This is a genomic window from Pelagimonas sp. (assembly GCF_050633425.1).
In the GTDB taxonomy this organism is placed as follows: domain Bacteria; phylum Pseudomonadota; class Alphaproteobacteria; order Rhodobacterales; family Rhodobacteraceae; genus Pelagimonas.
Genome location: NZ_JBOEGM010000003.1, coordinates 1 through 57671, shown reverse-complemented (window position 1 = coordinate 57671; position 57671 = coordinate 1). Strand labels below are relative to the sequence as shown.

51 protein-coding genes, 2 tRNA genes and 1 pseudogene (1 of these 54 running past the window's edge) are annotated in these 57671 nt (G+C 54.0%); 16 read left to right on the top strand and 38 right to left on the bottom strand.

Annotated features, from left to right (window positions below):
- From ACRBB0_RS01615 to ACRBB0_RS01600, 4 genes are all read right to left on the bottom strand, one after another.
- Positions 1–1500 carry the 5' portion of an alpha-D-glucose phosphate-specific phosphoglucomutase gene (locus tag ACRBB0_RS01615; protein WP_431372644.1) on the bottom strand. Its footprint begins 126 nt before the window's first position, so the window shows 1500 of its 1626 coding nt (coding positions 1–1500); the start codon lies at positions 1498–1500; its stop codon lies off the left edge, out of view.
- A gap of 78 nt (positions 1501–1578) precedes the next feature.
- Complete coding sequence (locus tag ACRBB0_RS01610) at positions 1579–2562, bottom strand: ROK family protein (RefSeq protein ID WP_431372643.1); 984 nt, start codon at positions 2560–2562, stop codon at positions 1579–1581.
- Positions 2559–3884 (bottom strand): GH1 family beta-glucosidase, encoded by a 1326-nt coding sequence (locus ACRBB0_RS01605; protein WP_431372642.1) that lies wholly within the window; start codon positions 3882–3884, stop codon positions 2559–2561. Before ACRBB0_RS01605 ends, ACRBB0_RS01610 begins: the two co-directional genes overlap by 4 nt.
- Before the next feature lie 14 nt (positions 3885–3898).
- Entirely contained in the window at positions 3899–4936 is a 1038-nt protein-coding gene (locus tag ACRBB0_RS01600; RefSeq protein ID WP_431372641.1) for a LacI family DNA-binding transcriptional regulator, read from the bottom strand.
- Between the two features lie 261 nt (positions 4937–5197).
- On the opposite strand from ACRBB0_RS01600, the gene ACRBB0_RS01595 reads away from it, so the two are divergent.
- From ACRBB0_RS01595 to ACRBB0_RS01575, 5 genes are all read left to right on the top strand, one after another.
- Positions 5198–6466: an ABC transporter substrate-binding protein gene (locus ACRBB0_RS01595; RefSeq protein ID WP_431372640.1), complete on the top strand. Its 1269-nt coding sequence runs from the start codon at positions 5198–5200 to the stop codon at positions 6464–6466.
- Positions 6467–6612: 146 nt separating this feature from the next.
- Positions 6613–7614 (top strand): carbohydrate ABC transporter permease, encoded by a 1002-nt coding sequence (locus ACRBB0_RS01590; protein ID WP_431372639.1) that lies wholly within the window; start codon positions 6613–6615, stop codon positions 7612–7614.
- Positions 7614–8759, top strand: a complete 1146-nt coding sequence (locus tag ACRBB0_RS01585) for a carbohydrate ABC transporter permease (protein ID WP_431372638.1) — start codon at positions 7614–7616, stop codon at positions 8757–8759. The genes ACRBB0_RS01590 and ACRBB0_RS01585 overlap by 1 nt, the downstream gene beginning before the upstream one ends.
- A gap of 59 nt (positions 8760–8818) precedes the next feature.
- Positions 8819–10474: an alpha-amylase family glycosyl hydrolase gene (locus tag ACRBB0_RS01580; RefSeq protein ID WP_431372637.1), complete on the top strand. Its 1656-nt coding sequence runs from the start codon at positions 8819–8821 to the stop codon at positions 10472–10474.
- 12 nt (positions 10475–10486) lie between these two features.
- The gene (locus ACRBB0_RS01575) at positions 10487–11575 is read left to right on the top strand and encodes an ABC transporter ATP-binding protein (RefSeq protein ID WP_431372636.1); all 1089 of its coding nucleotides are present in this window, start codon (positions 10487–10489) and stop codon (positions 11573–11575) included.
- Between the two features lie 52 nt (positions 11576–11627).
- On the opposite strand, the gene ACRBB0_RS01570 is transcribed toward ACRBB0_RS01575, so the two are convergent.
- The gene (locus ACRBB0_RS01570; RefSeq protein ID WP_431372635.1) at positions 11628–13820 is read right to left on the bottom strand and encodes a VWA domain-containing protein; all 2193 of its coding nucleotides are present in this window, start codon (positions 13818–13820) and stop codon (positions 11628–11630) included.
- A 213-nt stretch (positions 13821–14033) separates the two neighbouring features.
- Here ACRBB0_RS01570 and uvrA point away from each other — a divergent pair, with 213 nt between their 5' ends.
- Positions 14034–16892, top strand: coding sequence for an excinuclease ABC subunit UvrA (uvrA, locus tag ACRBB0_RS01565; protein ID WP_431372634.1), 2859 nt, complete (start codon positions 14034–14036; stop codon positions 16890–16892).
- Between the two features lie 51 nt (positions 16893–16943).
- Here uvrA and ACRBB0_RS01560 read toward each other — a convergent pair whose 3' ends face one another.
- The 9 genes and pseudogenes from ACRBB0_RS01560 to ACRBB0_RS01520 all read right to left on the bottom strand — a co-directional run bounded on the left by ACRBB0_RS01560 (position 16944) and on the right by ACRBB0_RS01520 (position 26119).
- Positions 16944–17135, bottom strand: a complete 192-nt coding sequence (locus tag ACRBB0_RS01560) for a YgaP family membrane protein (RefSeq protein ID WP_431372633.1) — start codon at positions 17133–17135, stop codon at positions 16944–16946.
- A gap of 124 nt (positions 17136–17259) precedes the next feature.
- A complete protein-coding gene (gene mmsB, locus ACRBB0_RS01555) occupies positions 17260–18132 on the bottom strand; it encodes a 3-hydroxyisobutyrate dehydrogenase (protein ID WP_431372712.1) in 873 nt (290 codons plus the stop codon).
- Between the two features lie 81 nt (positions 18133–18213).
- Positions 18214–19173: pseudogene (locus ACRBB0_RS01550) on the bottom strand (enoyl-CoA hydratase/isomerase family protein); the annotation flags it as partial.
- Between the two features lie 91 nt (positions 19174–19264).
- Positions 19265–20404: an acyl-CoA dehydrogenase family protein gene (locus ACRBB0_RS01545; protein WP_431372632.1), complete on the bottom strand. Its 1140-nt coding sequence runs from the start codon at positions 20402–20404 to the stop codon at positions 19265–19267.
- Between the two features lie 214 nt (positions 20405–20618).
- Positions 20619–21773 (bottom strand): glycosyltransferase, encoded by a 1155-nt coding sequence (locus ACRBB0_RS01540; protein WP_431372631.1) that lies wholly within the window; start codon positions 21771–21773, stop codon positions 20619–20621.
- 65 nt (positions 21774–21838) lie between these two features.
- Positions 21839–22966 (bottom strand): carboxylate-amine ligase, encoded by a 1128-nt coding sequence (locus tag ACRBB0_RS01535; RefSeq protein WP_431372630.1) that lies wholly within the window; start codon positions 22964–22966, stop codon positions 21839–21841.
- 484 nt (positions 22967–23450) lie between these two features.
- Positions 23451–23912: a hypothetical protein gene (locus ACRBB0_RS01530; protein WP_431372629.1), complete on the bottom strand. Its 462-nt coding sequence runs from the start codon at positions 23910–23912 to the stop codon at positions 23451–23453.
- A gap of 179 nt (positions 23913–24091) precedes the next feature.
- Complete coding sequence (locus tag ACRBB0_RS01525; protein WP_431372628.1) at positions 24092–24499, bottom strand: hypothetical protein; 408 nt, start codon at positions 24497–24499, stop codon at positions 24092–24094.
- Positions 24500–24619: 120 nt separating this feature from the next.
- Positions 24620–26119 (bottom strand): CoA-acylating methylmalonate-semialdehyde dehydrogenase, encoded by a 1500-nt coding sequence (locus ACRBB0_RS01520; protein ID WP_431372627.1) that lies wholly within the window; start codon positions 26117–26119, stop codon positions 24620–24622.
- Between the two features lie 110 nt (positions 26120–26229).
- Here ACRBB0_RS01520 and ACRBB0_RS01515 point away from each other — a divergent pair, with 110 nt between their 5' ends.
- The 4 genes from ACRBB0_RS01515 (at position 26230) to ACRBB0_RS01500 (ending at position 29014) form a co-directional block, all read left to right on the top strand.
- The gene (locus tag ACRBB0_RS01515) at positions 26230–27123 is read left to right on the top strand and encodes a LysR family transcriptional regulator (RefSeq protein WP_431372626.1); all 894 of its coding nucleotides are present in this window, start codon (positions 26230–26232) and stop codon (positions 27121–27123) included.
- A 60-nt stretch (positions 27124–27183) separates the two neighbouring features.
- Positions 27184–27618 carry a CBS domain-containing protein gene (locus ACRBB0_RS01510; protein WP_431372625.1) on the top strand — a complete coding sequence of 145 codons (435 nt, stop codon included), beginning with the start codon at positions 27184–27186 and terminating at the stop codon, positions 27616–27618.
- Between the two features lie 109 nt (positions 27619–27727).
- Entirely contained in the window at positions 27728–28219 is a 492-nt protein-coding gene (gene coaD / locus ACRBB0_RS01505) for a pantetheine-phosphate adenylyltransferase (protein ID WP_431372624.1), read from the top strand.
- The gene (locus tag ACRBB0_RS01500; RefSeq protein WP_431372623.1) at positions 28220–29014 is read left to right on the top strand and encodes an alpha/beta fold hydrolase; all 795 of its coding nucleotides are present in this window, start codon (positions 28220–28222) and stop codon (positions 29012–29014) included. It abuts the gene before it with no gap.
- Positions 29015–29749: 735 nt separating this feature from the next.
- Here ACRBB0_RS01500 and gap read toward each other — a convergent pair.
- The 4 genes from gap to ACRBB0_RS01480 all read right to left on the bottom strand — a co-directional run bounded on the left by gap (position 29750) and on the right by ACRBB0_RS01480 (position 32182).
- On the bottom strand, positions 29750–30751 hold the full coding sequence (gene gap / locus ACRBB0_RS01495) for a type I glyceraldehyde-3-phosphate dehydrogenase (RefSeq protein ID WP_431372622.1): 1002 nt from the start codon (positions 30749–30751) through the stop codon (positions 29750–29752).
- 153 nt (positions 30752–30904) lie between these two features.
- Entirely contained in the window at positions 30905–31048 is a 144-nt protein-coding gene (locus ACRBB0_RS01490; protein ID WP_431372621.1) for a hypothetical protein, read from the bottom strand.
- A gap of 100 nt (positions 31049–31148) precedes the next feature.
- The gene (locus tag ACRBB0_RS01485) at positions 31149–31607 is read right to left on the bottom strand and encodes a disulfide bond formation protein B (RefSeq protein ID WP_431372620.1); all 459 of its coding nucleotides are present in this window, start codon (positions 31605–31607) and stop codon (positions 31149–31151) included.
- A complete protein-coding gene (locus ACRBB0_RS01480) occupies positions 31604–32182 on the bottom strand; it encodes a YqaA family protein (protein ID WP_431372619.1) in 579 nt (192 codons plus the stop codon). Before ACRBB0_RS01480 ends, ACRBB0_RS01485 begins: the two co-directional genes overlap by 4 nt.
- 208 nt (positions 32183–32390) lie before the next feature.
- On the opposite strand from ACRBB0_RS01480, the gene ACRBB0_RS01475 reads away from it, so the two are divergent.
- Together ACRBB0_RS01475 and ACRBB0_RS01470 are read left to right on the top strand one after the other, a co-directional pair.
- Positions 32391–32476: transfer RNA gene (locus ACRBB0_RS01475), tRNA-Leu, on the top strand.
- 711 nt (positions 32477–33187) lie between these two features.
- Complete coding sequence (locus ACRBB0_RS01470; protein ID WP_431372618.1) at positions 33188–34096, top strand: glycosyltransferase family A protein; 909 nt, start codon at positions 33188–33190, stop codon at positions 34094–34096.
- 251 nt (positions 34097–34347) lie between these two features.
- On the opposite strand, the gene ACRBB0_RS01465 is transcribed toward ACRBB0_RS01470, so the two are convergent.
- Complete coding sequence (locus tag ACRBB0_RS01465) at positions 34348–37200, bottom strand: Ig-like domain-containing protein (protein WP_431372617.1); 2853 nt, start codon at positions 37198–37200, stop codon at positions 34348–34350.
- A gap of 198 nt (positions 37201–37398) precedes the next feature.
- Between ACRBB0_RS01465 and ACRBB0_RS01460 the strand changes: the two genes are divergently transcribed.
- From ACRBB0_RS01460 to ACRBB0_RS01450, 3 genes are all read left to right on the top strand, one after another.
- Positions 37399–39594 carry a sensor histidine kinase gene (locus ACRBB0_RS01460; protein ID WP_431372616.1) on the top strand — a complete coding sequence of 732 codons (2196 nt, stop codon included), beginning with the start codon at positions 37399–37401 and terminating at the stop codon, positions 39592–39594.
- Positions 39591–40220 (top strand): response regulator, encoded by a 630-nt coding sequence (locus ACRBB0_RS01455; RefSeq protein ID WP_431372615.1) that lies wholly within the window; start codon positions 39591–39593, stop codon positions 40218–40220. The genes ACRBB0_RS01460 and ACRBB0_RS01455 overlap by 4 nt, the downstream gene beginning before the upstream one ends.
- Positions 40221–40772: 552 nt before the next feature.
- Positions 40773–40857: transfer RNA gene (locus ACRBB0_RS01450), tRNA-Leu, on the top strand.
- Between the two features lie 189 nt (positions 40858–41046).
- On the opposite strand, the gene ACRBB0_RS01445 is transcribed toward ACRBB0_RS01450, so the two are convergent.
- The 4 genes from ACRBB0_RS01445 to ACRBB0_RS01430 all read right to left on the bottom strand — a co-directional run bounded on the left by ACRBB0_RS01445 (position 41047) and on the right by ACRBB0_RS01430 (position 43587).
- Positions 41047–41514 carry a hypothetical protein gene (locus ACRBB0_RS01445; RefSeq protein ID WP_431372614.1) on the bottom strand — a complete coding sequence of 156 codons (468 nt, stop codon included), beginning with the start codon at positions 41512–41514 and terminating at the stop codon, positions 41047–41049.
- Between the two features lie 196 nt (positions 41515–41710).
- A complete protein-coding gene (locus tag ACRBB0_RS01440; protein ID WP_431372613.1) occupies positions 41711–42190 on the bottom strand; it encodes a hypothetical protein in 480 nt (159 codons plus the stop codon).
- Entirely contained in the window at positions 42187–42486 is a 300-nt protein-coding gene (locus tag ACRBB0_RS01435; RefSeq protein ID WP_431372612.1) for a hypothetical protein, read from the bottom strand. Before ACRBB0_RS01435 ends, ACRBB0_RS01440 begins: the two co-directional genes overlap by 4 nt.
- Before the next feature lie 504 nt (positions 42487–42990).
- On the bottom strand, positions 42991–43587 hold the full coding sequence (locus ACRBB0_RS01430) for a recombinase family protein (RefSeq protein ID WP_431372611.1): 597 nt from the start codon (positions 43585–43587) through the stop codon (positions 42991–42993).
- A 463-nt stretch (positions 43588–44050) separates the two neighbouring features.
- Here ACRBB0_RS01430 and ACRBB0_RS01425 point away from each other — a divergent pair, with 463 nt between their 5' ends.
- On the top strand, positions 44051–45160 hold the full coding sequence (locus tag ACRBB0_RS01425) for a hypothetical protein (protein WP_431372610.1): 1110 nt from the start codon (positions 44051–44053) through the stop codon (positions 45158–45160).
- A gap of 189 nt (positions 45161–45349) precedes the next feature.
- Here the strand turns inward: ACRBB0_RS01425 and ACRBB0_RS01420 are convergent, their stop codons facing one another.
- From ACRBB0_RS01420 to ACRBB0_RS01350, 15 genes are all read right to left on the bottom strand, one after another.
- Positions 45350–46156: an abortive infection family protein gene (locus ACRBB0_RS01420; protein ID WP_431372609.1), complete on the bottom strand. Its 807-nt coding sequence runs from the start codon at positions 46154–46156 to the stop codon at positions 45350–45352.
- Between the two features lie 756 nt (positions 46157–46912).
- Entirely contained in the window at positions 46913–50107 is a 3195-nt protein-coding gene (locus tag ACRBB0_RS01415) for a hypothetical protein (protein WP_431372608.1), read from the bottom strand.
- 331 nt (positions 50108–50438) lie between these two features.
- On the bottom strand, positions 50439–50687 hold the full coding sequence (locus ACRBB0_RS01410; protein WP_431372607.1) for a hypothetical protein: 249 nt from the start codon (positions 50685–50687) through the stop codon (positions 50439–50441).
- Positions 50684–51097 (bottom strand): hypothetical protein, encoded by a 414-nt coding sequence (locus tag ACRBB0_RS01405; protein WP_431372606.1) that lies wholly within the window; start codon positions 51095–51097, stop codon positions 50684–50686. Before ACRBB0_RS01405 ends, ACRBB0_RS01410 begins: the two co-directional genes overlap by 4 nt.
- 240 nt (positions 51098–51337) lie before the next feature.
- Positions 51338–51646: a hypothetical protein gene (locus ACRBB0_RS01400; protein ID WP_431372605.1), complete on the bottom strand. Its 309-nt coding sequence runs from the start codon at positions 51644–51646 to the stop codon at positions 51338–51340.
- Positions 51631–52131, bottom strand: a complete 501-nt coding sequence (locus ACRBB0_RS01395) for a hypothetical protein (RefSeq protein WP_431372604.1) — start codon at positions 52129–52131, stop codon at positions 51631–51633. The genes ACRBB0_RS01400 and ACRBB0_RS01395 overlap by 16 nt, the downstream gene beginning before the upstream one ends.
- A 28-nt stretch (positions 52132–52159) precedes the next feature.
- Complete coding sequence (locus ACRBB0_RS01390; protein WP_431372603.1) at positions 52160–52567, bottom strand: hypothetical protein; 408 nt, start codon at positions 52565–52567, stop codon at positions 52160–52162.
- 503 nt (positions 52568–53070) lie between these two features.
- Positions 53071–54339, bottom strand: coding sequence for a tyrosine-type recombinase/integrase (locus ACRBB0_RS01385; RefSeq protein ID WP_431372602.1), 1269 nt, complete (start codon positions 54337–54339; stop codon positions 53071–53073).
- 302 nt (positions 54340–54641) lie between these two features.
- On the bottom strand, positions 54642–54824 hold the full coding sequence (locus tag ACRBB0_RS01380) for a helix-turn-helix transcriptional regulator (protein WP_431372601.1): 183 nt from the start codon (positions 54822–54824) through the stop codon (positions 54642–54644).
- Complete coding sequence (locus ACRBB0_RS01375) at positions 54821–55081, bottom strand: hypothetical protein (RefSeq protein WP_431372600.1); 261 nt, start codon at positions 55079–55081, stop codon at positions 54821–54823. Before ACRBB0_RS01375 ends, ACRBB0_RS01380 begins: the two co-directional genes overlap by 4 nt.
- A 161-nt stretch (positions 55082–55242) precedes the next feature.
- Positions 55243–55635 (bottom strand): Lar family restriction alleviation protein, encoded by a 393-nt coding sequence (locus ACRBB0_RS01370; protein ID WP_431372599.1) that lies wholly within the window; start codon positions 55633–55635, stop codon positions 55243–55245.
- Positions 55628–55873, bottom strand: a complete 246-nt coding sequence (locus ACRBB0_RS01365; RefSeq protein ID WP_431372598.1) for a hypothetical protein — start codon at positions 55871–55873, stop codon at positions 55628–55630. The genes ACRBB0_RS01370 and ACRBB0_RS01365 overlap by 8 nt, the downstream gene beginning before the upstream one ends.
- Complete coding sequence (locus ACRBB0_RS01360; protein WP_431372597.1) at positions 55866–56297, bottom strand: hypothetical protein; 432 nt, start codon at positions 56295–56297, stop codon at positions 55866–55868. Before ACRBB0_RS01360 ends, ACRBB0_RS01365 begins: the two co-directional genes overlap by 8 nt.
- Complete coding sequence (locus tag ACRBB0_RS01355) at positions 56290–56628, bottom strand: hypothetical protein (protein WP_431372596.1); 339 nt, start codon at positions 56626–56628, stop codon at positions 56290–56292. The genes ACRBB0_RS01360 and ACRBB0_RS01355 overlap by 8 nt, the downstream gene beginning before the upstream one ends.
- Complete coding sequence (locus ACRBB0_RS01350) at positions 56625–57641, bottom strand: DUF5131 family protein (protein ID WP_431372595.1); 1017 nt, start codon at positions 57639–57641, stop codon at positions 56625–56627. Before ACRBB0_RS01350 ends, ACRBB0_RS01355 begins: the two co-directional genes overlap by 4 nt.
- Between the last annotated feature and the right edge of the window lie 30 nt (positions 57642–57671).

Sequence of the window (57671 nt, the reverse complement as noted above, 5' to 3'; positions counted from 1 at the left end):
TTCCAGATAGACCCGCAGCGTGGCACCAACCGTGCCGGTGCCCGATAGCCGGAATACCAGCCGTGCGCCGCCGCTGAAATGAATGCGAATGCCCTGGCCTTCGGTGCGCGAACCGTCAATCGGATCGTCATAGGCAAATTCATCCGCCGCCACCACGCGCAGACCGGCAACAATGCTGTCTGGCAGGGTCGGGAGCTTGGCCCGCAATCCTTGCATCAGGTCGTTGGCGATACCGCCGTCGATGCCTTCGTAATCGTGGCGGGAATAATAGTTGCGGCCGTAAGTTTTCCAATGCTCTGCCATCAGCTCAGTGACGGAACATTTACGTGCGGCCAAGACATTGAGCCAGAATAAAACCGCCCAAAGACCATCTTTTTCGCGGATATGGTTCGAGCCGGTTCCGGCGCTTTCTTCTCCGCACAGCGTGGCGCGGTCGGCATCCAAAAGGTTGCCAAAAAACTTCCATCCGGTTGGGGTTTCGTGGCACTCAATCCCGAGCTTTTCGGCAACGCGATCAACCGCCAGCGACGTCGGCATGGAGCGAGCCACGCCGCTAAGGCCGCCTTTGTAGGCTGGAATGAGCGTCGCATTGGCGGCCATCGCGGCCAGGCTATCAGACGGGGTGACATAGATGCCGCGCCCCATAATCATGTTGCGATCACCGTCGCCATCGCTAGCGGCGCCAAAGTCTGGGCCATCGGGTTGCATCATAGCGTCGACAAGATCCTTGGCCCAAATCGGATTGGGATCGGGATGGCCTTGGCCAAAATCGGGCAGTGGGGTCGCGTTGACAACACTGCCCTTTGCCGCGCCAAGACGGTTTTCCAAGATCAATTTTGCATAGGGACCGGTGATGGCATGCATGGCGTCAAAGCGCATGCGAAAGCCCGATTCGAACAGGTCGGCAATGGCACCAAAGTCAAAAATCTCTTCCATGAGTGCCGCGTAATCCGCCACCGGATCAACAACTTCGACCTCCATCCGGCCAACCTGGGCAATCCCGGTGAGAGAGAGGTCAACGTCGGGGGCTTCAAGAATGCGAAACACGCTGATCTCTTCGGTCGCGGCATGAATGGCCGAGGTCACAGATTCCGGTGCGGGGCCGCCATTGGCAATGTTGTATTTCACCCCAAAGTCGCCGTTTGGCCCACCCGGATTGTGGCTCGCTGAGAGGATGATACCGCCATCTGCGCCGCGTTTGCGGATCAGGTGAGAGGCCGCTGGCGTTGAGAGCAAACCGTTTTGCCCAACAATGACCCGCGCTGCGCCGCTGGCCGAGGCCATGCGTAACACAATCTGGATCGCTTCGGTGTTAAAGAAGCGCCCATCGCCGCCAAGCACAAAGGTTTTGCCTTGGGCTCCTCCGATGCCGGTCCAAATTGACTGGATAAAGTTTTCAAGGAAATGCGGTTCCTGAAACACGCGGGTTTTCTTGCGCAAACCTGATGTGCCGGGTTTTTGATTGGCAATCGGGCTGGTTTTGACGTTGGTAATCGACATGCAAAGGCCTCGGGCGGCTAATATCATTTGCCGTCCGGTATCGCCGGGTTTCCATGCCATTGCAAGGGATGCTTGGTCTTAGGGGGACGGGCTGATAGTCAGGCCCATTTTCTCGGCCAAATGACCGGCGCACCCGGCCAAAGGCGCGTAGTCATCTGTCATCAAATGCACCGGGAACTGCGCCATGTAATCGCTGAAACGGCCTTTGTCGACAAAGGCTTCGGCGAATCCAAGGTCGAGCAGATGAGGCCCAACGTGTCGCATCACTCCACCGACCAGAAAGATGCCGCCGAACGGCAGGGTGATCAGCGCCGTGTCCCCGGCATACCGGCCAACAAAGCGCGTAAACATCCGTAAGCTGCGCAGCGCCCGGTCTTGCCCCTCGTCGAAGGCGGCCATGATTTCAGCCGCTGTTAGCGGATCTCCGGTTCCGTCTTCGCGGCAGTGAAAGGCATAGATATGTTCAAGGCCGCGCCCAGACAGGGTTTCCTCAAAGCCGGGGGTGCCGTGGCTTTCGGCCAGCCAGTCACGCAGCCGTAATTCTTGCGCAGTCTGAACCGAAAGGGAAATATGCCCTGCTTCAGCAGGTGGGACGGTGGTTTGACCTTGGCTGTGGTAAACAGGCGCGATGTTGAGGCCGGTGCCGATATTGACGACCAAACGCACCGCAAGCGCGCTGTCCGTGGCGTCTTGGCCCGGCATAACCTGTTGGAGGCTTTCGGGGCCAATATGTGACAGCGCATGACCCATGGCTTGTAAGTCGTTCAAAACAGCAACTGTTCCAGCCTTTGTTGTGTCGGCCAAAGCACTGGATTCCACGCGCCAATCCAAATTGGTCAGCTCGCCGACGCCTTCGTGAACCGGCCCGGCCATGTCGATACAGACCGCATCAGGCTGTGCGTTCATTTCGGCCAAATACTGCGCCAAAATTGGTTCGATCCCGGTGTTCTCTGCATTGCGGAACCGGCGGATCGTGTCGTGGCGAATTTTGGTGCCTTGGGTCAAGGCGACGCGGGTGTTGGTGCCCCCAATGTCCGCGACGACGGCTGTGAATGTGTTCATGTTAGCGCTCTCAAGGCCCCTTTTAGCGCGTGGTACGATGATTTTGGCGTGCGCTCAAGTGTCTCAAAGTCAACATGGACCAAACCAAAGCGTTTTTCATAGCCCAAAGCCCATTCATAATTGTCCAGAAGGGACCACATATAATAGCCGCCGACAGGAACACCTTGGGCGATTGCTTTTTGGATTTGCGCAGCATGTGCGCTTAAAAATGCAATGCGATCAGGGTCTTCGCAGGCACCGTTGGTCAATTTGTCCGGTGCAGCCATACCGTTTTCGGTCACAAAGAGCGGCAGGTCGCCGGTGTAATCTTCTTTGGTACGTTTCAGGAATTTATACAGCCCGTCGGGATAAATCTCCCAATCCATAAACGTTTTGGGCAAGGGGCCTTCGGCTTCGTCGAGAGATGGCCAAGGCGTGTTATCAGGCTTGATCAGCTTTCGAGTATAGTAATTCAGGCCACACCAGTCGACCGGGGCGGTGATGGTGGCAAAATCATCTTGCCAGCCTTGCGGCATATGCTGTTCGACGCCAGCCAACACATTGGCGGGGTATTCGCCGTTAAACACGCCGCCCAAGAACCAACGGTTGTAGATGCTGTCATAAAGCGCGGCTTTCTCTGCCGCCTCAGGGCTATCATCGGCGGGGGACGCCCATTCGAGGTTAAACACCCCGCCCAGGTTGCTCATACCAAGGCCGCGCATGGTCTGAATAGCGGTGCCATGGGCGAGCAAAACATGATGCATTGCGCGGGTTGCGGCGCGAATGTCCCGCAGGCCGGGGGCATGATGGCCGAGGAAGTGGCTGAGCCAAGCGACACACCACGGCTCATTGATCGGTGCAACAGAATACATCCGGTCGCCGACCCGGCCCATGATGGTTTCGGTATAATCACCAAACCATTTGGCAATGTCGCCGTTGCGCCAGCCCCCAAGATCAGCCAGCGGCGAGGGCAATTCCCAATGGTATAAAGTGGCGCAAGGTTTGATGCCGCGTTCCAGCATCGCATCCGTCAGCCGGTCGTAAAAATCTAATCCCTCTTGATTTGGGGTTTTCCCGTCAGGCATGACCCGTGCCCAGGATGTCGAAAAGCGATAGCAGTCGAACCCCGCCGCCTGAACCAGATCGAGGTCTTCCTCATAGCGATGATAATGGTCACAGGCCCGCGCACCATGTTCAGCGCGCACGACATTGCCCGGAGTTGCGGCGAAATCATCCCAATGGGTGCGGCCCGCACCGCCAAAGCCATGGCCTTCGATCTGGTAGCTTGAGGTTGCAACCCCAAAGAGGAAATCCTCTGGGAAATCAGAGCGCTGAAACTGCATGTTAATTCTCTACTTTAAGGGTTTGTGCCGCGTGGCGCGGGGCCCGTTGAGGTTCCAATGATCAGTTCGGCTTCGATAACCTCGTGCAACGGGCCAGCCGATGGATCACGGATCAGATCAAGCAGCAATTCGCCGGCGCGAATGCCTGCCTCGCGCACCGAAGATCGTGTGGCGGTAAAAATTGGCACGTCATGGCCGTTTTTGAGATATCCCAAATCGTCGTCATGCGTGATGATCGAAACATCCCGGCCTATGACCAAACCGACGCTTTCAATCGCACGACGCACGCCAAGAGCCGTGATCATCGATGAGGTCAAAAACGCTGTTGGTGGGGCTTCCAATTTCAGCATCTCAAGCGCGCTTAGAAAACCGTTGCTTTCGGTCATTTCCTTGGAACACATCAGCGCGGGATCTAGGGGCAGGCCACGTGCGGTCAGTGCGCCGTGATAGGCTTCGCGGCGCCGAAAGGCGTAATCCATGAATTCCAAGCCGTTCATCAGCGCGATGCGTTTGTGCCCAAGGTCGAGCAAAAACTCAGTCGCGCGCCGAAAGGCACGGCTGTTATTTGTATCAAGCCAGCTATAGGGAATATCAATATTGGACGCCCGACCATGCACCACAAAGGGCATTTTCAACTCGGTCAAAAGTGCAATTCGCGGATCATCCATCGTTGGGCCGTGCACGATGATTCCATCGACATTACGCCGAGCGCAGATGTCTCTATACATTTTTTCTTGGCTTTGATCATCGACAAGGCTGATCATCATTTCATAACCCGCGGCCGAATAAGCAGAGCCCGCCCCGGCGATAAAGTCGCCAAAAACCGGGTTCACCATCTCATGCTGAGTCGACACGGGAATCACGTGGCCGATGACATGAGCGTGGCCAGTGGCAAGACCCTTTGCCCGAGCGTTGGGGCTGTAGTTCAGTTCTTGTGCAACCTTTTGAACCCGTTCGCGTGTCTTTTCACTCACCTCAGGATAGCCGTTCAGAGCCCGGCTAACCGTGGTCTGAGACAGCTTTAGGTGTTCTGACAGCATCTTTAAGTTCATGCCACATTAAGGGTCAAAGCGCTTCGGATTTGTCAAGCCTATCATGCAATTTTTGCAAGTCTCGTGATTGGGTCAGAAACTCTGACCCAGCGGAAAAATCCAACAATACTTGGCTTTGATCCTTGACAGGGCAGGGCGACTCGGACCAGTTTGCGTTATTCAAAGCGCTTTGAGGATGGCTGCGAAATGCAACTTTGGCCGCCAAAGCGTATGAGTGAGGACACGCGCCCATCGCGGCGTGATCAACCGGGAGGATCGTCCATGAGGAAATCATTTTACCTAGGTGCGGCTGCGGCTGCGCTGATCGCAGGGTCGGCGGGTGCTGAGCAGTTGACCATTTCTGGCCCATGGCTTGGGGCAGACGAAGAGAACGTGCAGAAAGTTCTGGATGTTTTCCGTGAGCAGTCAGGCATCGAAGTCAGCTATGTCGGCTCTGACAGCTTTGAGACGCAGATCATTATTGACGCGGAATCAGGGTCAGCCCCCAACATCGCCGTCTTCCCACAGCCCGGTCTGGCAGCAGACATGGCGTCGCGCGGGTTCCTGACGCCGCTGGCCGATGGAACTGGCGACTGGATCAAAGATAACTACGCAGCGGGTCAAAGCTGGGTTGATCTGGGCACCTATCCTGGCAAGGATGGCGCGGACAACCTGTATGGGTTCTTCTACAAAGTTGACCTGAAATCACTGGTTTGGTTTGTGCCTGAGAACTTCGAAGATGCTGGCTATGAAGTGCCAACATCTATGGAAGATCTCAAAGCATTGACCGACCAGATCGTTGCCGATGGCGGCACCCCTTGGTGTATCGGTCTGGGATCGGGCGGCGCAACCGGCTGGCCTGCGACCGACTGGGTCGAAGACCTGCTGCTGCGCACCCAAACACCGGACGTGTATGACGGTTGGGTCAAAAACGAAATCGCCTTTGATGATCCTCGTATCGTGGGTGCCATCGAAGAATTTGGCGCATTTGCCCGCAACGACGCCTATGTTGCCGGTGGTGCAGGCGCGGTTGCCTCGACCGATTTCCGGGACAGCCCCAAAGGCATGTTTGCCTCACCTCCGCAGTGCTATATGCACCGTCAGGCTTCGTTTATCCCGGCCTTCTTCCCTGAGGGCACAGTGGTTGGCGAAGACGCCGATTTCTTCTACTTCCCAGCCTATGCGGGCAAAGAGCTTGGTAACCCGGTTCTTGGCGCGGGCACCTTGTGGGCGATCACAAACGACAGCCCAGAAGCCCATAAATTCGTTGAGTTCCTGCAATCCGCAGAAGCCCACGAAACATGGATGGCGCTCAAAGGCTTCCTGACACCGCACAAAGGTGTGAACCCAGAGGCGTTTGGTGACCCAACCTTGCGGAAGATGAACGAAGTTCTTCTCGGCGCGACAACTTTCCGTTTCGACGGATCTGACCTAATGCCGGGCGGTGTTGGTGCAGGGTCGTTCTGGACCGGTATGGTCGATTATGCAGGCGGCAAGGCTGCTGCTGATGTTGCTGGCGAAATTCAGTCCAGCTGGGACGCTTTGAAATAAGCAAACCACTCACGGAGCCCCGGTGGTGAACGGCCATCGGGGCTTTTTTGTACAAGCTTTGTACATCGCCCGTCTTGACCCGTTTGGGCAAGGCCTCTGCCTGTGGCATCGCAGCTGCGGGAATCCTGACACATAGGGAGGGTACGATGCATCCAGCAATCCTGGGTCTTTTCACCATTGCGATCGGAGTAGGGGGCTGTGTAGCCTATTACTTCAGCTCAAACTGGGTTTTGGACAACGTTCTATATCCGGCAAAGGGGCCAAATGCGGGGCGTAACATCAACCGCGCCAACATCATTCGTCCTTGGCTGTTCCTGCTGCCTGCGCTGGCGGCGTTGACGATCTATCTGGCCTATCCGGTGTTTGAAACGCTGCGTCTGTCGTTGACGGATCGCGATGCGGATGGGGCCTTTGTCGGCTTGGCGAATTACCAACAAATGTTCAGCGAGACCAAGTTTTGGGAAGCGATGCGCAACAACATGTTGTGGTTGATTGTCGTGCCGGCCATGTCGACGATGTTTGGCCTGCTGGCGGCGCAACTGACTGACCGGATCAGCTGGGGAAACATCGCCAAATCCCTAATCTTTATGCCGATGGCGATTTCCTTTGTCGGCGCGGCGGTGATTTGGAAACTGGTCTATGACGCGCGCCCCGATGGCACCGAACAGATCGGTGTTCTGAACGCCATCTACGTGTGGTTTTCAGGTGGTGTGCCGCAGCAATGGCTCACGATTCCGATCTGGAACAACTTGTTTTTGATGGTGGTTTTGATTTGGATCCAGACAGGTTTTGCTATGGTGATCCTGTCCGCTGCCTTGCGTGGTATTCCAGAGGAAACCATTGAAGCGGCCATTGTTGATGGGGCTAACCCATTGCAAATATTTTTCAAAATCAAAGTGCCTCAGATCAAAGCGACTATCATGGTTGTTTGGACTACGATCACTTTGGTGGTTCTCAAGGTCTTTGACATCGTGTTTGCAATGACCAACGGCCAGTGGGAAACCCAAGTTCTGGCGAATTACATGTATGACAAACTGTTCCGAACAAGCGATTGGGGCGTAGCCTCTGCGTCGGCGATGATCATCATGTTGCTGGTAACACCGATCTTGGTTTGGAATGTGCGCAACGCACGTAAGGAGATGCGGTAATGGATAATATTGCAGGAACCAAATCCTCGCTGACCTGGGCGGTGCATATTTCGGTCGCAGCCCTTGTCGCGCTATGGTTGTTTCCGACCCTGGGGTTGTTTGTGTCGTCGTTTCGAACGGCTGATCAGATTGCCACATCGGGCTGGTGGAAATCTATGTTCCCGTCTGAACAAAACCTGACACTGCGCAGCGCTGCGCCTGAGACCCAAACACTGATTGACGGGCTGTATGTTATCGAAGGTGATTTGTTTGAGGGCAAAGACGTCGAGATTTCTGTTTGGGGTATTTCATCGCGTGCCATCGCCGACTATACGCCCGGTCAAACCGCCGAGCTTAAGAAGGGGGGGCGTGTTACCGTCACCGCTGATGGCCATTACCGTATGGAAAACGAGGAAGAATTCACCGGAACACGCGGTACCCGCTTGTTTGTAACAGCGACGGCCCCGCCGGAATTTACCACCGACAATTACGCCAACATCTTGCTTGATCCCAAGAATGTCGATGGCATGATGCAGGCTTTTATAAGCACGTTGACCGTGACAATTCCCGCAACCATCATCCCAATTGTTGTGGCAGCTTTCGCCGCTTACGCTTTGGCATGGATGGATTTTCCGGGTCGGGCGCTGTTGATCGCTTTTGTGGTTGGTTTGTTGGTTGTACCGTTGCAATTGGCGCTGATCCCGCTGTTGAAACTGCATCTAAGCACAGGCATTGGCAAAGGATACATTGGGACTTGGATGGCCCATACTGGCTTTGGGCTCCCCTTGGCGATCTACCTATTGCGCAATTACATGGTGGGCTTGCCGCGTGACATCATCGAAAATGCCCGTGTGGATGGCGCGACCGAGTTCCAGATCTTTACCAAGATCATCCTACCGCTCAGCTTCCCAGCGCTGGCCAGTTTCGCGATCTTTCAGTTCCTATGGACCTGGAATGACCTACTGGTCGCCAAAGTGTTCCTGATCGATAGTTCCGGTCAAACCACTGTGATGACTGCACAAATTGTTGAAATGCTTGGAACGCGTGGCGGCAATTGGGAAATCCTAGCGACGGCGGCGTTTGTGTCGATTGCAGTGCCTTTGGCGGTTTTCTTTGCCATGCAGAAATACCTCGTGCGCGGTCTGTTGGCCGGCTCGGTGAAATAAATCGGATAGAAATCTGGAAAACGAGGCTGAGAAAGTTGGCCGGGAATCTAGGAATGAGTATGAATACGCATACAGAAATCAAATCTTCTGCCTTAGTGGCGGATAAAGACTGGTGGCGTGGGGCGGTGATCTATCAGATCTATCCGCGCAGCTATCAAGATAGCACTGGTGACGGTATCGGTGACCTGCGTGGTATAACCCGCCGGTTGCCGCATATCGCCTCGCTTGGGGTTGATGCGATCTGGATTTCGCCGTTTTTCAAATCCCCGATGAAAGATTTCGGCTATGATGTCAGCGATTATTGCGACGTTGATCCGATGTTTGGCACACTTGCCGATTTTGATGCGCTGATTGCGCGTGCGCATGACTTGGGTCTGCGGGTGATGATCGACCAAGTTCTGTCGCATAGCTCGGATCAACACGCTTGGTTCAAGGAAAGTCGGGCCAGCCGTGACAACCCCAAGGCCGATTGGTACGTTTGGGCGGATCCAAACCCCGATGGTACGCCGCCCAACAACTGGCTGTCGATCTTTGGCGGATCGGCATGGCAATGGGATACGCGGCGCGAACAATATTACATGCACAATTTCCTGACCTCGCAGCCGGATTTGAATTTCCACTGCGCAGATGTTCAAGATGCCTTGCTGGACACTGTGCGGTTTTGGTTGGATCGTGGTGTGGATGGGTTCCGGCTCGATACCATCAATTTCTACATTCACGACAAAGAGTTGCGGAACAATCCTGCGCTGCCACCTGAAGACCGGGATGACAGTATCGCACCGCGCGTAAACCCATATAACCACCAGCTCCATCTGTATTCGAAAAACCAACCGGAAAACCTTGCGTTTCTAGAGCGGTTTCGCGCCCTGTTGGATGAATACCCGGCTGCGGCAGCGGTTGGAGAAGTTGGTGATGCCCAGCGTGGGCTCGAAATCATGGGCGAATACACCGCCGGTGATGATCGTGTACACATGTGTTATTCTTTCGAATTCCTATCGGGCGACACACCGACTGCAGACCGTGTTGTCAGTGTTTTGAACAAAGTCGATGAGGCTGCGCCCGATGGCTGGGCGTGCTGGGCGTTTTCTAACCACGACGTGGTGCGCCATGCGACGCGGTGGTCGTTGAACGAGGATGCGCAAAGGGCCTTTGCAACCTTGCTAATGTGTCTGCGCGGCTCTGCTTGTCTTTATCAGGGCGAAGAATTGGGCCTGGAAGAGGCTGAAGTCGGGTTCGAAGAACTGCAGGATCCTTATGGCATTGAATTCTGGCCAGAGTTCAAAGGGCGCGATGGTTGCCGCACACCAATGGTTTGGGAAAAATCAAACAGTTTCGGGGGGTTCTCTGACAACACCCCATGGCTGCCGGTTGCTCCTAAGCACCTCAAACATTCCGTGGCAGAACAAGAAAATGATTCAGCGGCTTTGTTGCATCATTATCGTCGGGCGATTGCGCTGCGACATGCGCATCGCGCTTTGTCAAAGGGCGTGATGAGCGGTCTCAAAGCCTCTGGCGATATTGTGGCGTTTCAACGATCGGAGGCGGGGGAGGAGATTTTCTGCGCCTTTAATCTCAGCAACAACACTGCTGAGGTCACATTGCCGACCGGTACATGGGAAACGGTTGGTGGAGAGCTGAGCCAAACCGTGCCGCAAACGGGCACTGTTGAGCTTGGGCCATGGCACGTCGCGCTGGCGCGGCGTATCAAGACATAAAGGGAGAGGGCGATGACAGATTTGAAACTGACAAGCGTCGGCAAAACGTATGCGGGCGCGGTTGAGGTCCTCAAAGACATCAATCTGGACATCAAACAGGGCGAATTGATCGTGTTTGTTGGCCCATCGGGCTGTGGGAAATCCACGCTTTTGCGCATGATTGCCGGGCTTGAAAAGATCACAGCGGGGGAGCTGATGATCGACGGCCAACTGGTCAATGATGTGCCCCCGGCGCAGCGTGGCATCGCGATGGTGTTCCAAAGCTACGCGCTTTATCCGCATATGACGGTGCGGGAAAACATGAGTTTTGCGCTGAAACTGGCGGGCAAATCCAAGACCGAGATCGACGAAGCGGTGGACCGCGCTGCGCATATGCTGCAGCTTGATGAATACCTTGATCGGTTGCCCAAAGCTCTGTCCGGTGGGCAGCGTCAGAGGGTTGCGATTGGCCGCTCGATTGTGCGTGACCCCAAAGTATATCTCTTTGATGAGCCTCTCTCAAATCTTGACGCCGCGTTGCGGGTCGCGACACGGATTGAGATTGCACAGCTCAAAGAACAAATGCCAGATCGCACCATGATCTATGTAACCCATGATCAGGTCGAAGCCATGACCCTGGCCAGCCGGATTGTTGTGCTTGCCAATAAGGGGGTTGCTCAAGTTGGCTCTCCGCTCGAGCTTTATGAACGGCCAAATTCGGAGTTTGTCGCCCAGTTTATCGGCTCGCCGTCGATGAACCTGATCCCCGGTGAGGTCATTGGTACTGGTACGCAAACGCGTGTGCGCCTTGCTGGCGGTGGTGAAACGCTTTCGGATTATCCCACAACAGATGTGGATATGGGTCTCAAGGTCAATGTCGGCGTGCGGCCCGAAGATTTTGTGATGGCTGATGGGGACATGATCTATACTGGCAAAGTGAACATCACCGAAGCCTTGGGCGAAGTGACCTTGCTGTATTTCGCCACCGAGCACGGTGATCAGCCGGTTGTCGCGAAACTGCCCGGCATCCACAAAGAGATCCGCGGAAAGGACGTTGCTTTGACAACGACACCGGACAAAGTGCATTTGTTCGCCAACGGAACGTCTCTTTTATATAGGTAAATCAGAGGGATGGCGGGTTTAATAACCCGCCATCTTTGCCCATGGTCTCGACTTATTCAGAGACAGTGATCGGCACGCGGTGGATCACGGCACGCTCTTCGGCCAATTGATAGCGCAGCTCATAGTCGCCGGGTTGATCAGGCATTTGCAACATCAAGGGTGAGCCTGAGGCGATGTCTTTGGTCTTGATCGCCCAGGTATCTCCGCCAACTTCATGTATCGAGATGACATCACCGCGATTGGCTGGCCCAGTCCAAGTAACCTCCGCTTGTTGACCGGCTTTGGCATCACTGGGGGCTGTGATCGTAACCGAGACAGGCTCAATTGTGATTGGCACTCGATGGATGACTGCACGCTCTTCGGCCAGTTGATAGCGAATTTCATACGCGCCGGGCTTATGGGGCATGCGCAGTTTCAGGGGCGATCCGTCGTTGACATTTGCATCGTTGATCGGCCATTCGTTCCCGCCAGCTTCATTGACCGAGATGAAATCGCCGCGATTGCCGGGGCCGTCCCATGTCACGTCAATCGTCTGGCCAATTTCGGCCTGCGCCGGAGCGGTCAGGCTCACTTGGGCCGCTGTGATTGTGATCGGATCGCGCCTGATGATTTCGCGCTCTTCTGAGAGTTGATATCGGATTTCATAGTCACCGGGTTTATGAGGCATGCGCAGCTGCAGCGGTGATCCCTGTGCGGTATTCACATCGTTGATTGCCCAGACATCCCCCTCGGCGGTGTGTACGGAAATAAAATCACCTGTGTTGGCCGGGCCGCTCCATTCGATGTTAATGGTTTCCCCAACTTGCGCTTCTGCTTGGAAGCTCAGAGACACAACGGCATCTACAACGTTGATCGGCTGACGGTGGATGATCTCCCGCTCTTCGGCCAGTTGATACCTTAACTCATAGCTCCCCGGCGTTGCGGGCATGTGGAGCTCCAACGGGTTGCCGTTGTTGATATCAGTATAATTGATCGGCCAAACGTCGCCTCCCACATCAGCCACTGAGATAAAGTCCCCCCGGTTGGCGGGCCCCGTCCAGGTGATCTCAATCGCGCTGCCGATTGACGGGTTTTCGGAGGTCACAAGGGTCACTTCAGCGGGTAAGACCTTAATCTCTGTGCGGGCGATAACCTGTCTTTCGCGCTTCGTTTGATAGCGGAGTTCATATTGGCCGGGGGTGCTTGGCATACGCAGGGATAGTGGATTTCCGGCAGAAATATTCGTGCTGTTGATGGGCCATTCGTTGCCACCCACCGCATGGACCGATACAAAATCCCCCTCATCGCCGGGACCTTCCCAAGAGACATCAATGGTTTGGCCGACAATGGCTGTGGCGGGGCCGGTGACTGTCGCCGTGGGGATGACAACTGGCACGATCAATGTGACGGTCTGATCGTCCTGAGCCACCTTAAAATCACCGCTGGCCTGAGTTTCATCTGACAAACGGATTACCGTTGCAGAATAATCGCCAGGCATGAGTGACAAGGCGAACCGTCCTATTCCGTCGGCGCTAAACCCATCCGGCCCAGCGATTTGCCACGCGGCATCATCGTTCATTTCGGCGCCACCCTCGCCATCCAACGCGACAAAGCGGGTTTCAACCGGGGTTGGCTCCGGGGTTTCTGCAATGCTTGTTAGGGCGTCGGATAGCTGCGCGGCATTGTCCGCCATGACAAACTGACCACCTGTTTCATCGGCTAAGCATTGCAACTGGCCGCGCGCCAAGTCATCGTCAGACACATCAAACCCGACCACATGCACGGTCAGATCAACGCCGGTCTCTTCCAGGGTTTTTGCAACCGCGCAGGGATCAGCCACACAGGTTTCGCGCCCATCCGACACCAAAATCACCGTGGCCTTCTCTTCAGTGTAACGCAGAGCTTCGGCCGCGACACGCACCGCATCGGTCAGGGGGGTCTTGCCTTTGGGCTTAATGGCGTTGACGGCTTGTGCGATTGCATCGCGCGTATCTGGCCCAGGTTGCACGACAGTTTCGATGTCTGCGCAATTTCCTTTCTGGCGGTGGCCATAAACCGTCAACCCAAGGTCGGTCGTGCCGGGAAGGGTGGTCAACAAATCCCCCACAACCTCTTGGGCGATGGTAATTTTTGCCTTGCCGTCGATCTGGCCCCACATGGAACCCGAGCCGTCCAATACCAGAATGCTGGACGGTCGGTCTTGGGCAAATGCGGGAATTGCTGCAACGGATAGGCTGGTCAATAATAGCGTGCGCAAAAGCGACATAAAAAAACTCCGCGTGTATAGTGTTGCGCGGATCAAACTCGGTGTTGCGTGTTAACTCAAGGCGGGATTTCCGCACCTTCGGTGATGTCTCATGCCGGTTTTTGTCAGGGGTGTGCGTATGTTCTCCTTTTGTGCTGAATTTTCGATTGGCGAAGCGCGGGCTTTCCCCTATCTGTAATCCACGCTTGTCCGGGCGTGCCAACGGGGGACCAAATGCCAGAGCTCAAACAGATCGAAGTGCGCGGTGCGCGCGAGCATAACCTCAAGTCGATTGACGTGGATATTCCACGCGATCAGCTGGTGGTGATTACTGGCTTGTCCGGTTCAGGTAAGTCGTCGTTGGCGTTTGACACGATTTATGCCGAAGGGCAGCGTCGCTATGTCGAAAGCCTGAGCGCCTATGCCCGGCAATTCCTTGATATGATGGAGAAACCGGACGTTGATCATATTGCCGGCCTGTCCCCGGCGATTTCGATTGAGCAAAAAACCACATCCAAAAACCCGCGGTCCACCGTCGGCACTGTCACTGAAATCTACGATTATATGCGCCTCCTTTTTGCACGTGTTGGGACGCCTTTCAGCCCCGCGACCGGGTTGCCGATCGAGGCCCAGCAGGTTCAGGATATGGTCGACCGGGTCATGACGATGGAAGAGGGGACACGCGCCTATCTTCTTGCACCGATTGTGAGAGACCGGAAGGGCGAGTACAAAAAAGAGTTCCTCGAGTTACGCAAATCGGGATTTCAGCGCGTCAAAGTAGATGGTGAATTCCATGAGCTTGATACGCCGCCGACATTGGACAAGAAATTTCGCCACAATATCGATGTTGTCGTTGATCGGGTTGTTGTCCGTGAAGGGATGGAAACGCGGCTGGCGGATAGCTTTCGAACAGCACTTGATCTGGCTGAGGGCATTGCCATTTTGGAAACGGCCCCCAAAGACGGTGACCCGGACCGCTTTGTTTTTTCAGAGAATTTTGCTTGCCCCGAAAGCGGCTTCACTATTCCTGAAATTGAGCCACGGCTGTTTTCCTTTAACGCGCCCTTTGGCGCATGCCCGGAATGTGATGGTCTCGGCAAAGAGCTGTTTTTTGATGAACGTTTGGTTGTGCCGGACGTGACACTTCAGGTCGCGGATGGGGCTTTGGCTCCGTGGCGCAAGGGAAAATCGCCCTATTTCCTCCAGACAATTGATGCGATTGCAAAACACTATGAGTTTGACAAGAAGTCGCGTTGGAAGGATTTGCCTGCCCATGTGCAGCAGGTCTTTCTCTATGGGTCTGGCGATGAAGAAATCCAATTTCGCTATGACGAAGGCGGGCGCGTTTACGAGGTGAAGCGGGTGTTCGAAGGGGTGATCCCCAATATGGAACGCCGCTACCGTGAAACGGATAGCAATTGGATCCGAGAAGAGTTTGAGCGTTACCAAAACAATCGTCCGTGTGGGTCTTGCGGAGGTTTTCGCCTGCGCCCCGAAGCTCTGGCCGTAAAAATTGCCGATTTGCATGTCGGGCAAGTTGTTGAAATGTCGATAAAAGAGGCGTTTCATTGGTGCAATACGGTGCCCGACACTCTGACACCGCAGAAAAACGAAATCGCCCGCGCGATCCTCAAGGAAATTCGGGAGCGGCTTGGATTTTTGAACAACGTCGGGCTTGAATACCTGACGCTCTCGCGCAATTCAGGCACGCTTTCGGGGGGCGAAAGCCAGCGCATTCGTCTGGCCAGCCAAATTGGATCGGGCTTGACCGGGGTGCTTTATGTGCTTGATGAACCGTCCATCGGTTTGCATCAACGTGATAATACCCGTCTGCTCGACACCCTGAAAAACCTGAGGGATCAGGGTAATACGGTGATTGTTGTTGAACACGATGAAGAAGCGATCCGCGAAGCCGATTATGTGTTTGATATTGGGCCGGGGGCCGGGGTGCATGGTGGGCAAGTTGTCTCCAAAGGGACCCCCGATGAAGTGACCAATGACCCTGCGAGTCTAACCGGGCAATACTTGTCCGGGAGTCGCGAAATCAGCATCCCCGCCAAGCGACGCAAGGGCAATGGGAAGAAGGTTAAGGTGGTCAAAGCCACCGGCAATAACCTTCGAAACGTCACTGCCGAATTTCCATTGGGGAAATTTGTCTGTGTGACGGGGGTGTCGGGCGGTGGGAAATCCACGCTGACCATCGAAACCCTGTTCAAAACAGCTTCAATGGCACTCAACGGAGCGCGCCAGACGCCAGCACCGTGCGAAACGATCAAGGGTCTGGAACACCTTGATAAGGTGATTGACATTGATCAGCGCCCAATCGGGCGGACGCCGCGTTCAAACCCGGCGACCTATACGGGCGCTTTCACGCCAATCCGGGATTGGTTCGCCGGACTTCCTGAGGCCAAGGCTCGTGGTTATAAACCAGGGCGCTTCAGCTTCAACGTCAAGGGGGGGCGGTGTGAGGCCTGCCAAGGGGACGGTGTTATCAAAATCGAAATGCATTTCCTGCCCGATGTTTATGTAACCTGTGAGACGTGTCATGGGGCCAGATACAACCGTGAAACTCTTGAGATTAAGTTTAAGGGCAAGAGCATTGCCGATGTTCTGGATATGACCGTCGAAGACGCGCAGGAATTCTTTCGCGCGGTGCCAACGATCCGCGACAAAATGGATGCTCTGGCCCGGGTTGGGCTCGGATATATCAAGGTGGGGCAGCAAGCGACGACCCTATCTGGGGGCGAGGCACAGCGTGTGAAGTTGTCCAAAGAATTGGCGAAACGCTCAACCGGTCGCACACTTTATATCTTGGATGAACCGACGACCGGACTTCACTTTGAAGATGTGCGCAAGCTGTTGGAAGTGCTTCATGAATTGGTCGATCAGGGTAACACGGTTGTGGTGATTGAACACAATCTTGATGTGGTCAAAACTGCCGATCATATCATTGATATCGGCCCTGAGGGCGGCGACGGGGGCGGTGAAGTCGTTGCCATTGGGACCCCTGAAAAGGTCGCCAAGGCTGCGCGGTCGCATACCGGACACTATTTGGCTCCGATGCTTGGGTTGGTTCGCGAAGCGGCGGAGTGATGGACCGACGAAGGACTGCTCCTGAGCGATGAGCAGTCCTTCGAATTTGATCTATTTTTGCAAGGGGCAGGTGTTCATTCCGAAGAGTTTGTAGGCTCCGCAACGCCCGGTCAGGCCTGTGAGTAGCGGCACAATTCCGATCCACATCCAAACTCCGTAGCCCATTAAGGCACCGATGATCAGCAATGCACCAATTGCGATGCGTAGGATCTTGTCGATCCCTCCGACATTTTTCTCAAACATAGACTTTCCTTTCCTGTTCCCAAAATTCAATACATTCTGTTTGCAGAATGTTATTTGATCTGGCGCAAGGCAGGTAACAAAAAGGGGCCCGAGGGCCCCTTGATCACGGCTATTTGATTTGGTTTTAGCTCCGGCTGCGCTTTTCAAAACGGGGAAGCATGGCGCTAAAATCGCGCCCTTTTCCATCTTCGTCCTCAACAAACGTCGTATAGAGCGCAGTGGCAGCTTCACCCAATGGGGTGTCTGCATCTGCGCCTTGGGCGGCCTGTTGCGACAGGCGCAAATCTTTGAGCATCAGCTCCGCTGCAAAACCAGGTTTGTAATCATTGTCTGCTGGCGAGGCAGGGCCAACACCAGGGGCCGGGCAATAGGCGTTCATAGACCAGCTATAGCCGGAAGACGTACTGACGACGTCAAACATGGCTTCGCGGCTCAGGCCCAATTTATCAGCCAAGGCAAAGGCTTCGCATGTGCCGATCATCGTGACACCCAAGATCATGTTGTTGCAAATCTTGGCGGCTTGCCCATTCCCAGCTTCTCCACAATGCACGGCCTTTTGCCCCATGATGTCGAACAAGGGCTTTGCAATGGCAAAGGCATCGTCGCTCCCTCCGACCATAAAGGTCAGAGTGCCGCCCGCCGCGCCCCCAATTCCGCCAGATACCGGCGCATCCAACGCGCCCAAACCCGCGTCAGAGGCTTGGGCTGCAACGTCACGGGCGCTTTCGACGTCAACGGTTGAACAATCAAGCAGGACTGCGCCGGCCTTCATGGCTGGAATGACCTCATTGGCAACCGCGCGCAAAATGCCCCCATTGGGCAGCATCGTGATGACCACGTCTGCATCGGTTGCGGCCTCGACGGCCGACGCCGCGACAGTTGCTCCGTCAGCCGTAACCCCAGCGACGTCAAACCCGGTGACATCATGGCCAGCTTTGGCAAGGTTGACCGCCATTGGTCCGCCCATATTTCCCAGGCCGATAAATCCGATTTTCATTCCATCCTCCTTGAAATCCAAGGCGTCTTTTCCCAGCGGTAACAGCATTTTAGATACTGTCACAGCGGGGACATCTCCGGTGGCGAACTGCCATTTAGGAGATTTGTCCTTGTCGATGATTGCGGCGCGTACCCCCTCCAGGAAATCGCCATGCTCCATAATCCGATGGCTCACACGGTATTCCATTTCAAGCGCTTTGCGAATGGTCAGGCTCGGGCCACGCAGCCGGTGAATCATTTCAATGGTCAAAGCCATGGAGAGCGGTGAATTGCGCGTAAAGGCTTTGAGAGCTTTTTCAGCAAGCTCTCCGCTGCTGTTTTGAAGCAAATTCCGGATGTCCAAAGAGCTTTCGCCAGCGAACAAGGCATCGATCTCAGATTGCTGTGCCGCCAGCGCGCTCTCGGGCGGGAGAGCAGTTTGATTGCGGATCGTGTTCACGTCCCCGGTTTCGATCAAAGTGGCTTTGATACTCTCCCAACGGTCCTCTGGCGCGTAGAAATCGGCGAATCCTGCATAGATGGCATCGCTTGCGCTCATACGGGCGGCGGTCAATCCGACATATTCCCCCAAACGACCCGGCGCGCGCGACAACAAGTAAGTGCCCCCTACGTCCGGGATGAGGCCAATACCGCATTCGGGCATGGCGATCTGACTGCTTTCACCGACAATGCGATAGCCGCCATGGCAGCCAACTCCAACGCCGCCGCCCATGGTGAATCCCTGAAGGAAGCTGACGATGGGTTTTGGGTATTCCGCCATTTTGGCATTCATACGATATTCATCGCGCCAAAATTTGCGGCCAAACCCAAAGTCTCCGGCGATCCCAGTTCGGTACATTTCCGCAATGTCGCCCCCGGCGCAAAAGGCTTTGGGGCCTTCTGCATCGATGACAACCAAATCGACACGATCGTCCGCGCGCCACAGGTCAATTGCCCGCTCAAGTGCGATGCACATGTCGTAGGACAGGGCATTTAAAGCCTTTGGCCGGGTCAAGGTGATACGGCCGGCGCGGCCTTCCTTGCGAATGTGGATATCGGACATGTTTTCGCCCCAAGCTCTGTTGAAATGGTGGAAAACGCGCGAACGCGTTTTGCATTTTCCGTTTACCGAACCTTTAGCTCGATCCTGGCTCTCAGCGAGCCAGCAAGTTGCGGGCAACGATCAAGCGCATGATTTCATTCGTGCCTTCAAGGATTTGGTGAACCCTCAGATCGCGGACCAGCTTTTCGATGCCGTAATCGGCCAAATACCCGTAACCCCCATGTAATTGCAGACATTGATCCACAATTTTGGAACCGGCTTCAGTCACAAACTTCTTGGCCATGGCGCAATGTGCGGTTGCATCCGGTGCACCGGTGTCTAACTTCCAAGCGGCTTGGCGCAAGAACACCCGTGCCGCTTGGAGTTCGATCTCCATATCCGCCAGACGGAATTGCAAGGCCTGAAACTGGTCAATGCTTTTGCCAAAGGCCTTGCGTTCAGACATGTATTGCAATGTGGCGTTCAGACCAGCCTGTGCAGCCCCAAGCGAGCAAGCCGAGATGTTTAACCGCCCACCGTCAAGACCTGCCATGGCATATTTAAAGCCCTGACCTTCTTCGCCCACAAGGTTATTGATGTCGGTCAGACAGTTGTCGAATTGCACCTGCGCGGTCGGCTGAGACTGCCACCCCATTTTGCGTTCATTTGCCCCAAAGCTGAGGCCCTCGGCCCCATCTTCAACGACAACTGTCGACACACCTTTGGGGCCGTCTTCGCCGGTGCGACACATCACAACATAGGCGTCGGAATATCCACCGCCCGAGATAAAGGCCTTGGTTCCGGTCAGGCGGTAGCCTTCGTTGCTTTTCTCGGCACGGGTTTTCAGGGCAGCGGCGTCAGAGCCCGATCCCGGTTCGGTGAGGCAGTAGGCCAACACCGTTTCCATCGTCATCGCCTTGGGCAATATCCGTGATTTCAGTTCATCTGACCCAAAAGCGTCGATCATCTTTGCACACATATTGTGGATCGAAAGAAAGGCCGAAACCGAGGGGCAAGCCATTGACAAAGCTTCGAAAACCAATGTGGCATCAAGGCGCGTCAGGGCTGATCCACCGCTCTCTTCGGATACATAAAGGCCGCCAAATCCAAGTGCGGCAATCTCAGGCCACAGCTCCTTTGGAATGGTGCCCTCGGCTTCCCATTTTTGCGCATTTGGCGCGATATTATCTTGGCCAAACGCATAGGCCATATCAAAAATTGCGCTTTGTTCTTCTGTGAGCGCGAAATCCATGGGCTCCTCCTTCCGGCACGAATTGAACACTTGTTCAGAACGTGCCGGAAGGAGGGATTAAAAGCAAGGGATTTGGCAGGCCGATAGGACGCAAAACCGATGTTTGCGACGGACATAGGAAAAAACCGTTGGAAATCCCTTTGGGAGGCACTGGGCTGCGCGGACAAAGGCCTGGTACTTCCAGAAAACGGCAAGAGATGCGGGGCGCGGTTTGCTAAACCTGACCTGAGTTTGAGGACGGGCACAGTGTCTTGAGAATGGTGTTCTCAACCTTTTCCAACAATATGGCGTTGTCGAATTTGGCCTCGGCGGTTTTGCGTGCGGCCAAGGTCATGGCTGAGCGGTCAGGCATGTCCAAAACTTGGGTGATCCTGTCGGAAAACCCGTCTTCGTCCCACTCCGGCACCAACAAACCGTTGACCCCATCGTCGACAGCTTCCGGTATGCCTGCGTGGATGGTGGAAATTGTGATGCAACCACAGGCCAGCGCTTCTTGAATCGCAGTCGGGAGACCTTCGGTATTGCCGTCTTTGGCTGTGACCGAATGTTGAAGAAAAGTTTCTGTGCCCTGCAGGTGTTTGCGAACCTCATCATGGGGGAGGGCACCTGTAAAGGTGATCTGATCACTCACTCCAAGGTCGCGCGCCATGTCTTGGCAAACCGAAAGCATCGGGCCATCGCCGATGAAGGTCAGATGCGCCGCACGTCCCTTGGCCGCTTTGGCGAAGGCCCGCAACGTGACGTGAGGTGCTTTCTTTTCCACCATCCGGCCGACAGCCAGAAAACTGCCGGGGCGTTTTTCGGTTGGTGTAAACAGTCGGACATTTACCCCGGACGGCACAACATGCGCATTGGGATGTGACACGCCGTGCTTGGCCAGATTATCCAGCAAGAACTGGCTGACCGAAAACATGCCGGCCAAACGTGGCATCATGAGTTTATAGGATCGCACCCGTTGAGACGATCCCAAAGCCCGGCTGGCATCCGTGCCGCGCCAATAGGTGAACACCGGAATTCCCATATCATTGCCCAATTTGGCAACAACCAACGCTTGGGTGCCAAATTCCGCCAAAATGACATCGACTTTTTGCTCGCGGAGCCAATGCATCAAACGGCGTCGGTTGGCTCCAAAAGGGAGCCGTGATGTCCCGTGGAGCATCGCACCAGACATTGCTGCAAAAGGCGCGATCAGCTTGTCGCCCAACGACAACGGCGCACGGCGGGTGAACAATGGTTTCCCATATGGGTCCTGGCCGTTTTGACGACCGCAGACCACCACTGTGTCACCACCGAACATGTGCTCAATGTGGCGATTGATAAAGGTTTCGCCCATGATGAAAAAATCGGATGTGACGATGGCGGTGCGCATGCAAGATCCCTTTTGCCGGTTGCAGCCTTATCGCCCCGCGTCGCGCGGGCCGCAAGGGGAGGGGATTAGAGATCGGTGAGGAATTCGTCGATCAAATGTGAAACGACGGCCCGCATTTGATCAGGGTGATCCTGTCCTTGTTCCTTGGCTTTGTTTAACACTTGCCGTTGGCGACTCGAGGAGTTGCCCCGCGAAGCAATCAGACGACAGCGCTCAAGCTCGGGCAGGCACCCCAACGCGTCCGCGTCCTCGCTGATCAGATCGATCAGATCGTCAATCAACTGTGAAAACGGAACGATTTGTGCGGCGCCAAAGTCAATCAACCCTTCGGAGGTGCCGTATCGCTGAGCCCGCCACCGGTTTTCACCGATCAAAAACCGGTCATAAATTCGCCAACGCTGATTGCGTACCCGCAACCGCCAAAGCATTCGCATCAGACATTGGTTCAAAGCCGCCAGCGCCAGCGTATCTTCGAGCCGGGGTTGCACATCCATAATCCGGGTTTCCAAGGTCGGGAACCGCGACGAGGGGCGCAGATCCCACCAAATCCGCGAACTGTCCTCGATCACACCCAAATCGACCAAAATCTGAACGGATCGTTCGAAATCGCTCCAGCTTTCAAACTGGGGCGGAAGGCCTGTCCGCGGCAGGTTGTCAAAGACGGAAATCCGATAGGAGGCCAAGCCGGTGTCGTTGCCGTTCCAAAACGGAGAGGATGTCGACAAGGCTAGTAGGTGCGGAAGAAAATAGCTCATCTGGCGCATCAAATCGGCGCGCATAGGATCATCGCTTAGCCCGATATGAACATGCATGCCGCTGATTAGCATACGTCGAACCACACCACCAAGATCACGATCCAGCTCGTTGTAGCGTTGTTTGTTGGTGTGGTGCTGGGTCTTCCAATCCGCGAACGGGTGACACGAGGCCGCGATCGGTGCCAAACCGAACTTGGCGGCATGGCTCGCAACCGATGCGCGTAGGCGGCGCAGATCGTCGCGTGCTTCGGTGATATTGACGCAAGGCTTTGTGCCGATCTCGATTTGGCATTGCAGAAACTCTGGGCTGACCTGATCCTGCAAGTCATTTTCGCAGGCTGCCAGAAGCCCATCAGGTGCCTCGACCAAAGCTCCGCTGTGCGGATCAACCAGTAGGTACTCTTCTTCGATTCCAAGCGTGAATGGCGGCTGCGACATGTCTTTCTCCCCTCGCTGACCAGCTTGGCGCCGAAGGGGGGCGCTGTGCAATGGGGCAGTCTGGCGCGTGTATTTGATCGCTTTGCGCGCGGTATTCCAGCGCTCTCCCAAGCGTTGGCCTTGCGTCGAACAGTTTCGATTGGGGCGGAGACGTTGCCATCGCTTAGGTGTTGATACATGTACACCAAGCCGAACATAAAACCCGACACGGCACCGATGCCAGAGAGTGTTTTTGTCCAATGGTTAAGGTTGGGAGGTCGTCGTTTGGCGACGATAAGCTAGGATACAGCCCCATAGTTTCGGTGACAAAGTCTTTGGGCTGGTTTGAGCGGGAGTTTTCCAGTGCGATCCTATGAATGGCATAACCTATCCGAAGACGCGGTGCCGCCCGTTCCAAATCCTACCCCGCTGATCTGACGCAAGTCGCTTGATCGCGCCACGAAGCCCGAAAACGGATCACTTCGACACACCGCTCCTATAGCTCTCAGGATGCGGTTTTTTGATGTGTCGAAAGCTTACAAAACGTGGCACGTTCCTGTGCGAGTTCAAATTCAAGATCGGTTTCGTCGATACTCAAAAAATCCAATGTTTGGTCGACGTCTTCGAACACGGCGGTGTCAATGTCGCCCTGTATTTCCGTGAGGCTGGCATAAATCCTGGCCATTCCGTATTGCAGATCACTGGGGGCATAGATGCCGCATCGTGTTTTCGGAGATTTTGATGGGTACATCTCACGCTCGGCATGGCGCATCGTGCGCATGTCCTGATAGCCCATATTGGTTTTGGTCCAGGCAGACAGGTCTAGAAATTCGTTCAAACCAGGTCGATAATTCGGATGGGCCTTGTAAGCGACCAAGTAGGTTAGGATGTCCGAGATATCGACAGAACCAACCAATCGAACACAGGTCAAGTCGCGATGTCTTAGGACGTCGAATTCGATGGGCATAAACATGGGCCTCGTGAGGAGCGGTATCGCTGCTGAACCATTTGGGTGACGTTAGGATAACTAACGACAAAGTTGAATCAACCTATGCTTTGCATCTTTCTACTATACGAAAGTGCAAAATGTTCGGCGCTAACACGCTGAAGGATAAGTTTTTTTGCCGAATTAAATCGCTGCGTGCGTTACGCGTCGGTTGGCGACAGCGCGGCCAAGGGAACACCCAAAAGGTCAGCAGCGTCTTGTTTGTTGCGTTTGATCTCGATCTCGTACGGGACGTAATCATTGATCATGGTTTGATACATCCGTGCGACGCCAAAAAAGAAGTCATTGGGAACGATAAAAACACATAGCCCGCGTTCCGCATTGCTCAGGCGCGGCCCAACTTCTTGGACGACCTTGCGCATCTCACTGAAAGACGCATCGACAGAACTGGCACGGGTCAGATCCAAAACAAGTTGATAAGTCTCGTCAAATTTCGGGTCAGCGGTGTACTTTGCAAACATCTCGAGTGTTTCACCGGCCGAATAGCGTTCAATGAAACTGATGATAATCAATTGGTGAGTCGGAGATATATGATAGGAGACGGGCATGCTGCGGAGTTTATCCGCCCTCTGTGCCCGACAAAAGAGCAAAAACGCTGTCACATGCTTATCTGAAATCAGATGTATCTGCCCCACATCGACGTCGCAGGGCAGATACAGGTTTGGTTATTAATCCATGGCTTTGAAGTTGAATTCGCCGCCTTCTTTGATGCCCGAGAACCAGCGCGATGTGACGGTTTTGGTCCGGGTGTAGAAGCGGAACGCATCTGGGCCGTACTGGTTGAGATCCCCAAAGGCCGACTTCTTCCAGCCCCCGAATGTGTGATAAGACAGCGGAACCGGGATCGGGAAGTTAATCCCCACCATACCGACATTTACGCGATGCGCGTAATCGCGCGCCGTGTCACCGTCGGCGGTATAGATCGCGGTGCCGTTGCCGTACTCATTGTCCATGACCAGCTTTAACGCTTCTTCGTAGTCATCGACGCGCACTTGGCTCAGGACCGGGCCAAAAATCTCTTCTTTGTAGATGTCCATGTCTGGGGTCACGTTGTCAAAATAGCTGGCGCCAACGAAATACCCGTTTTCATAGCCCTGCAATTTGAAATCCCGGCCATCGACGACAAGGTCAGCGCCTTGATCAACACCACTTTCAACCAGACCGTTGATACGTGCCTGCGACGCTGCTGTGATAACAGGGCCAAAGTCGACATCATCACCCGCAGTGTATGGCCCAATTTTTAGAGCTTCGATGCGTGGGATCAGACGATCACGCAAGCCGTCGGCGGTTTCTTTGCCAACCGGAACAGCCACGGAAATCGCCATGCAGCGTTCGCCAGCTGCGCCAAAACCCGCACCCACCAGCGCATCGGCCGCCTTGTCCAGATCGGCATCCGGCATGATAACCATGTGGTTTTTAGCACCGCCAAAACATTGGGCGCGTTTGCCATTGGCTGTGGCACGGCTATAGATGTATTGCGCGATTGGGGTCGAACCCACAAAGCCAACGGCTTGAATGGTTTCATTGTCCAACAATGCGTCAACGGCTTCTTTGTCACCATTGACGATCTGCAAAGCACCGTCGGGCAGGCCGGCTTCTTTCAGCAGTTCCGCCAAACGCAGAGCAGTCGATGGCACGCGCTCGGATGGTTTGAGGACCATCGTGTTGCCCGCAGACAGAGCAGGGCCCATTTTCCACAGTGGGATCATTGCAGGGAAGTTGAAAGGCGTGATCGCAGCGACAACACCCAGCGGCTGGCGCATGGAGTGCAGGTCGATGCCGGGGCCGCCTGCATCGGTGAATTCGCCTTTGAGCATATGAGGTGCGCCCATGCACACTTCGATCACCTCAAGGCCGCGCTGTACGTCGCCTTTGGCGTCAGGGATGGTTTTGCCGTGCTCGCGCGACACCAGTTCGGCCAGTTCGTCCATGTTTTCATTGATCAACTGACCAAACTTCATCATGACGCGTGCGCGACGCTGAGGGTTGGTTGCCCCCCAGACTTTTTGCACTTCGGCGGCTTTTGCAACGGCGGCATCAACTTCGGCCACGGTGGCCAGAGGTGCCTTGGCTTGGACTTCGCCAGTCGCCGGGTTCATGACATCGGCAAAACGGCCCGATGTGCCAGAGACATGTTCACCGTTGATATAATGAGTGAGTTCTTGCATGTAATTCTCCTCCAGAGTTAGGCACGCGCTCACTTTGACTACCATTGCAAAAATGCGTATTAAAGGCGCAAAATGCAAAAATGGTTTTGCAAAAACGCAAGGGGGCGGCAATGGATCGCTGGGACGACATGCGAATCTTTTTGGCGGTGGCGCGTGGTGAAAGCCTATCCGCAGCCGGTCGTGACCTGCGCATGGATCCGGCGACAGTGGGGCGTAGGGTCGCGCGTCTTGAACAGGATATGGGGGCACCACTTTTTGGAAAATCGCCACAGGGCTATGGTTTAACAGACGCAGGGGCACGTTTGGTCCCCCATGCCGAGGCCGCCGAACAGGCCTTTTCCCTGGCGAATGAGGCGGTGCGCGGGCATTCGGAAGGGTTGTCAGGACAAATCCGTATCGGGGCACCGGATGGCTGCGCAAACTTCCTGTTGCCGCAGGTCTTGGCAGCGATTTCTGCGCAAAACCCCGATCTGGATTTGCAGATTGTGGCCTTGCCCCGTGTTCTCAACTTGTCTCGCCGCGAGGTGGATATGGCGATCACGGTTTCGCCGCCAACCGCGGGACGCCTTTTGGTTCAAAAAGTAACCGATTATCATCTGCATCTTGCGGCAAGTTCCGATTATCTGTCCTCAAATGCCCCTATCCGGGCTTTGGACGACCTGAATGACCATCGGATTATTGGCTATATTCCTGATATGATTTTTGACAAGGAACTGGATTACCTGACCGACTTGGGCATGGAGCGCGTGCCATTGGCATCCAATTCGGTCTCTGTTCAATTTAACTGGGTACGCACCGGCGCAGGGATCGGGATTGTCCATGATTTCACCATGCCAGCTGCGCCAGATTTGCAGCGCGTTCTCCCCGATAAGGTGACTCTGACACGCAGTTTTTACCTTGTCCGCCATGCAGATGACCAGCGGCTGGAGCGAATGAACCGATTTGCCGAAGCGCTTGCCGCAGGAATCAAGCGCGAATTGGCGCGGTTGGAAGGTCTCACTTGACAGCGGCCACATCGGCGGTTGACGCTAGGGGTTCAAGGATTAGGTGCTAGGAGGTTCGGCATGCAGGTGCAGCAAATTTTGAAAAGCAAAGGTGACGGGAATGTCTTTACGGTCAAACCCGGGTCATCTGTGGCCGACGCGGCCAAGTTGCTGGCTGAAAAGCGGATCGGTACCGTGATCATTTCGAAAAGCGGAACATCCGCCGAGGGTATTTTGTCAGAGCGCGATATCGTTCGCGAATTGGCGGCACGTGGGGCAGAGTGCTTGTCAGCGAATGTCGACGATTACATGACCCGTGATCTGGTTACCTGTACGCGAGCCGAAATGTCGGACGCCGTTCTTGCCAAAATGACCGAGGGACGGTTTCGCCACATGCCGGTTGTCGAGGATGGCGAATTGATCGGCCTGATCACATTGGGCGATGTCGTCAAGGCGCGCCTGTCGCAACTAGCAATGGAAAAGGATGCCCTCGAAGGCATGATTATGGGCCACTAAGACTGGCAATTCGCCGCGCTGCGGCGTTTCGGGTCATTTCGCGCTTGCAATCGCACACGCAATATTGTTGCGTGTGCAGCAATTCGCAACCAGCTCTGGGGGACCCCTCATGCGCATCGGCCTTTATCCCGGGACTTTTGACCCGATCACACACGGTCATATAGACATTATCAGGCGCGGTGCGTCTCTGGTTGATCGCTTGGTGATCGGCGTGGCGATCAATCGCGACAAAGGCCCTTTGTTTTCACTCGAAGAACGCGTGGCGATGATTGAAGCCGAATGTGCGGTTTTGGTTGAGCAAACGGGCACCGAGATCATCGTTCACCCCTTTGAAAACCTATTGATTGATTGCGCCAAGGATGTTGGGGCGTCGATCATTGTACGCGGTTTGCGCGCTGTGGCTGATTTCGAATACGAATATCAGATGGTTGGTATGAACCGGGTTTTAGACGACAGCGTTGAAACTGTTTTCTTGATGGCAGAGGCCCGTCATCAGGCCATTGCATCGAAACTGGTTAAAGAGATCGCTCGGCTTGGCGGCGACGTGTCGAGTTTTGTCACGCCCCCCATTTTGCAAGCGCTTCAAGAGCGCTTCAAGTAAATGCTGCGGCGGCTTGGCTGGCTCATCACCGCGTTTGCTCTGCTTTATTTGGGCTATGCATCGCTGATGATCTGGCTGCATCCACGCTTTATCTACCCCTTTTATCCTGACACGTTTTCGGCTTCGGGGTTTAAGGCTTTTGATGTTGCAGTCGATGGTGCCGAGCCATTGCCAGTTCAAGTCGCGCGGGGGCGCAAAGGGGCTCCCACGGTGGTGTATTTCATGGGCAATGTCGGCAGCTTGAAACTGTTCCGGGCCATGCTTGAGCACCACCGCGCGGCGGGTCGCCATGTGGTGGCCATGCCGTATCGCGGCGGTGGCGGCGTGCCGGGCGAGCCTTCAGAGAGCACGCTAAAGCGCGATGCATTGGCCGTCTTCGACGCCTTGCCAAAACTCGGTGTTTCGGGGCCTGTGATTGTGCAGGGGTATTCGTTAGGTACAGGCTTGGCGTTGCAGGTGGCGTCGCACCGCAAGCTTGCCGGTGTAATTCTAGCAGCACCCTACGAAAAGATGTGCCAACTGATGACGGCTGCGTCTTTTTTACCTGCCTGCATCTTGCCGGGTGTTCAGAGATGGGACAGCGCCGCTCTTGCGCCAGCTGTCAGTGATCCGGTTTTAATCCTGCACGGTAACAAGGATGCTTTGATCCCCATGTCGCATGGGCAAAATTTGGCGCAGCTCCTTCCAGATGCTCGGTTCGTTAAGATCGACGGTGCAGGGCACACCAATTTGTTTGGCACCAAACCGTATCTGGCTAAAATTGACGCCTTTATTTCTCAGGTCTCTGGCCAATAGATTTGGCAACACGACCTGTTGGAGTATGAGAGGCTGCGCCGATTGTGTTGCATGCACCCTGTGAAGCACTGTTTCGCAGGGGGTGGTCGCTGGACTGTCTAGCCCGATATCGAGCCGATCATTCGGTCGGGGCTTCAGGTTTGGTCTGAGCGTTCTCTATAATGCAAAACCGTGTTCTCCCAATAGGTTCGGTGCCGGTGTATTGGCGGTTTTGAGGCCACGTTTTTCGACACAGGGTCGGCCTTTTGATCGTGCTCAACAAACCATTGAAATAGCCGGTTGGGCCGATTGGATCTTAGTAAGGTTTTGTAAACCAAATGACGATATTTTCCTTGCATCCAGTAATGCGTGCCCGGGGGGTGCGACGCTCTTATTAAGGAGTGAACTATGGATGTATTGATGACACAGCGCCGCCCAGTCGCGCGCTCAACTCGAAAAGCAACTGCATCACCAAGTGCTGCAGGCGTTTCGGCTCGATCGGCGGCACCGGTCCTTCCACCTCCGCAGTCGGTGCATTTGTGGATGGTTCCGGCCTCTGCGGACAAATCACCTGCAATTGCCAGAGATGGTAATCCTGCCGGGGGTGGGTCGCCCACACAGGCGGCATTGGCCTATCGTGCTGCACAAACGGCTGTCGGTACAAAATAAGGCCGCCCAAAGTGGACGGCCCAGATAAGTCGTTTTCCAATTCCAGAATCAGGCAGAACGTCTGATTTTTGGATTTGATAGTTTGGCTTAGATAAGCTTGCCCATGGCCACGGCTGTATCCGCCATACGGTTTGAGAAGCCCCATTCATTGTCGTACCACGTCAAAATTCGTACCATGGTGCCTTCCATGACTTTGGTTTGGTCGGTGGCAAAAATCGACGAATGTGGGTCGTGGTTGAAGTCCATGCTGACATTTGGACGATCCGTATAGCCCAAGATGCCTTTGAGCGGCCCATTGGCGGCGTCACGAATTGCGGTGTTGATTTCTTCAACAGTGGTCTCGCGCGCGGCTTCGAAAGTCAGGTCAACAACGGACACATTTGGCGTTGGAACGCGGATCGCAACACCGTCAAGCTTGCCAGCCATTTCAGGCAATACCAGGCCAACCGCTTTGGCGGCACCGGTTGATGTGGGGATCATGTTTACCGCTGCTGCGCGGGCGCGGTAGAGATCCGAGTGCATTGTGTCCAATGTGGGTTGGTCGCCTGTGTAGGAATGCACTGTCGTCATGAAGCCTTTGACGATCCCGATCTGATCGTTCAACACTTTGGCAACCGGCGCGAGGCAGTTGGTGGTGCAAGACGCGTTGGACACCACTGTGTCTGCTGCGCTCAAAACCGAGTCATTGACACCAAACACAATGGTCTGATCAGCATCTTTGCCAGGGGCCGAGATCAGGACGCGGCTTGCACCATTGTCCAGATGCGCCTGGCACTGCTCTTTTGATTTAAAAATGCCTGTGCATTCCAGAACCACATCAACATCAGACCATGGCAAATCGGCAGGGTTGCGGATAGCGGTCACACGGATCGGGCCGCGGCCAACGTCGATGCTCTCTTCAGTCGTTGTGACCTCAACCGGGAACCGGCCATGGACGCTGTCGAATTGCAGCAGGTGGGCATTGGTTTCAACCGGCCCCAAGTCGTTGATGGCGATGACTTCGATATCGGTCCGACCGCTTTCGATAATGGCGCGTAGAATGTTGCGGCCGATGCGACCAAAACCGTTGATGGCTACTTTGACAGTCATAAGGAGCTCCCCCTTAGTGGCCAGAATTGGCCGGTCATTTGAGATCACGAAACGTGCGATGTGGTGTTACCGCTAACAACCACTGGCGGCTGAAATTGTCAAGGCGGGAATGTTCCCGCTAACAGTCACTTTACCACAAAAGAGCAGGGGAGATTAGCGCCAGAAGGCAACCCAATCGAGTAAGACAAAGAGCTTGCGCGCCAAAAACAGGGTGCTCATGCCATCCGCGAGGAAAACATCTGCCGCCACTGCGCCAACAAGGGCAAGTCCGATGATGATCGCAAGTTGATTGGTCATTGGAAGCTCCGCAGGTCAGGCCCAGTTCTGGGCGCTGCCTTGATGCCAGAGAGGGCAGGGCGTGTCACGCGGGATTTCTGATTGGAGCTCTAACCGGTCCTCAGCGGGGCAGTCGGGCGGCGAAAAAGAAAACCGCCGCCAGAACGAGAGAGGCAAAGACATTATAGTTGGCCATTGACAGGCCAAACATTTCCCAAGGGATTTCATCGCAGCGCACCAAGGGAGCAGCCATAATCTGCTCCAGCAATTGCTCAGGTGTCAGATTTCCGACAGGGTTTGACGTGCAGGTGTCTGGCCCTTCCCAAATTTTGCGCTCAACGCCGCTGTGGTAAATCGCAATCACCCCAGAGGATAACGCGCCAAGACCGGCTAGAAACGCCATGATCCGTGGCAAGACAAACAGCCCTAGCACGCCAAAAGCGATGGCTGCAAAATGTCCGTACCGTTGCCACCAGCACATGGCGCAAGGCGGCATATCACCCAGATATTGAAACCCATAAGCTCCAAGGATCAGGCCCGTACAGCCAATCGTGGCCAAAAGGATCAGAGTGCGTCTCATATGTATTTCACCAGAAGAAAACCTCCCAACAGGATCGCGACAAACGCAATGAAGACAAGCCCCAAACGTCGTTCGATGAAATCACGAATGGGTGAGCCAAATTTGCGCAGCAATGCCGCAACAATAAAGAACCGCAACGACCGCGCAATGATCGAGGTCACGATGAAAGTCCCGAGCGGCATCGCGGTCCAACCAGACATGATCGTGATGACCTTGTAAGGAAAGGGGGTGATCCCCGCCGTCAGCACCGCCCAAAACCCGACGTTGTTGAACTTGTCGTTGAACTCTGCCATCGAGTCGGCTTTGCCCATCGCCTCAAGGATCGGCTGGCCGAAGCTCTCGTAAAAGAAAAACCCGATTCCATAGCCCAACAACCCGCCTAGAACGCTAGCGATCATCGCAACACCGGCGATTAGCCAGGCGCGATGGGGGGCGGCAATAACCATCGGTATAAGCAAGACGTCAGGAGGTATGGGAAAGACCGAGCTCTCGATAAATGCGACAATTGCCAATATCCACAATGCATTGCGGTGTTCGGCCTGAGCCATGGTCCAATCGTAAAGGCGGCGCAACATGCTCGTATGCTCCTTAATTTACGCGGCAAAAAGCATGCAGCGCCGACGGGGTCAACCGAAATGCCGTCTTGGGCAAGGACGTAGTGGTCCGGCTTGTCCCTGAAAATGCAACAGGAGTTTGTTGTTAGAAAATTTTGTTTTGAATGTCGCATTTCTGTTCGTTTTGCCTCTTTACCTTGCTCAAACAGGTCGCTAAACGGAGGTCGAAGCCCAAGTGGCGGAATGGTAGACGCAGGGGATTCAAAATCCCCCGTCCTAGCGGACGTGCCGGTTCGAGTCCGGCCTTGGGTACCATCGTAATACGCTGGAAACATTAAAGACCCCCGCCTCGCATGAGGTGGGGGTCTTTGTTTCTCAGCTGATGAATTCATTTCAATCACACGTGCGGCACACACCGATTTACTTGGTTCTAAACAGACGTATTGCCTCTTCCATTGAAACTTTTTTGGGGCAAAACCTCTCAATGGTCGACGGCAACTCATGGTTATAAGGCTGGGCGCAAATTCTCGGAATTGACCGGAAACCGTTTGAATTTTACGTTCCGGTAACCTGCTGCTAACAACTGAAAATGGACAGTTTCACACGTTTTTTCGGATCTAAGATTTGGCGATTCCACCCGACGCAGGCCGTTAGTTTTCCAATGAAATCATATCGTTACTGCGTAGTTCGATTTGTCAAATAACAGAACCGTGACGTGGCAACGTTTTCACGTCGGCGAGCGTCGGATCAGGCTGCATGGCCCGTCGTGCGAGGTATATCACAAGGACCGAGTAACAGCCTTAAGTGGCCCAACTTATCAGAATGCTTGACGGAAAGTTCAGGTTTGAAATGAGAGATTTCGACCGCAAGGGCTGTTGAGCAGGGCCGTTATGCATGGGGCTTGCAAAAAGAAAGAACTTGGCGCCCTTGGCGTTATCTGGAAATAAAATCGTTTAAAGCTGCTGAGGCGGGATGTAAAGTATACGACTTCAATGATGGTGAAGTCAGAGGCGTTTGGAAAACACTATGGGAGTGACACAGGGGTGCGACCATGGTATTGATGACGAATTATATATGAGTGAATCTTCGGCAAGCAATATGACAGTTATATCACTGACAAGTATTCCCTCTAGGTTTGGCGGGTTACATAAAACGCTAGGAACACTGCTTCAACAAGGTCCGGGTGTCGAAGAAATTAGAATCTATATCCCTAAATCCTATCGGCGGTTTCCAGACTGGAATGGCGAAACGCCGTCTGTACCGCCGCAAGTCAATATTATTCGTGTAGACGACGACTTTGGCCCAGCCTCCAAAGTCCTCCATGTGGCCGATGACCTTAAAGGTGAAGATACGCCAATTATCTTTTGCGATGATGATCGTTTGTATCCTGTTGGTTGGGCGCAAAAACTGCTGCGAGCACATAAAGAAAGACCGGATCACTGTATCGCGACGCATGGACGTCACCTATATGATATTGTTTCAGAGCCGCCCCTTGAGCTTCGGCACAAACGTGCGAAGGTTGGTAAGGAGTTCTTTGACCCTAAGTACCGTTTTCTTAGAACAGTGCAACGATTACGGGAGCTTAAGTTTTCACCAACAGGTCAGCGTCCCAGCCGGGGGTTGGTCGCACAGGCTGGCCAAACTGAAATTCTTCTCGGATATGCCGGTGTTTTGGTGACATCGGATTTTTTCGATGAGGCGTTTTACGACATTCCCGATGATCTGTGGATGGTGGATGACATATGGTTGTCTGGACATATGGCCAGACAAAAAATCCCGGTTTGGCTCCCTAAGCGTGTCCCGGTATGTTTAAGGTCAGAAAACGACCCGGTTGACGCGCTTAGAAATAGTGTTTTTAACGGCGAAGATCGAATGTCGTCTAATAGGTTCGGAATACAATACTTCCAAGACAAATATGGCGTTTGGAAGGAATAAATGTTGCGATATATTTTGCAAAAAAGCAAAAAATTCTGAATTCAGTTTGGAAATTTGGAGAAATAAATATCAAAAGTTGAGCTGTCATTTGTCCGGGGCAGGGGCGCGATCTTTCAATATGCCGGCTCGGATGTATTTTGATGCGTAATAGTAGTACCCTGCGATATTTTGGCATGCCCAACCGGAATAGATGGGGCATGCGTCGCAATTAAATTTTTGGCATTTCATGCCGCCACGTCGGTCTCAGGGAATTAAATCCCGTCGTCAGTCCAGCCGACTGTAAAGACCATATCCTGATAGTCCATATCACCGCCGCCTGTGAGGTCTTCGATCCCAATTCGGATGTCACCGCCTCCGTCAATGGCACCGGATAGGAAGTGCTCGACTCCGTCACTGTTGAGCGCACCTTCCGAGAAATATGTCGTCAGGCCGGTGTCTATTCCGGCTTCCAGTAAAACCCCACCGGCACCAATCGAGAGATCGGCTCCCAAGGTTGCGGTTTCGGATGCGGCGTCTTGAATGAAGAAGAACTCCAAGGTGCCACCATCAGGTACATTGGAAATCGTCGCTGTCGCCCCAACTCCGGCGGCTTTGGGATCGGCAAAGAGGATCTGCACATCACTTATGGTTCCATCTGCGTTGCGCACATATGCCCCTACGGCATTGTCATAGCCGGACATCGCTCTGTCCAAAGTCACAGTGAAATCGCGTGTGCCATTTCCGGCAAAGAACTCTTCTGGTCCAACCCCATTGATCATGGTTGCTGAAACAGCGGTCCCATCCGAAAGATCGCTGCCATCGCCCAGCAACTCGTCGATCAGGATTAAGTCGACACCGCCTCCCGTCGCTTCGCTCAAAACAAAACTGTTGGCATCTATATCTGCATCAACGTTGAAGGTGGCGGCACCAAACGTGACTTGGCCTGTATCGGGATTCACCATCAAATCGGCGAAACTCAGATCGTCCCCGTCACGAATTGTGATGCGGCCTCCGGGGGCTAGCCCACTCAGGTTTGCGCCATCGAGAGCGGCGAGGTTTGTCACTGAGTTTGCGGGAACCGTGGCCGGTGTCACATCAACCGAAACCAACCCGGACGCGGTGTCCGTGCCGTCAGACACATTGAAAATGAAACTATCGTCTCCGACAAATCCCGCATCAGGGGTGTAAACTGCGGTGCCGTCAGTCGCGACAGTGACGCTCCCATGTGCGGGCCCGGTTCCCAAGGTGAATGCAAGGGTGTCGCCATCTGCGTCCGAGGCTTCTAGCGCCGTTGTTAAGGCTTCTCCCGAAACAACAGAAACAGAGTCATCTTGAGCAGTCGGCGCGTCTTGGATGGGGGTGATTTCAACCGAAACGGTTGTTGAAACGGCGGCGCTATTGCCATCAGTCACGGTGATGTCGAAACTATCTGTTCCAAAGAAGTCGTCATTCGGAGTGTAGGTGATATTACCCGTTTCGCTGATGAAGGCTGTTCCATCTGTGGGCAGGGTGGCACCCAGGCCGTAAACGAGTGTGTTGTTTTCACTGTCTGTGGCCGTTGCCAGTGCCGTTATCGAACTGTCTTCTGATCCACGCAGCGTCGAGATCGGATCAAAAACTGGTGGTGTGTTTGTCGTTGCGTTGATTGTGACGGTTACAGTTCCAATCACCGGTTGGTTGGTGCCATCCGCAACCTGATAGGTAAATGTGTCGGTGCCCGAAGCCCCAGGATTGGCTGTATAAGAAAAGCTGCCATCAGGGTTCACCGCTGCGATGCCAAGCGATGCCACAACGGCACCGTTTGAGAAAATCAGTGAATCGCCATCTGCATCGGTCGCAGTCAACGTGTCAGTCAAGACTTCACCGGGGGTGGCTTCAATCGAAAGGCCAGACGTCACCGGTGCGACATTGCCAGGCTGTGGTGTGCCTCCGCCGCTGCCGTCACCAATGGTAATGGCCGTAGACCCGCCGCCGTGGTCGATCACCAAACCCCGCCCGTCGGGCAGAATGACTGTTTCAAGATGCGTCGTTGTCCGAGCGTCGGTATCTGGCCCGCGGAAGAAGGACTCGCCCTGTGCGACGCCATTTTCGTCAAAAACCTGAAGGCGCCAAAGCGGGCTCACATTTTCCGCCGTAACGTCATCAGTCTGATAGGCAACAACAAAGGCACCGTCCTCAAGCGCATGCACCGTTGGATAAAACTGTCGGCCGCCTGAGGCATCAGGATTGCCAAGGAAGGGGCCAACTGCAACAGAGCCATCGGCGTTCAAAATCATCACATGAATGGCACTTGAGTTATCGCCAGCTTCCAGCTCTGAATCGCGATGATCAAATGCAACGGCATATCGCCCGTCCGATAAGGTTGCGACATTCAACCGACCGTTAAGATTATTCGATGTCGGGGCCGCATCCACTGGGTTCGCGATTTCAAAGGCGTCTCCCAGTGCCTGGCCGTTGGCGTCAAAGAACTGACCTTTGATGTCAAACCCTGTGCCAAAATAATCCGTTGTCGTGCCGGACACGACAAATACCCCGCCTGAGGGAGTTTCGGTCAGGCCGTAGATACTTCTGTCCGAAAAGTTGACCGGCCCTTCCGATGTCCCACCGATCACGGCACCAGTACTGTCAATCACCGTCAAGCCAGCGTCTGATACAATGGCGGCCGTTCCATTGCTCAGGCTTAAGGTTGCAGAGTTGGTCGCATTGATGATCGCCGTATAGGACGGAACCTCGACCGGATCCGCGGGCACACCAGAAGCAGATATCTGAACCGAGTAGTGATCTGCCCCCTGAGGAAAACCAACAGCAGGCGGAGGTGTGGCGGTGAAATGCAACGAAAACGACCCGTCTGAGTTTGTTGTCACCGCAAAGACCGATTGCGCAGATCCAAATATCCCTGGATCAAATGCGCCATCGGGGTCATAGGCTGTCGCGGCGACCAACTCTGTGCCGTCAATCGAATGTATTGAAAAATATCCGGTGAAATCATCGCCATTAAGCCACGTTGACACAACCCGACCGTCGCCGAGGTCATAGGTCTGGACGGTTGTATTATATCCGTTCACCCCGGTGAGATTGTCCAAAGACTGGGTCGTTCCCAAGGTAACATTGGCGTTAATGGTCATATCGTTTCCTATGAAGATAACACGTCAAGAAATTTTGAACCTTAAATATGCGGGAACTGTGATCGTCGTCTCCCCCCTGAACGGGGGGCAGACGCTTGGAAAAACTTAATTTAAAATGCATGTTTTGAAGTGTGACGGCGTAACGGTCGAAGCGATTGAGGTGATTCTTTTTCTACACGACCGAGGCAGGCTTTTTTCATGGCACCCCACAACGCTCCGATACGCTATTTAAGTGCGATCTTTTTTGTTGCTCTGGCGATTTGCGCAACGGCCCTCGCCTTGACCGTCAAGCAACCCTTTCTTGGTCTTGATCTTGGGCTGTCTTTGGATGGACAGGTTCAGCTCGAAAGCGCCGGGGTTGCGCCCGCGTCTGGGATTGAAGCGGGCTGGATTGTTGATCGGTTGGTTGCCGCGGATGGAACCGAGCTAAGCATCTCTGCCACCACCTTGACCGAAGAGCCTGATACCCTTGGGACCATTGACCAAATGCAGGCATTTATGGCCACGCAAGATCAGCTTTGGCGCGCCCTGATCGCCGGTCCGGTGACGCTTTTGGGGACGAATGAAAAAGGCGATTGGACAACCACCGTAACCGCCCAGCCAATGCGTGCCGTATGGAATGTGCCGTTTAGCTTTTGGATTCAGATACTGAGTGGTCTGGCAGCGACGCTTGTGGGTGGTTGGGTCTGGTCGCTAAACCCGCGAAGTTGGCCTCAGTCGGCTTTGCTTTTGTCCGGTCTCGGGCTTCAGCTTTCGGCAAGTGCAGCGGCGGTTTATTCAAGCCGTGAACTTGCCTTGCCGCTGCCGGTCTTTTCCACTCTCAGCGTGACCAACCAAATCGGCACAGTTACCTTTGGGCTGGGTCTTGTCTTGGTGTTTTCGACTTATCCCAAACGTCTCCTTGGCCCGCGTATGATCTGGGTTCCGGTAGTGCTTCTGGTGCTGTGGAACGTTGCCATGAAGCTTTTTGCGGTGCAATCGACTGAGATCAGGAACTATCTCCCGACGCTGCTCCTCATGATTGCGATCCTTGTTTTTATTGCCATACAATTTGTGGCCGCGCGGCAAGACGCTCTGGCTCGGGCTGCCCTGCGCCTGTTGGGGCTGGGGGTGATCGTGGGGGCAGGGGCGTTTATTATGACCCGCACCTTGCCCATTTTGTTGGGCATCCCGTTGCTGGTTTCGCAAGCAACTCTGTTTCCTGTCATTTTCCTCGTCTATGCAAGCGTCGCCTTGGCGGTGGTAAAGTACCGCCTGTTTGATATGCCGCGATGGTCGTCTTTGTTGTTGTTCTATTTCTTTGGTGCCTGTGTGCTTTTGGCGTTCGACGCGCTTTTGATTTACGGTCTTGCGCTCGACCGGACACCTGCGTTGGCGCTCTCGCTTCTTGTCGTTGGCTTTGTCTATTTGCCTTTGCGCGACCGTTTGATGGCTTTGCTTGTGCGGCGCCCCAAAGCCATCCCGGACCAAGGGGTGAGCCTGCTGGCTATGGCGGATTTTATTTCTCGGGCGCATCGTCTCGATCTGGCCGAAACCCGCTGGCAAGACAGCTTGCGCAAGCTGTTTGACCCGTTGGAAATCGAACGCTTGCCAAGCGATGTACACCCGAAATCGCCAACGCTGGTTGAATTCGGCCGGGCGCTTGATCTTCCTCCCCCCATCGACGGGATGGACCCGCTTCGTTTGGTGCTCCCCAATCGCGGCCATCGCCTTTTTGCCGCCGAGGACCGTGACCGTGCTTCGGAAATACTGGCCTTGGTGGATGAATTGTTGCGCGGTCAGGAGGCCTATGACACCGGAGTTGCCACCGAGCGGACCCGCATTGCCCGCGACCTTCACGACAACATCAGCATCCATTTGCTCAGCGCTTTGCACAGCGACGATCCTGAACGCAAAAATGCCTGTGTGCGCGAAACCCTCGGCGACTTGCGCCGCATTATCTCGGGCGATCCTGCAACCCAAACGGACCTTGGCCTGTTGTTGAGCGAGCTGCGGTTGTCGATGGCCGAAACCTTGACTGCCCGGTCGATAGATTTGGATTGGCCGGTGTCGGACCTCCGGGGCCAGGTCGTCAGCGAAGAGGTCGGTGCCACCATTCAGGCGGTCACGCGCGAAGCGATTACCAATGTGATCCGTCATTCCCAAGCCACCCAGGTTTCCTATGCATTGCAGGCCGGACGTGAACAAATCGACATCACGATTTGCGATAACGGGCAGGGGCTTGGCGTCGATGTGCGAGACGGGAATGGGCTACGAAACATGCGAGAACGTGTTGAGCAACTGGACGGCGGTTTCTCGGTTGAACCCGGTCCCGGTGGCGCTGGGTTGTGTTTGACAATTGGGGTCAATCGCCTTGGAAAAACCTCCCAGTCCCAAGAAAGAGGCCGTGTATGAAAACCTGTTTGATCCTTGAAGATGTGCTCGAAACCCGGCTTTGGCTAAAGCACATCATTGAGGACACATTTGACGATTGTCACATCACGCTTGCCGCGTCTCTTGCTGAGGCCCGCGTTCTTATTGCAAACCTAAAGCATGATTTGGTTCTTTTGGATCTGGGCCTCCCTGATGGACATGGGCTCGATCTTCTGGGTGACATCCGACAGGCATCTCCCGACGCTCTTATTGTGGTTGCAACAGTGGCCGGAGATGATGCCAGCATCGTGAAAGCCTTGTCAGCAGGCGTGCAAGGCTATCTTCTGAAAGACCACGAACCGGCAATCATAAGCGCGCAATTGCGTCAGGTGGCGATGGGGGTGCCGGCGCTGTCCCCGACAATAGCCAATCGGATTATGCGACATTTTCAAGCCACAGCCCCGATCATGCCTAATGTTGCGCTCACCAATCGCGAACACGAAGTCCTTGATCTTATTGGGCTTGGCCTTCGAAATGCCGAAGTGGCAAGAGACCTGAACATAGCAGAGAGCACGGTCTCAGGATATATCAAGACGATCTATGCCAAGCTCGGAATTTCATCACGGGCCGAAGCGGCTGTCTATGCGCGCCAAGTCAGGGGCAAGTAAGGGGACAAGTCGCGATAGGGTGACCGGCGTGTCGTTCCTCCTGAATGCCCACCGCCATGGGGGAAGAGCGGATTTCAGCGGACACAGAGGCGGCACCGTCCGAATTAAGGCTCAAACTTGAAGGTCTAGATCGGCCGATTATCCGGTGCATTCAACCCCTCCATAGCCTACACCGGCCTTGGTTCCACAAGCTCATGGCCAAAACAAAAAGTCAAAAAAATCGTGATGGTCTAGGTCGATTTGCCGCCTGATCATCGCCCAAATTCAGGTCGGGCTATGTCGTGACTGTTTTCGGCTCGCCAAAACTTGTGCCGACATGCTTCGATGTGTGCTCGGCGCCGGTGATTTTAAGGCCCGTCCAGACCAACGGCAGGCCAAAAAAAGGCAAGAAAACCGAGTGTATAATTCGATCCAAACAGACCTTCTTTGCGTCTCGACGGATTGGAAAACGTCTTGGCTTCGTTTTGTTGCATTTTCCTCTCGCTCTTCTGTGAAAGCTTTGCTAAACCGCGCCTCACCGGTCGGGCAGTACCCCGAGTCACCGGATCGGATGCGGGTGTGGCGGAATTGGTAGACGCACCAGATTTAGGTTCTGGCGCCGCGAGGCGTGGGGGTTCAAGTCCCTCCACCCGCACCACTTTGAAATAAAACAGAAAATTTGATTACGGCGGTCTCGGATAACGGCTGAAATTCTGCTACTGCTACGAATTTGCTACGATGCGTGGTTGAGGTGTAGCAGTCGCGTAGCAGGTTCTTTGTACCACGGGTTAGCACTCCAAGCTGGGGCGACTCTCGCCGCCCCGTGCTATCTCTCGGTGGTTGACGCTTATAGGTTCAGCTTTTCCAGCATCCGTTGCATGCGCATCGCAGGCATATCATCCAGCATCTTCTGGATGCGCACATGCGGAAGATCATCGTAAATCTTTTGCAACTTGACGTGTGGAAGGTTTTCGTAAATCCGCGCGACCTTCATCGCCGGGGATTCTTCAATTGACTGCACCACGTCCAGAATTGACCGATTGCGCTTAACGACACGCTGCGCTGGACAGTTGCGCTCTTCATGGCGCTCACGCGCCTCTGTCATTCGCTCTTCCTTTTGCGCGCTCCACTTGTCGTGAAGGCGACGGCGGAAGGCTTCTTGCTGTCTGTAGTCGGCTATTCCCAACTCACCCGCAATTTTCATGATTACTGAGTTTGCGGATTTGTTCGGTTCGCGCGTTAGCGCGTCTGCGATTTGATCCAGATACGGCCCATCTGGATAAGTGCTGCCCTTCGGGCGTCCACGTTTTGCCATGTCGTTTCCTTTGCTCGATTGTTTCGATGGGCCTAACTTCGGGACGGAGCGACCGCTTGTCAGCGAAGATAATAGTGCCAGACAAAGAAAACTGTGAGATTAATTCAGCGATCTGTGAGAAAAAAAGGAAAGCTACGCGCGGCTTTTGTGAGAATAAATGGCTGCGGGCGTGTTCGACGCATCGACTAAGGCAAAATCAGTAATATTGCAGCGTCTCGCGGTTCTCCCATGCTGCGGCGAAGTCAGGGTAGCCGGTGGCAGCGTTTGTCTTAGCTTCCGTTAAGCGGTCTACCCGCCGAACCAACCATCCCCCGGCACGTGTGGAAACCCAACCATAGTAGATGTAGGTGAGGTCTGAGTCGTCAGTTTCGTCCGGCGGCAGAGCCGATGGACCGCTGTTCGGTCCCGGTGGACCTTGGATGCCCACGGTGGACGCCACTACCTCAAGCGGGCCGTCCACTTGCACCGATACATCTGGCACGCTGACAACGCTCTGCACGGTCGCAATGGTGGGGCTAACCACTACTTCGATGGTGTCAGATTCAGCGCTCACATTCGCGGGCGCGACGGACGCGCTAACCTCGACGCTGCCGCCTGCAACACTGACGGCGGGACCGTCTTCGATCCGGCGCGTTTCTACCGTTATCGAGTCGGTGCTGACTGCCACCTGCGTCATGAATATTCCACGGCGAGTTGGTTGGTTGTCTGGTTCTCCGCACCGCTTGCCGTCATGAGGCGAAAGCGCAGCGGTGTATTAGACGGCAGCCCGTCCGCCCATTCGACGCGTACACGGATTGCCCCGTTTACCGGGTCTGTAAGCGTAGCCGAAACCAACCCTTCTATGCGGTGATCAGGTTCAAAGATACTGACGGTGTGTCCGGTTAAATCTGCGTTGGCGGACGAGCCGTTGGGCCAATTCAGATCAAATGTGAGGTCTGAGCCTCTATTAACGGCGAAAGTTGACGTGGCCATGCCTTTTCCAAATTTTGAGGGATTTCGTGAATTCTAGCACGATTTCTGGGCACGCCAAAAAGGTAACGGGTCATGACCTGAAATATACGAAATGCTAACCGTTTAGATCCGGTTTTGCTAACCGCCGCCCAAAAGAAATTTTATCCAACCTTACATCTCAAATCTGGCCAGAGATTTACGCTAACAAATGTTGGTCGTTTATATGCTTGTGGCTACCGGCGGTGTTTGGAGAGGCGAACGTAGGCCCCCTATGGAGCCCCATACGCCCTTTCTGAGCAACATCACGCGCTACGCGCGCTCCTGCTTACCTCAAAACCACGCGGCTTTCAGCGCGCATCTCTGCGCCTATAGCAGCCTATGGGTAAGTGTCCCGTTGGGCCGTTTTCAGCTAAAACCCTGACAGCATTTTGAGCGCTGCCAAGAGGATGAAGAAATTCACGAGACCGATTGTAAATTGCATGTCTTATCCTTTGTTGCTGGCCGCGTCAGCGGCGATATGCCCGCTCACGCGGGCTTGTTGTCGGCAAGGATGCGATACACGCTGGCAACGCCGATACCCAATTGCTTGGCAATCTCAGGTGCCTTGAAATCACGCGCACGCAAGGCCAAAACCTCTGGCGTTTTGGCTCTGGCAGTAGGTTGCCGCCCTTTGTATTTCCCATCTTTCTTGGCCTTTGCGATGCCCACGGCGCGGCGCTCTGCAAAGCGGTCTTTCTCGAATTGTCCGATGGCTGCGAGGACGTGGAAATGAAGGCTCTGAGCCGCGTCTGTGGGGTCCAACGGGCTATTGCTTATGTCGTGCAACGTGAATTGAACTCCATGCCGATAAGCTCGTTTGACGGTCTTGATAGCGTGTTCAATGTCGCGAAAAGCCCGGTCCATCTTTGTGATGTGAATATTCACGGGCGCGCCGGTTTGTTCCGCCCGATCCATCGCCTGTTCAATCATGTCTTCGAACACGGGCCGATGATGGCCAGCGCTGGCTTGTTCCTGAAAGATGTTGGTTGCACCGGCGCGCGTGAGCGCGTCCGATTGGTGCTCCCAAGTTGCGGCCTGTCGGTCTGCATTGGTGCTGACGCGGGCGTAACCCCAGTGCTCCATAATACGCACTCCTTTCTCATATGATTCTATAACTTATGATAGTCTATCGCATGGTTGGAGTCACGGTTTATATGATAGAAAAATTGGGCGAATTATCACGTCTATTTGGATACGTACCTATTGATAGTGACTTGATCTGAATAACCCGAAGGTAGCGGATTTTATCGTCAGGGAATGAGGGCGCATCCCAGATGTTAGGGCGGCTTGCTTAGGTGGGTGCAAGGTCTGTGGGCCGCCTCAGAGGCCGAATGATACAAACCAATTTCTAGCTAGAAAAAACGGCAGATCATCAGTCCATTTCGGTGGATGGGCGCGCGTCAGCGCAAGAGCGTTTGTGCTCTAGAAAAAATGAGCGATTGTAAAAACGGACGCGCGTCAAAACAATTTCCTAGGTCGCTAGAAAAGCCACCCTCCAATCACTATATTATGCGGAAAATGGCGAGGCGGCAGCAAGGTGTAGGCGATGAGCAATGAATCCGACGATGAGAAGCCTAAAGGGTTCGACATTTCCAAGCTAGGCGTGGGAATGAGCGATGAAGAGCGCAAAGCCGCTGACAAGCGGCTACATCGCCAGTTCAAAGACCTGTCTTCTGGGGTGGGCAGCATTGGAGCGGCGCAGAAGGCGGCACTCGGATTAGGTGCATCGGGTATCTTTGCAGACATGGCGCGCCAGTCCGAAAAGTTGAGGCGCATCGTGGACCCGGTAGGGCTGCACAACCTCACCATGGGCTTAGATCAAGCGTCATTTGGTCTCTCGCCTTCGATTCTGGACAGTCTGAAAATCGACAGTCCTTTCGCCCGCTTGGCAGTGGATATGGAGCGACATTCCAAAATCTTTGATTCTCTGTCCTTGGGCATAGATCGGCAATTGGGTTTGATGCCCAGCATCATTCGAAACTTTGAGTCCAACTATGCTTTGGGCGTCACGCAGGCGCTGGACCTTCCGCGCATTGGGGCCACCTTCGCGGCCTTGGATATCGGCAAGTATGGTCGCATTTTTGATAGCGTGAATGCCTTGCAGGGTCTTGGCCTTGGTCCAGAGTTCGGGGACCGTTTCGGCATCCTTGCGACTGGTCTGACTGAGCAGATGCAGGCGCTTGGCCAAATCGGTACCATTGCATCTGCGGCGCAAATCGGACTGGGCCTGTCTGGCAGCATCGAAGAAATGCTTGCCCGCACCATCGCCGCGCAAGAGGCGCTGGCGGAACAGGAACAAGCGCCGGTTGATGAGACAACGCGCCAGAGGCTGGCGCGTCAGGTACACTTGCTTGCTAGTATTTTCGCCATCTTGTCATTCTTCATGATGGTAGCGCTGGAAATCGAAGATCGTCTTTCAGACGATGAAGACGCGGCAATACGGGCGAACACGGCAACGATGGAGCAGATGCAGCTTTCAATCGACGCGCTCACATCTCAGCTACAGGAAGTGACCGCCGCGCAAGATGCTGCGACGGAACAAGACAGGGCCGTTGACGCGGCGATTGCAGACCTTCTGCGCGAGATTGCCGACAGCTTGGCGGATCAAGACCCTAAGGAGTCGGAACTTGACGCTGGGCCTCCCCCGGCAAACTAGACAAATCATGAATTAAAATGAGGGCCGCGTCAGCGGCCCTTTTGTTTTGGTCGGATGAAAGTGCAACTTGCTTCAAGTATGGCAGCGGACATGCCTTTTCACTTATTGCCTGGAACGTAAATCCTACGCAACTTTTGACTAACCAAAAATTATTTGCGAGCCGTTCGCAAGTGGCTACTGTAGGACGCTCTAGCTGTCATCCAAACACTCCAACACATACGCAGCCAATGTGTGTGCAGAATGGATAACAAGCCGCGCGTGTCTCGGACGTATCGCGGATGCGGTATGCTCTGCCTCTGTGCGGCCATGTGCGCCACTGCGTTTGTTCCTCAGATACATGGTCCCGTCCACGACGCTCCCAAGTCCGGAAGCAATTTTCTTTAGGTCCTTGGTCTCTAAATCCTTGGGATTGATCCCAAGATCATCGCGGGTTAACCGCCACAAATCGTTGAGGGTGTCGCCATTCTCATTGTATGCGATTTTTTTCTTGCTGAGATACGCCTTGAAAGTTGCTTCAAGCACATTGCCCGCATATTGCGCGGCTGCATTCGGATCATCTTCTACTTGTTTCAGGGCGCGCTTCATTTCTACTTCTACGGCGGAAAGACCACGTTGTGAAACCAATTCATCCAAGGATGCAGTAGGCGTAGCGTTTGCGGTGCCGATATTTCCGCCAACCGAATAGCTAAGCCCAGAACGCGAAAGCACTTTCTTTATGCGCTCTTGCTGATCCTTTAGGTTGATCGACCATTCCGGTTCTTCAACACGCATCCAATTGTCGCCACTTGAAGGGTCCCAACCCGGATTCTCAAGAATATTCTCCAATAGTAGGCCAAGCACATCTAGCGGTGAAAGGCTTTGCTTATTTGTGAGGCGTAACCAATCGACGGTCTTTTGCACCTTGTTTCCGCCGGGATTTGCCTCTGGCGCATCGGCGTAGGCGAACAACCGGTCAATATCAGCATGGGTATAGTGGTCACTGAAAATCTCGCCCAAGACGCCTATAACAGGTGATGGTATTTTTCCGTCCATAGCGCTGTCCTCATGTGTAGGCCGCCTGACCCGCAAAAGGGGTCAAGAGTCGTGACTTCTGACCTTGCCGGGTTGCCCGCCTTGTGAGTACACTTAGGGTGTTAGGACTAAGCTGTCACAAGGCGAGCTTCGCCGGAGCCAGCGACCACGCCAGATACTAGATAATGTGTTTGGCGTGGTCACACTGCATAATCCGAAATTCGAGATACGCGGGCAACATATCTTCGCAGTTGACTCAGTTATTGGCCAAAAAGAATCTGGGCTGGTAAGAAGCCCGGTGTGTGACAAAATCATGTCAAGATACCTTTGGCTTTGCGGGGGGTGTGCGGGGGACTTTCACAAACTCCCGCAAGAAATTGCAAATAAAAACAATGGCTTCCTGCATTTTGCGGGGGTTGCGGGTTTTTTTTGCCCGTTTCAGCCCTGCAATGTAAAAACATATTTTCTTTTTCTACTGCGAGGTGTGTGACAATCGTAAATATATTTTTCTCCTATATCTTGAAGTAGTAAAAGACCCCCGCAACCCCCGCAAAATCCTCTTAAGCCATTGTAATTGTATATAAAAATGTTGCGGGGGTCTTTTCTCAACCCCCGCAAAGATCCCCGCAAAACTGGTCAAGACCCCCGCAAAACTGGTCAAGACCCCCGCAAAAAAGGAAAGGCACACCCGCATTCCAGCAAGATGTGCCTTTCATTCAAGAGTCGGTAATGCTTGCGCCGCTACGCGGTCTCATTACTCAGCACTTCTTTCGTCATCACATAGCGGTTGCTTTTCGTACTTTTGTCATACTGTTCCTCAAAACTCACTTCGATCTTTTCCGAACCATCTCTCACGATCCACGGTTTCTTGGCGATCTTTGAAAACCAACGCCCGATTTTTGCTGGGTCTTTGTACGTGCCATCTACTTTGCTGTAACCCAAGCGGTTGATCATGATCGGTTCATTAGCTGTCTCAGCACATCCTTTATTGAGAATTTCCATAAGCTGACCAGCACGGAATTTCTCACCCTCTGGATATGTAGCAAGCTCAACCAAAAACAGATTGAGCGTGGCCGCGTCTTCATTCGCCGTGTCTTCTTTAAGCTTCTGAGCATTGCCAAGGAAACCGCGAACGCCAACACTCTCCAGCACACCGCCGATGATTGCCGTGTAGCGTTCATACGATCCCATAACGACGTCGGTGTACGGCTTTTTGCCCTGCGATATCCAATACTGGATGATCGTCAGGCAACATTGCACCAGCTTGGCGCGATCCTTGATCACAAAGGCGGGTAAGTCATCGTGAAGCCACCCTGTTCGCTTTTCTGGCTCAGCGCTCTGCGCATCTAGGTCAATCAAAACCGTCCGACGCGCGAGTTCTGCCGACAAATTGGAATGGATTGCAGTCATCGACCAAACATTTCGCACTTCGACTTCAACCGTGTCAGTGCGCCCTAACGGGCGCGCCAAATAAACTGGCTCGGTTAATGCCGTTGCCAGTTCCGGGCAATCAATCGTATGTGCGACGTTGTCAAAGTTTACCCATCCAATACCCGAACACAACAAAGAGGTAAGTGTTTTTGGTGCCTCATCATCTTTTTTCGGGAACGGGGTTGCGGGGGCCGGTTTTCCGGTCGCAATCAAGTGGCAGACCTTAGTAATCAGACCTGCCCCCGTGCCGGGGCTTGGTTTGTTGAAAAGGTGCATTGGTGTTGGGCCATCGACCATGTCCCGCAGGAAGGTCAGCAAGATCAAGCCAAGCACATTGGCAAGGGCTGGGACGCCCTCACCTTCATGGTACCGAGCCATGATCTCTTTGCGGTTCAATCCACCAAGTGGGAAGTCCGCCAGTACCTGTTCGATGATGTAATGCGCGGAGTCCGTGGCCTGTTTCTTAGTCGGCGTGGTTGGCACATCCGCAAGCACAAAGCCTTGGGGCGGATCATAGTACACCTGCGCGTCAGCATGGTATCCGGGTTCGGTTACAAGCATCCCACCCGCCGTAAAGAAGGGTGATGTGACGACGCCGCGTAGCGGCAATGCAAAATCATCGTGCGGGCGGTGCGCAATGTTTTTGACCACGTCCAATGGCGGTGCCGTGCTTACATCTACGTAGTTATCGCCCATTTTTTGGGTCTTTTCAAATTGCACAACGCGCGCGATCACCTCTGTCAGCGGATCAACCGGCAAAGGTTTCAAGCGCCCATTGCGGACTTCCGTCAGTTGCTCAGCAAGGCTGAAAAGCAAGGGTTCATCCGCGTTAGCGGTGATCAGCTTTTCAATGGTGGCCGCGATGACGGGCATGTAGCCGTCGCTTACGTTGATCGCATCGGATTTCTTGGCGGGTTGGCTTGCCCGTGTCTCTGCATGGATGGTCTTGATCATCCGATCAACATCGCGCTTGCCAAGGGCGGTCACGTCCGCAATTTCGGTTTTCGCGCGATTTAAGGATGATGTGTCCGCGCCGTCCTTAATCAGGCGGGCTATATGGGCCTTCACGTCATCGTCGCTGGAATCCTTCGACAGTCCCGCAACCTGCGATTTCACTTTATCGGTGGTCACGGTCAACGGAGTTTCTTCATCGTCAATGAGCACGAATTCTTCATCGTAAATCGCGTCTTCATCAAACCATTCATCTTCAAGCATCTGTTGCAAAAATTCGAGTTTGTGCCGCCCCTTGCAAGCGTCGTGGTGGCAGAAGACTGACCAGACTTCATGCTCATTCGCATGCGGGTTCATGACCATTGTGCCGCTGCCACCTGACGTGGAGTGCTCATGTTCAAATGGGCATTCAATGTGTATCGTGCTGTCACGTTCGCCGCCCACATTGCGCACCTTGTCAGCCGCGTGTGCCTCGATCAGGTCCGCAATCAGGAAGCGGTGTTTGTGCTCATGGTGCCATCTATTCAATGACCGTCCGGACTCCGGCATGAGGAAGCGTTCAACCTCACCACCTTCGCTACCACCCGCAAGAAAAGGATCACCTTGGGGCTGACGTCCCTTTATGTACTCCGCCTTCGAAACCGGTACGATATCTTCGAACCGCAGCGGCTTACCCATGACGATGCAATTGTAAAACTCAGCCCCCTTGGGGCTTCTTGGCGTGAAGAAGCACCGGTTGATATCGGTGGAACTAACGTCGAATTCAGCCTTCAAGATGTTTCGGCAAACGCCAGTCACCTTGTCTGCCCAAATGTCTTTCCAGCCTGCCAAAGTTGGGGCAAGGTCTGCCAATTCCACCGGTTCTGCAAGCGGTAGCACCACGCGGAATTTGTCGATTGCAGGAACCTTCAAAATGATACGCAACCCGTCCTTTGTCTGAGTCCGTGCGTCTTCGATCTCCACGGCGTCAATAAATTCAGAATCGTATCGGGTCGCGTGATGCAGGCGCAGGTATTCTTTGATTTGGGCAAGGTCCGGCGATGCCTTCAACGCTAGTTTCCGCATCACATCGTCATGTTTTAATTCAAGCCGCGTTGTGAGGTGATTGAAGGTGCTGTAAACAAACGCAAACACCCCGGCGGCTTCCAAATTCTGTATTGTGTCTTCCATGGACGCGCCTGCGTCATGGTCTGTGACGATAGCGTACATCGTTTTGACGGCTGTATCCTTGCGCGCGCCGTCGATGTTCTCAGAAGGGCAAATTGAAGGACCGTGTTTGGAGGCCGCTTCCGGGTGAACTGCCAAACCCCAAGATTTTTTATCCCCGTTGATCCAATGGTTCAGAGACAATTCTTGCCGTTTCCAATCACCATCGCGAGTGTTGCGACGGGGGGTTTCCGGATACACCTCGCCTGTCATGAAGACGAACTTCTGATCTAGGAGATTATCAAGGTCTAGCGATGTATCACCGCGAATTTCCGCATCGTGCAGCCATCCATCGTCATCGCAATTATCTTGTGATTCCACGCTAATAGCGTTCACTTTATTAGTCATCGTATTTGTCCCTGCGCTTGACAGCGCTTGTGAATTGGGGTATATTAATACCGTGAATTGGAGAGGCATCCGCGCTCGTTTTGTCCCGAGCGATAACGGGTGCCTCTTTTTTGTTCCGCCACGCAACGCGAACCGAACAGCGAAATTTTGGGGTTCCAACTTCGCTCTCGATTCATTGCCGAGAAGACGATTTTTTATGGGTGCGGTCGGGCATGTGCCCGACAAGACGCCGCCCCATGCGCAATGGCGTCGAGCTTCAACTACACGATGCAGGTTAACCACATGTAAACAAAAGAAACTTTCCTTAGCCTTGCATTTTCAAGCATGCCCATCAGCCGCTAACGCGGTCCCGTTTGACGTTCAAAGGCTCGCAGAAATCACGCACGTAATCCGCAATCTCTGCATCAGAAAGCTTAGAGGCATGGTGTGCAATGACATATTCGGTAAGCTGGTTTATGTCGTCACAGATTGCCGCTGACGCCGGGACGCCAAGGACGCTGATACGCACCGGAAACGAAATACGACGACTGCCTTTCTCCGTCAGTTCACCGGCTTTGCAGTCTAGTCGGAGTTCGATCATGCGCGCCCCGCAAGGTCATTGGCGTGTTCAATTGCGGCTGCATCGAGTTTGAAGCGGACATTTTCGCTATCGGCCCAGACTGTTTTACCTTTCCGTGCAAAGGGCATGGCCCCGCAAAGCTTGGCGGCACTTAGCATCGCCGCGCGATCTGTGTGGAAACGGGCCATTAGGTTATCGACGTCAAACGCGACTCCGGGCTGACAACCGGCGGCGAAATCACGTTCAAAAAGAAGAGCCGATGCCAACGCGATCACCTCCGCCATTTTGTCCGGCTCAAAAGCCAAGATGCGCGCAAGTTCGCAGCTACGCGCATCTTCTGCTGTTCGCGGCGTGGCTGGCGCGTCAAACGCCGTCAAAAAGGCAAGGTATTTTGCCGATTGTTCTGCCAAATTGGTGTTGAATGGGAGCATGTTTTCTATCCTAATTTCATGATGATTGTCCTTTCTTGGTCGGGGTAGAAAGTGGTTGAGATTTCCACGTTCGGGGCGTGGAAGGGCGGGATGATCCACGCCAGCAAGTGCAGATCACCCCTAACGGCTGAACGCCGTATTGGTTGGCGTCTTGAACCAAGGGCTGATGGTCGGACGCCGCCCATCTCGCCTCGTCATGTTGTTTTTCAAGACAACACGGAGCTGACGGGTCGAAGCTCGTTATTCTGTGTCGCGCGGATGTCCGCAGGTTGGGCAAAAATCGCCGGATGGGAGAGCGGCAATCACTTTCATGAGGTGTGACATGTTGATTTTTTCGAAACTGCGCGGAGTCTTCTTGATTTCGGGGGCCTCGACAAAGTTTAGCAGTTTTTTGCACGTCTGACTCAGAAGGTCACTTTCCTTAATCACGCGGTCAATGGATGCCGGATCATCTGCCATTTGGTTGGCGTGGTAACGTAATTCTTTCAGTCCTTCACGAATAAGAAAGATGGAGTTTCGGGCGGTGCGGCTTTTTATGTCTGCTGACACGTGCACACCTCAATTTCATTCAAGCGCCGTATCAGTTCGTTTGACTGTCCATGATCATTGTCGGGAATGTCCTCGTATTCAGTTAGCTTGGCCAATCTCGCAGTGTGATCAGCGTAGACAGACCGTAGTTGCTGCAACCGAATAGGCGGAACGCTGCTATTCTGGGCCGTAACATACGCTTCTTGAAGAGTATCGCTGACCTCGACAAAAAGGCGCAAGATGTCATCACGTGTGAACGTGTCAGGCACTGCCTGTGATGCGTTTTCAATCGCGCGCTGGCGGCGGCGTTCGTTTGCGACTAGCCAACCGATGCGTGCCTGTACGACATCTTTACGGCGAAGGCGGTGGCCACTGACTTTTGCGGCGTTCATGTCGCCAGAGTGCGTTTTGTTGACCGGCACAGCGGCAATATAGGCTGCGCCATTGTTCATTCCCTTGGCAACATTCTTGGCGAAGTGCTCCCAACGCTCATTTTTGAGCGGCAAGGCGGGATCAAGTTGGGGCGGTGCCATGTCAAATCAGCCCATGTCTACGCGCATGTGCAATCTTTGCAGCACCGGACAGGACATTTTGCTGTCGTAGAACCTCATCCATCTCGGCTTTCGTATACTCTCGCGGCTTCGCAGCCGGGGGCTTATCGAGGCCGTTAGCGCGGGCAAAGCTCATGCGATCCAATGGCGACATAGACTGAGATAGCTCATCCATCGCGTGCCGCTCAGGCGATCCGGGCGCACTTTCGGCCATCGCTTTCAAGCGGCGCGCTTGTTTGATGGTGGGGATCAACACCCCTTCTTTTTCGAATGATTCAATGTGGTCATTGCTGTCGGCATAGACCGCCATCCGAAAAGAAGGCATGGCGATTACGTCTTCGGGCACAACTTCAACGCCCTCATTTTTGGCCAGAGCTTGCACTTCAATCATCTTTTGTTCGTATCGCTCACGTAGGGTAGCGGATGCACTTACCTGCGCTCTGAAATCGTCAAATTTTTGGGTCACTGGATGTAATCTCCGGTTCTCATAAACTGGTACAGTCTCTCTTCCTCGACGGCACTCCATCGCGGAATTGCCTTGCGCAAGAAGGTGCAAGCTTCTGAATAAGCGTAAGAATCTCGCCATCGCCCTGTATCGGCCAAGGCAAATTTGTGTTTCTCTACATTTGGCCGCGCAACGTTCCAAAAGATTCGTAGGGCGTTTTTTGACAGCCCTAAGGTCGCAGCGATTTGGGGAAGGGTAACGGTATCCATTTTTCTCTGGACAAAATTGTTTCTTGTGTCGAATAGATACCGTAACTCGATTCGATTGTCAAAATTTCTGCCGAAAACGGGTCACAGAAATAGCTATCGCGCTGTGTGTTAACTGTCTGTAAATAAATGACTATGTGGCTATTTCGAGGATTGGGCCTTTCCGCCCGCTTTCTCGCGATCCTATTCGGAACGTTCCTGCTTTTCCCGCTCCATCGCCTCGTTGTATTCGTCCATCTTGATTGAGGCGTGCGCCTTCAAAACGTCATCAACAAAAGAGGGTTCGGGCTTTGGCGCATCGTCTTCCAGAATAGCCGACCAGACGTCCAAGTGTTGCGCCGCTTTCTGTGGTTCAAGGTGCGCGTACACCTGTTGGGTAACCAAGGTGCTTGAATGTCCCATCAACTTTGACACCACTTCCAGCGGAACATCTTTGTTCAACATCAAGTGGCCAATAGTTTTGCGGAGCGCGTGAGCGCCCAACGGCTTCGGGCGTACTTGTTTCCAAACGTGTATCTGGTGGTTTTTTGTGACCGGAACGTCTGGCCCGTCATACGTCTTTCGTGACGATCCCACTCCCGTGATCGAAGGGCGCGGGAAGACGTAAATGTCGGACCAGCGGGGTAGGGATGACAGATGCTGAATCTGTAGTGGTCCAAGTGGAAATACCTTGTCCGCGCCAGTCTTGTATCGCGTTGCCGGGATTGTCCATGTTCCTGCTTCAAGGTCCAAGTCAGACCATCGCATTTCCCGCGCTTCAATACCTCTACATGGGAACATCATTAGGAAGCGCAGTAGCGCAACCCCAATAGGATATTTATTCGATGCACCAGTGAGATTGCCGCCTAGGTCTTTGATGTCTTGCTTGGTAAAGATGTCTAACCGCCGGTTCGGTGCCGACATTTCCAGCCCCTCCACCGGATTTCCAGTCATCAACTCGCGCTGACGCGCGATTGCACAAAATTTGCTGATATAGGCAATCCAGCGCTTGACCGTCGCAGCGGAGTTGTCCGCCCGCTTTCCGTTGTACCATTCTTGAAGCTTTGCATTCGACAGGCGCGACAGCTTTACGTTGGCCAAATCAGGGGCGATGTGCTTGGCCCATGTGCGCTTGATTTCCTCCGCATGGCCCACGCTGACAGTCGAGGGGTAATGTTTCTCCCATATCTCGAACACATCGCCAAGCGTTTCGGCTTGCTTGGGCCTGTCATCCGACACCAGCTTGCGGGCGCGGTTACGCGCTTCGGCTACGCTGAGCGCATCGGTCCTGTCGATAACGGTCTGGCGGCGCTTGCCGTCCGTCTGAGAGGTCCAGCGGGCAACATAGGTCTTGGCGGTAGGTGTGAGGCGGACCACAAGTTGCGGCACCTCTGTATCCGTCACCCATTGGCCGTCTTTCTCGTGGGCTAAGCGGTCCAAAGCCGCCTTCGTTAGTTTGATGCGTTTGGTCATGTTTTGCCCTACTGCTACGATTCTGCTACTTTCATACCAGAAAATCGTAGCAATGTGCCAGATTCCTTGTGATACCTGAACCTGCTACAAAATTTCGTTTAATATTATATTTTACAGTGGCTTGCGGCGGGCGGCGCGTTCTTCCAAATTGTCACATCACGCGCCCATATTCGCCAAATCACCAGATTTAGGTTCTGGCGCCTTTGGCGTGGGGGTTCGAGTCCCTTCACCCGCACCACTTTTTAGCTTTAAGTGATTGTTATTGCTTGAAATTGAACTTTCTCAACTCCGTAGCCCGCCACTTAGCCCGCCAGCCCATCAACAAAATCTTCAAGGTCTTTGCGCCGCCAGACGGTCACACCTTCCCACTTGATCGGCTTTGGCAGGCGTCCAGCGTTTACCCGATTCCTGACTGTTTGCTCACTGATGCTGAGCAGGAGCGCAACTTGACCGGCGCGTAATAGGATCGGCTGAATAGCGGTCATTGGTCTTCCCCCTCTGCTATCAGGGCCTTGATGTTCACTGATAGACATTCACGATTTGCATCGGATAACATATCATAAACCGCCATTGTCCTAAGTGACCTCGCGCACCAAATCTCATATGTCATTTTTGATGCACCCTTACCAACAACCGCAGGACCATTCCCATCCGATGTTAATGGCATTTCCATAACGTAATACGGCATTTCCCCCGCCTCGACTTTCGCCAGTAGGGTCTTGAGTGCTGTTGTGTTGGTCATTTAGCAACTCCCATCGCATGGAGCACTATGGCATGTTTCGCATAGCTCAGGGCTGTAGTAGCAACATTCATACGCTTGTCCGTCTACCGTTTCGCATCCGCATTCCGGACATTCCCCATTAGGTGCATCGTTAGGTTCCCATTCTATAGGAGCGCAACACATCATTCCCCCTCCTGAGCTAAGGCGCGTAGGGCTGCATGGATAGCTGCATCCACTACGGTTTTGGTTTTATTCTCGCCAGAGAAATCAAGAAGGGCAAAAAGTGGCGGGAACGTCCCTTCAGCATCTTCCGCTCGGCTGCGCCTTGCCGCTGTTGCCATAGTTCGGAATGCCACTTCATCACCCAGCAACACCTTAGCCGCCTCTTGCACGGTTGGGGTGGCGCGGGTGTTCCAAGCGGCGATGACATCAAAACGCGGGGTTCCGCTCGGCTTAGTGAGCGCTGCTTGCATACAACCACAAGTGCCGCATTCTGCGATGAAGTGATCAAAGCAGTCTCGGACTATGGGGGTGCCATTTGGCCCACAAAACGGGCATGGTTTCAGCTTATCCATTGTCATCCTCCATTAGTATAATATCTTCGCACATGTGCAGGGGGATGATAGTTGTTGGCTTATCCCGATACTTTATCACCGCGACGTCATACCAGCCCATTGGCCCGCGCAGTTGGGATACCGTGATAGACTCTGCCCAATTAGGCCCTACGGCATCTCCGGCGCAGCCGCCGTCTGCATCCAATGGGCCCATTGCGCGGGAAAGTCTTTGCCCTTGTTTAATTGCTGATTTATCCATTGTCATACTCCTGCCCCGTATCTGCCGGGGTTTGCATTGGGTCGGTTAGGGCTGAGAGGATGCGGCGTTCGTAGTCCGCTTGGGCTGTGACCCGATGGCCCATAAGCGTGTTGTCTAATGACAAAAGCGTCACCCTGTTGTGCGTCACGAGAAAAAGGTGGTTGCTTAAATCCCCGGAGTCATAATCTCGAATTTCGTATCGCCCAATCTCGCATTCTGCCCGGTCTAACTTCCACTCCAACGGCTTCACCTTCCGCGCATCCGCCAGCCCCCGTGCATAGGCGTCGCGCTCGGCTTGGTCTGCTATGTCGGTGCGGGTGTATTGAGCGCCATTTGTAACCACACTCAAATCGGGTCTGATAGGGCCCCAAGGAGAGTTGCCTTTATACTCCCAAGCCCAAATGTGTTTCGGTGCATCAGTCATTGCTCTTACCCTCCAATGCGGCGCGGGCATCCTTTAGGTGATCGTGCGAAACAAAACGCAACGCCAATGCGGTAACATCGCTTTTGTCCGACATGCGTCCCAAGCGCTCCCGTGCTGAAATTAAAGCCCAATCAAACGGTTTCAGCGCCCCCCGCAGCCGCTCAATCTCTGCGTCTTTGTCCAAGTCTTCGTCGGACCACCCGTTGCCGTTTAGCAATTTTCGCAACTGCTCATTATCCGCCGCCAGCTTGCGCACCGTGTCGCGCATTACCTCCGGGCTGATCATGTCACCCCGGTCGATCCGCTCAATCAGTTCGCTGTGATTGGTCATGTCAGGGCCTCTGGAAACCCGTTGTGTTCGCTGCCATCCAGAATGCGACCGGCGGCTTTCTTGCCGACCTTTTGGAACAGGCAGTGGGTATCAGTTGGTAGGAATTCCAAGCCATTATTCCAGCGCGGATTTCCATCCATCTCAGGCAGTAGATTGCTGTCTGTCGGATCCACGGGAAAAGCCTGCCATCGGATTTCTGGTGGGACATCGAATTCACCCGGAATCCATTCCCCCCATTGCTTGAACAGAAAGGGCGTTTCCGCCTCCCAGCACTGATCGCGCAGGGAGCGCGCCCAATCCGGGTGCATCGGGCGGGCTTTTGGTCCGCTTTCGCCGCCGCAGATCACCCAATCGATTTTAGCGGTCCGGTAGTATTCATCAGCGCCATCAGGGTCAGTGGGATCGACCGCAACGCCTCGCAAGGATTGGATATCATGCCCCTTTGAGCTTGTGACCATCAGATCAATCGGCGCTAGCATCGGCTCTATGCTCAACCCGACCCAAGGAATATCAAGTCGCGCTTTCAGGTCTAGCAGCTTCGGTATGTCCCGGTTTGCTTCCTCCTGATTGACGACTGTTATCATCAGACCGACATGCGAAGGCCAGCCGCCATTTGCCCAAGCTGGTGGGATCATTTGGAACACGTTCCCCACGCGCTTGGTTAGCATCTGAAAACGGCAATTCGGTGCAGCTTCAATGGCGCGGAATAAATCAATCCGCCAAGCCGGGGATGCTGCATTGTCAAACACGTCGCATAGGCTGGACAGGAACACGCGCGGCCAGCGGCCATGCTCGCGGTGAAATGATAGCGCGTCCCGTTCGATTTTGCGGAGCTTGGCTGGACCACCCTTGACCAAACGGCGCGGCGCACCCGGCCCCCAATTTGCCCCAGCCGAGAAGCGGCCATTCCGTTCTTCGGCATAGCAGTTGTCGCAGCCGGGGCCGACCTTCTGGCAACCTTCCCAGAAATTAACGGTGAAGTCGGTCCATTCGATCTTGGTTTGCTGGGTCATGTGTCTTGCTCCAGAGCTAACTTAACTAGG

Coding starts and splice junctions, on each gene's coding strand:
- ACRBB0_RS01610 (WP_431372643.1), bottom strand. CDS start 2,562: ATGAACACATTCACAGCCGTCGTCGCGGACATTGGGGGCACCAACACC.
- ACRBB0_RS01605 (WP_431372642.1), bottom strand. CDS start 3,884: ATGCAGTTTCAGCGCTCTGATTTCCCAGAGGATTTCCTCTTTGGGGTT.
- ACRBB0_RS01600 (WP_431372641.1), bottom strand. CDS start 4,936: ATGAACTTAAAGATGCTGTCAGAACACCTAAAGCTGTCTCAGACCACG.
- ACRBB0_RS01595 (WP_431372640.1), top strand. CDS start 5,198: ATGAGGAAATCATTTTACCTAGGTGCGGCTGCGGCTGCGCTGATCGCA.
- ACRBB0_RS01590 (WP_431372639.1), top strand. CDS start 6,613: ATGCATCCAGCAATCCTGGGTCTTTTCACCATTGCGATCGGAGTAGGG.
- ACRBB0_RS01585 (WP_431372638.1), top strand. CDS start 7,614: ATGGATAATATTGCAGGAACCAAATCCTCGCTGACCTGGGCGGTGCAT.
- ACRBB0_RS01580 (WP_431372637.1), top strand. CDS start 8,819: ATGAATACGCATACAGAAATCAAATCTTCTGCCTTAGTGGCGGATAAA.
- ACRBB0_RS01575 (WP_431372636.1), top strand. CDS start 10,487: ATGACAGATTTGAAACTGACAAGCGTCGGCAAAACGTATGCGGGCGCG.
- ACRBB0_RS01570 (WP_431372635.1), bottom strand. CDS start 13,820: ATGTCGCTTTTGCGCACGCTATTATTGACCAGCCTATCCGTTGCAGCA.
- uvrA (WP_431372634.1), top strand. CDS start 14,034: ATGCCAGAGCTCAAACAGATCGAAGTGCGCGGTGCGCGCGAGCATAAC.
- ACRBB0_RS01560 (WP_431372633.1), bottom strand. CDS start 17,135: ATGTTTGAGAAAAATGTCGGAGGGATCGACAAGATCCTACGCATCGCA.
- mmsB (WP_431372712.1), bottom strand. CDS start 18,132: ATGAAAATCGGATTTATCGGCCTGGGAAATATGGGCGGACCAATGGCG.
- ACRBB0_RS01545 (WP_431372632.1), bottom strand. CDS start 20,404: ATGGATTTCGCGCTCACAGAAGAACAAAGCGCAATTTTTGATATGGCC.
- ACRBB0_RS01540 (WP_431372631.1), bottom strand. CDS start 21,773: ATGCGCACCGCCATCGTCACATCCGATTTTTTCATCATGGGCGAAACC.
- ACRBB0_RS01535 (WP_431372630.1), bottom strand. CDS start 22,966: ATGTCGCAGCCGCCATTCACGCTTGGAATCGAAGAAGAGTACCTACTG.
- ACRBB0_RS01530 (WP_431372629.1), bottom strand. CDS start 23,912: ATGCCCATCGAATTCGACGTCCTAAGACATCGCGACTTGACCTGTGTT.
- ACRBB0_RS01525 (WP_431372628.1), bottom strand. CDS start 24,499: ATGCCCGTCTCCTATCATATATCTCCGACTCACCAATTGATTATCATC.
- ACRBB0_RS01520 (WP_431372627.1), bottom strand. CDS start 26,119: ATGCAAGAACTCACTCATTATATCAACGGTGAACATGTCTCTGGCACA.
- ACRBB0_RS01515 (WP_431372626.1), top strand. CDS start 26,230: ATGGATCGCTGGGACGACATGCGAATCTTTTTGGCGGTGGCGCGTGGT.
- ACRBB0_RS01510 (WP_431372625.1), top strand. CDS start 27,184: ATGCAGGTGCAGCAAATTTTGAAAAGCAAAGGTGACGGGAATGTCTTT.
- coaD (WP_431372624.1), top strand. CDS start 27,728: ATGCGCATCGGCCTTTATCCCGGGACTTTTGACCCGATCACACACGGT.
- ACRBB0_RS01500 (WP_431372623.1), top strand. CDS start 28,220: ATGCTGCGGCGGCTTGGCTGGCTCATCACCGCGTTTGCTCTGCTTTAT.
- gap (WP_431372622.1), bottom strand. CDS start 30,751: ATGACTGTCAAAGTAGCCATCAACGGTTTTGGTCGCATCGGCCGCAAC.
- ACRBB0_RS01490 (WP_431372621.1), bottom strand. CDS start 31,048: ATGACCAATCAACTTGCGATCATCATCGGACTTGCCCTTGTTGGCGCA.
- ACRBB0_RS01485 (WP_431372620.1), bottom strand. CDS start 31,607: ATGAGACGCACTCTGATCCTTTTGGCCACGATTGGCTGTACGGGCCTG.
- ACRBB0_RS01480 (WP_431372619.1), bottom strand. CDS start 32,182: ATGTTGCGCCGCCTTTACGATTGGACCATGGCTCAGGCCGAACACCGC.
- ACRBB0_RS01470 (WP_431372618.1), top strand. CDS start 33,188: ATGGGAGTGACACAGGGGTGCGACCATGGTATTGATGACGAATTATAT.
- ACRBB0_RS01465 (WP_431372617.1), bottom strand. CDS start 37,200: ATGACCATTAACGCCAATGTTACCTTGGGAACGACCCAGTCTTTGGAC.
- ACRBB0_RS01460 (WP_431372616.1), top strand. CDS start 37,399: ATGGCACCCCACAACGCTCCGATACGCTATTTAAGTGCGATCTTTTTT.
- ACRBB0_RS01455 (WP_431372615.1), top strand. CDS start 39,591: ATGAAAACCTGTTTGATCCTTGAAGATGTGCTCGAAACCCGGCTTTGG.
- ACRBB0_RS01445 (WP_431372614.1), bottom strand. CDS start 41,514: ATGGCAAAACGTGGACGCCCGAAGGGCAGCACTTATCCAGATGGGCCG.
- ACRBB0_RS01440 (WP_431372613.1), bottom strand. CDS start 42,190: ATGACGCAGGTGGCAGTCAGCACCGACTCGATAACGGTAGAAACGCGC.
- ACRBB0_RS01435 (WP_431372612.1), bottom strand. CDS start 42,486: ATGGCCACGTCAACTTTCGCCGTTAATAGAGGCTCAGACCTCACATTT.
- ACRBB0_RS01430 (WP_431372611.1), bottom strand. CDS start 43,587: ATGGAGCACTGGGGTTACGCCCGCGTCAGCACCAATGCAGACCGACAG.
- ACRBB0_RS01425 (WP_431372610.1), top strand. CDS start 44,051: ATGAGCAATGAATCCGACGATGAGAAGCCTAAAGGGTTCGACATTTCC.
- ACRBB0_RS01415 (WP_431372608.1), bottom strand. CDS start 50,107: ATGACTAATAAAGTGAACGCTATTAGCGTGGAATCACAAGATAATTGC.
- ACRBB0_RS01410 (WP_431372607.1), bottom strand. CDS start 50,687: ATGATCGAACTCCGACTAGACTGCAAAGCCGGTGAACTGACGGAGAAA.
- ACRBB0_RS01405 (WP_431372606.1), bottom strand. CDS start 51,097: ATGCTCCCATTCAACACCAATTTGGCAGAACAATCGGCAAAATACCTT.
- ACRBB0_RS01390 (WP_431372603.1), bottom strand. CDS start 52,567: ATGATTGAAGTGCAAGCTCTGGCCAAAAATGAGGGCGTTGAAGTTGTG.
- ACRBB0_RS01385 (WP_431372602.1), bottom strand. CDS start 54,339: ATGACCAAACGCATCAAACTAACGAAGGCGGCTTTGGACCGCTTAGCC.
- ACRBB0_RS01380 (WP_431372601.1), bottom strand. CDS start 54,824: ATGACCGCTATTCAGCCGATCCTATTACGCGCCGGTCAAGTTGCGCTC.
- ACRBB0_RS01375 (WP_431372600.1), bottom strand. CDS start 55,081: ATGACCAACACAACAGCACTCAAGACCCTACTGGCGAAAGTCGAGGCG.
- ACRBB0_RS01370 (WP_431372599.1), bottom strand. CDS start 55,635: ATGGATAAGCTGAAACCATGCCCGTTTTGTGGGCCAAATGGCACCCCC.
- ACRBB0_RS01365 (WP_431372598.1), bottom strand. CDS start 55,873: ATGGATAAATCAGCAATTAAACAAGGGCAAAGACTTTCCCGCGCAATG.
- ACRBB0_RS01360 (WP_431372597.1), bottom strand. CDS start 56,297: ATGACTGATGCACCGAAACACATTTGGGCTTGGGAGTATAAAGGCAAC.
- ACRBB0_RS01355 (WP_431372596.1), bottom strand. CDS start 56,628: ATGACCAATCACAGCGAACTGATTGAGCGGATCGACCGGGGTGACATG.
- ACRBB0_RS01350 (WP_431372595.1), bottom strand. CDS start 57,641: ATGACCCAGCAAACCAAGATCGAATGGACCGACTTCACCGTTAATTTC.